The organism is Neptunitalea lumnitzerae, assembly GCF_027924185.1.
GTDB lineage: Bacteria > Bacteroidota > Bacteroidia > Flavobacteriales > Flavobacteriaceae > Neptunitalea > Neptunitalea lumnitzerae.
The window spans coordinates 1,095,758-1,153,428 of record NZ_BRVO01000001.1; the positions used below are offsets into that span (position 1 = coordinate 1,095,758).

Here is a 57,671-nt window from a genome sequence, read left to right on the forward strand (position 1 = left end):
AAGAAGGTTTAGCAAATGCTTACAAAGAGAGTGGATGGTTGCCAGAATGGGCTAGCCCCGGGTTGCGCAATATTATGGTAGGTAATAATTCTGCATCTGTTGTTGCCGATGCTTATTTAAAAAATAAGGATGTATATACGTATGATATAGAAACGCTTTATGAAGCTTTGATACATGGAGCCAATAATGCCGGACCCATGGAGGCCGTAGGAAGAGCAGGAGCTGAAGCATATAAAAAGTTGGGGTATGTACCATACGATATAGGGATTAACGAAAGTGCTGCAAGAACACTGGAATATGCGTATGACGATTTTACTATTTACCAATTGGCAAAGGCTTTACATAAACCTAAAAAAGAAATTAATCTTTACAAAGAAAGAAGTTTAAACTATAAGCATCTGTTTGATAAAGAAACCGGTTTAATGAGAGGTAAGAATGAAGATGGGTCATTTATGGAGCCTTTCAATCCGTTTAAATGGGGGGATGCTTTTACAGAGGGGAATAGCTGGCATTATACCTGGTCTGTTTTCCATGATGTAGAAGGATTGATTGATTTAATGGGCGGGAAGAAAGCCTTTACCGCAAAGCTTGATAGTGTTTTTCAATTAGAACCTGTATTTGACGATAGTTATTATGGCGGAACTATTCATGAAATTCGTGAAATGCAAATAGCTAATATGGGGCAGTATGCACATGGAAATCAGCCTATACAGCACATGATTTATTTGTATAATTATGCTGGAGAACCATGGAAGACTCAATATTGGGTACGAGAAACTATGAATAGGTTATACTTACCAACACCAGATGGTTATTGTGGAGACGAAGATAATGGGCAAACCTCTGCTTGGTATGTATTTTCGGCATTAGGATTTTACCCAGTTTGTCCGGCAACAGATGAGTATGTATTAGGAGCTCCATTATTTAAAAAAGCGGTGTTACACTTAGAAAATGGAAATACTATAACTATTAACGCTTCTGAAAACTCTATGGAAAATCGTTACATCCAACAAATAAAATTGAATGGAAAGAAGTATAGTAAAAATTGGTATAGCCATACCGAACTTCAAAAAGGTGCTACCATTGATATTGATATGAGTAACACCCCAAATAAAAATAGAGGTACTGCTAAAAAAGATGCCCCTTATTCACTTTCAAATGACTAATATGATGAATTTTAAACAACAGATAGTACTATTTTTTGGTGTTATAACCACCCTACAGCTTAATGCTCAAGAGGCTACTAAGCAATTGTATGAATACGCAGACCCTATGATAGGAACTGCAAAAATGGGGCATACATATCCTGGTGCTTCATCTCCCTTTGGAAGCATACAATTGAGTCCGGATACAGATACCATACCTTTTGCGGTAGACGGCCATTACAACCCAGACGTATATAAATACTGTGCAGGATATCAGTATGATGACAGCACAATAGTAGGGTTTAGTCATACCCATTTTAGTGGGACAGGACATTCAGATTTAGGTGATTTTTTAGTAATGCCAACCGTAGGTGCATTGCAATTAAACCCAGGTACAGAAGCAGAACCAGATAGTGGTTATCGTTCTAGGTTTTCTCATGAAGATGAAGAAGCGTCACCAGGGTATTATAGCGTAGCATTAAAAGATTATAATATAAAAGCAGAGTTAACTGCAACCACTAGGGTAGGGGTTCATAAGTATACATTTCCAAAGGCAGATAATGCACATATATTACTAGATTTAACAGCAGGGATTTATAATTATGATGATAAAAATGTTTGGACTTTTCTACGTGTTGAAAATGATACTTTAATTACAGGATACAGACAGACCAATGGATGGGCAAGAACCCGAACAGTGTACTTTGCTATGGCATTTAGTAAACCGTTTAAAAATTACGGATATGCAAAAGCAGATAAAAGCGTATATAACGGATTTTGGGGAAGGTTTGATCAAACCCATAATTTTCCAGAAATAGCGGGGAAAAAAATCAAAGCCTATTTTGATTTTGATACCGAAGAAGGGGAAGCCGTTGAGGTGAAACTTTCTATATCTCCGGTGAGTGCTGCAGGCGCCTTAGCGAATATGAAGGTAGAAACTCCTAAGTGGGGTTTTGAAGCTATTAAAACAAAAGTACAGCAACAATGGAATAAGGAGTTAGGCAAAATACAAGTGGCCTCTCTTAATGAAAGTGATAAAACAAACTTTTACACCGCTATGTATCATGCCTTTTTAGGGCCAACTGTATATATGGATGTAGATGGTAATTATAAGGGGTTAGATATGAACGTTCATCAAGCTGATGACTTTGTAAACTATACTAGTTTTTCTTTATGGGATACGTATAGAGCCTTACATCCGTTTTTTAATTTGGTACAACCAAAGCGCAACAGAGATATGATAAAATCTATGTTAGCGCATCAAAACCAAAGTGTGCATCATATGCTGCCTATATGGTCTCATTATGCTAATGAAAACTGGTGTATGATTGGATACCATAGTGCATCGGTAGTAGCAGATGCTATTGTGAAAGGTAATGTTGATTTTGATGCTGAGAAAGCACTAGAAGCTTGCGTAGCTACAGCAAATGTTTCTTATTTTGATGGATTAGGTTATTACAAAGAGCTAGGTTTTGTACCCGAGGATAAAAGTGGGGCTTCGGTTTCTAAAACTTTAGAATATGCTTATGATGATTGGGCTATTGCTCAAGCCGCTAAAAAAATTGGAAATGAGCAGGTATATACCACCTTTATGAAAAGAGCGGAGAACTATAAACATGTGTTTGATGCAAATACAGGATTTATGAGACCAAAGCTATCTGATGGCAGTTTTAAAAAGGAATTTGATCCTTTAAATACACACGGACAAGGCTTTATTGAAGGAAACTCTTGGAATTATAGTTTGTATGTTCCGCAAGACCCTGCTGAAATGATTGAAATGATGGGAGGAAAACATACTTTTAGTGAGCACTTAGACTCGCTGTTTACAATGGAGTTGCCAGATAAGTATTTTGAGAAAACTGAAGATATATCAAGGGATGGAATTATAGGGAATTATGTACATGGCAATGAGCCATCTCACCACGTGGTGTATTTATATAACTGGACAGATACACCATGGAAATCAAACGATAAGATTAGAAATGTTCTAAGAACCATGTATAAAACCGGAGCCGATGGGTTAGGTGGTAATGATGATTTTGGGCAAATGAGTGCGTGGTATATTTTTAGTAGTTTGGGGTTTTATCCTGTGGCCCCAGGTAGTGAAGACTATGCTATTGGTAGCCCGTTAGTAGTAGATGCTAAAGTATATTTAGAGAATGGTAATATGTTGCATGTAGAAACCAAAAAGCAGTCGGAGAAAAACAAATATGTACAAAAAGTATTGTGGAACGGGAAAAAATTGGATGTACCTAGTATTAAACATAGTAATTTAATGCAGGGCGGAACACTTACTTTTATCATGGGGCGTAAGCCTAACAAAAGCCTATTTGTGCAATAAATAAGATGTAATATCCATCAGGTTACATATTATATAGCCTGATGGATAAAATAGAATGATCAACCAGAAATTTGAGATTTGAATTGATGAAAGAAACGTTCTATAAGTCTTAAATCATCGGTTATAATTTCTGCCGTACAACTCATTTCTTGTTTAAATTCAATGTTTTTATGATAGGAGGTAACCAACTCTTTAGGTAGTGAAACATCTACAATATAGTTACCTTCTTCATCAGGTATAATAGATACTTTTTGTACTATACCATTAAGTACGCCAAACTCTTTATCAGGATAGTTTTCTACTTGTACATGTACTTCTTGCCCCACCTTAATTTTTCCGGAATTAGCAGCAGGCGTTTTTAGCTTGGCAATATAAGAGGAGCCAGCATCTGGTATTACTATAAATACCATATCTCCTTGTTGTACCGTTTGGTTTTCGTTCCAGTAGTTTAAATAGGAAACACTTCCTGTAATATTCGATTTCAATACGTACTGGTATTCCCAATCTTTAACAGCTTTTTTTAGCTGATTATAAGTTTGTATCACACTTTTTAAAAGTGTCATTTCTTCTTTAATTCTATTAATCTCGGTACCTCTAGAGGATTGTTTTGTAGTAGCAATACTTTGTTTTACCTGTGATATAGACGATTCAAAATTTGCATAAGAACGTTCTGCTTGCGCATATTTTAATTGACTATTTTCATAATCTTGAGCCGATATTACTCCATTCTTATACAGGGTAGTATTTCTTTCCAATTCTTTTTTCTGAAACGATAATTCTGTTTTGCTTATTTCTTGTTGTGTGATGAGGTTTTGTAAGCGTAATTTTAATTCAGATAATGAATATTTGTTAGCTTCGGCATCGTTAGAAAAGGGTTTTAACTGCTTGTTGAGCTGATACTGAATGTAACTGTTTTCAAACAGGGCATATTGAGAGTCTATATCTCCTAAAAATAATAAGGGCATCTCATCAAAAGGAAATGAGAACGAATTATTGCGTACTTGAATGGTATCTAAAATAGATTTTAGATAAAATACATCTTTGTAATTAGCAGAATTTTCTATGATAGCTAATGGTTGTCCTGCATTTACATGGGTTCTGTCTTTTACCAAAATAGCCTGTAGTTTTCCACTACTGCGTGCCATTTCTCTCTCGGGTGGAATTTGAGTAGTAATAACACCTTCAGAATTTAAAATATCAGGATATTTTATAAACCATGAAATAAATAATAGCAATAGTATCACTCCAAAAAATAAGGTGTTACCCCAACGAATCATCCAATGCGGTACTCTGGTTAAAATTTCCTGAACTTCCTCACTTCGTATTTCAACGTCTATTGTATTTTTTTTTGTCTCCATGTTAGTTTCCTAGTTCTAATTGATTTTTAACCAAATGGTAGTAGTTGCCTTTTTTTGCTACCAGTGTTGCGTGGTCACCTATTTCTACTATTTTTCCTTGCTCTAATACTACTATCTGGTGTGCATTTTTTACGGTACTAAGTCTATGTGCTATAATAACTACGGTTTTATCATCAAAAAACTGATTCAAATTATTCATAATTATTTTTTCATTATTAGCATCTAAGGCACTTGTAGCTTCATCAAAAAATAAAATATCGGGGTTTTTATAAACGGCGCGGGCAATAAGAATACGTTGTTTTTGTCCGGTACTTAGGCCAACTCCTTCATTACCAATTTTGGTGTTGTAAGATAGCGGTAACGATTCTATAAAATCTTTAATATTGGCAACCTTCACCGCATGTAAAAGTTTGTCTTTATCTACAATGGTTTCGCCAATGGCAATGTTATAGGCAATGGTATCGTTAAAAATAAAACCTTCTTGCATTACCACGCCGCATTTCTCGCGCCAGGCACGCTGTGCTATATTTTTAAAGTTATGACTACCCAATCTCATTTCTCCTTTACTGGGGCTGTAAAATTTAAGTAGTAATTTCATCAGTGTTGTTTTACCACTTCCGCTAGTACCTACAATGGCAGTTATTTTTTTAGAAGGTATGTTAAGTTCTAAATCTTTCAATACAAATTCATCAGAGCCATCATATCTAAAGGAGATTTTATCAATGTCAATTGGTTCATCAGAATTAATTTGTTGTACAGTATTAAAATCATTTACATCTTCTTCTTCCTTATTATGTATTTCAGACAAACGGTCTAAAGAAATTTGAGCATCTTGTACCTCTCTTATAAACCCTATCAGTTGAGCAATAGGGGAGTTTAACTGACCTACTATAGAGCTTATAGCAAGCATCATCCCTAGGGTTATGGAACCATCAATAACCAGTTTGGCCGATATCACGGTAATAATGATGTTTTTAAGTTCATTGATAAATTGCGAACCTACACTTTGGTATTGCTCTAAGGCTAATGCCTCTATAGATACTTTAAACAAACGAGCTTGTACATATTCCCATCCCCATCTTTTTTGTTTTTCAGCATTGTGCAGTTTAATCTCTTGCATGCCGTTTACAATTTCTATAACCTTACTTTGTTCTTGGCTTACTTGCGAAAATCTTTTATAATCTAATGTTTTACGTTTTTTTAGAAACACTGTAATCCATAAAAAGTATAGAAAGGAGCCTATAAAGAAGATTGAGAAGATAGTTAGACTATAGTAAATAAGTACAAAACTAAACACCAAAAGATTTACCATAGAGAACAGTACATTAAGAGAAGATGTAGTTAAAATACGTTCAATACGGCTATGGTCGTTAATACGTTGTAAAATATCCCCTGTCATTCTACTATCAAAAAATGCTATGGGCAATTTCATAAGTTTAATAAAGAAATCAGATATCAGCGATATATTGATACGTGTACTTAGATGTAAGAGAATCCAGCTTCTAATTACCTCAACAGAGGTTTTTCCTAAAAATAGCATTAGCTGAGCTACAAGTACAAGGTAGATAAAATTAATATCTTGGTTAGTAATACCAACATCTACAATGCTCTGGGTTAAAAAGGGCATTATAAGTTGTAGAATACTCGCAGTTAAAAGTCCCACGGCAAGTTGCCATATAAACCTTTTATATTTTAGAATGTATTTGGCTAATAATTTAAAACCAAATTCTGTTTTTTCAATTTCAGTGACACTTTCAAACTGATAGAATTTTGGGGAAGGTTCTAACAGCAGGGTAATACCCTCTTGTGTATTTTCAGTAGTATTTTTTCCTATCCAAAAATCTAGGAATTCTTTTTCGGTATAAGATATTAATCCGTGGCCTGGATCGGAGATATAATATTTCCCTTTTGCAATTTTGTAAAGTACTACATAGTGGTTTTTGTTCCAGTGTAAAATACAAGGTAGTGTAGCTTCTTCTAATTTTTTTAAACTAATTTTTACGGGTAAGGTTCTAAACCCTATAGCCTCCGCGGCATTGGTTAAGTTTAACAGGTTAGAGCCTTCGCGTTGGGTTTCGCTAAGGGTGCGTAACTCTTGTATATTAAAGGTTTTACCATAATATTTACTTACAATTTTTAAGCAAGTAGGGCCACAATCTTTATGGTCGGGTTGTTTGTAATGTGGAAATTTATTTTTCAATCGGCGTGTTTGTTTAATAGGAGGTTGATGGAATCAACCTCCCTTTAGTTCTAAGTAACTCTAAATTCTTACGAGATGCAATTAAGGCTACGCTGGTTCAAGTGCAGGGATGCAATAACCATATTGATAACCAGTTATTACATCTGTACTTGTGTAATAGCATATTTCATAAGCTTTACATCCATGGTTATAATTTGGATCATTGTCACATGCCGTTTTACCTCCGTTAATTACTCGCTGTTGCTGTTTTGTAAGCACTAGAGCTTCTTTACTGTTTAAAAATTTTTTTAACATAAAACATTGTTTTAATTGGTGAATAACCTCCCATTTATTTAGAGACTTTGAGAGGTTTTAAGTCTGTAGTTTTCTATACTAGCATAAGCAATAGCCTATATCGTTATGGTCGTATAAACAGTTGGCTCCTCTTTGGCAATCTGATTGTACTACACAGGTAATTAATAAATCTGGATTGCAACGAGCGCCTCCAGCAATGGTTTGCATCTCTGCTTTTGATAGTATTTGAGCCTTGTTGTCTAAAAATTTTTTTAACATAATAAATTGTTTTAATTAGTGAATGAATCCGTTAATTTCTATTCTACATATGCACAAACACCTTCGAGGCATGTATTGCATGCAGGATTAAGTCTTGCGCATTGAAATGATGTAGTACAGTAGACAGGAATGCATTCACGATCCGGATCGAAATTACCTCCATTAATAGCTTTCATTTCTTCCTTAGAAAGCTTGTTGCTTTCTTGGTCGTTTAAGAATTTTTTCAGCATAAATAATTGTTTTAATTGGTAAATAACCTTTCGTTTTTTTAAAGACTCTGAAAGGTATTAAGTCTTACTTGCAAGTATTTTTTAGTATTGATTTTGTATCTGATTTAGGTTTGTTTCTATATCTGGTGCATTGGCATTTAGTACTTTGTTTTTTGAATTGAGTATAATATGTCTGGGTATATATTTTACATGGAAGAATTTTAATAATTTAGAATTATTTGGGTCAACTAGCGTATAATGATTTGTTGAAAGAAAGTGATTGCTAAGCCTCTGCTGGGTTTGTAACCATTTTCTATGATTTTGGTCTATTGAAATATATATTACTTCAATATTTTTATCAGTAATTAGTTGTTTCGCTGTTTTATCAGTTTTTTTTATTTCATTTAAGCAGGGTGCACACCAACTTGCCCATATGTCAATTAGTTTTATTTTTTTATCTTTTAAAACAGTACTTAATGGAATTGTATCATTGTTTGGTGTGATTACTAAGTCATTAAAAACAATCTTAGGTAGGTCAGTGTTAAAAAGACTCAATTGACTTTCTATTTTATCAAGAGCATCTGAATATGATTTGTCTAGTTTATTTTTTTTGAGTTCAGTAATATTTTTTTGAAGTAAGTCTACCGCTGCTTGATCTTTACCTAGTCCATGCTTATAATAATCTGTAACCAAACGAGTAAGTAAGTACGTTTGGGTAGATCCTGAATAGTTTTGAAGTATAAATTTTTTCTCTTGCTTAAAATTTTCTTTAGAGTATTGAATATAGTCTGAATTATTAAAATAGAAACGAGTAAAATCTACTAATGCTTTTTTATAATAATCGTTAGTTAATAATGTAGGTTTTTTAAAGTTATCTATTTGTATATTATTGAAATAAGATTGCAGGTCTAACATTTCAGTTTCAATATTACCTGTTGAATTCGCTAAGGTGGCTAATACGCTTTCGGTATTATTGTAATAGATATCAGCGTATGTGTTAGTAGTAGCACAATATGCTTGGATATCTCTTGGTGCTATTAAATTGTAATAATATTCAAAAAATAGTTCTTCTTTAGCGGTTTGTTTAAATGCGTCTGTAGTATTGGTATGTTCGGCTAAATATTTTTGTAAAAATTTTTCTCTTAGATGATAAATGGAGTCCGTTTCCTTTTTGAAAAGTTTTATGTCTCCCTTGTAATGTGACCAGTTATAATTTTGTTTATAGAGTTGCGTGAAAAAATTATAATTATCGGTATGGCTACCTTCAAATGTGATAGTTTTATTTTTTATTTGAAAGTGAATAGTATCTCCGGGGGTTACAAATATTTTTGTAGTAGTAAATGTGCTATCAAAAATCATTATTTCTTTAAGCTGTGGTGTTCCACTATTTTCAAACTCCATATATACAGAATCTGACGTGCTATAATGTTTTGAAGTAAGCTGATTTCCTCCAAATAAATTATCATAATCAATTAAGTTAAAATACTTAAGAGAAATTGTGCTGTCTTTTGTGCTACCTGATACATAAACTTGTGTATGAGTTATTTGTGTACTGCTATCTTTTTCTACACCAGTAATAACACCTTTAATTGAGTTGTTATTAGAGGTACAAGAAGTAAATAACAGTGTACAAGTAACTAATATGAATATGCAAGTTTTAAGCATTTGTGCTCATTTAAGTTTTTAATTGGTAAATAACCTTTCGTTTTTTTAAAGACTTTGAAAGGTATTAAGTCTTACTTGCAAGTATTTTTATCTAATAAGTTTTTTCATGTCATAGGTTTATTTGATAAAGCGGTGGTGCATCTAAGTTTATCTCTGCCCCTGTATTTGTAAAAATAAAATGATGAGGAAAATTCCTAGTCCATCTATATGCTGTCTGAAATGTTTCAGTTAAATTTTTGGCAGTTTTTTTATGTAATCTGAAACAGTTGTTTTCTGGTAAGTTGTATTTCTTGATGGTACTTTTCCATGAAAGACTGTCGGTCTCATTTTCAAAAAATATCCAAAGGGGTCTTATTTCTTTTGAGTTTGTTTGTTCATTAATTTCAGCATATTTTTTTATTTCTTCAAGGCATGGTGCACACCAAGTGCCGCAGAAATCTAAATAAAGTAATCTTTGTTTTGTTTGATGAAATAAATTTTCCAGAGTAATTATTTCGTTGTTGTAGCTTATAAGTTTTATCTCCTTTTCGAAAAGAACAGCGTTGTTATTCTTCTTTAAAATCTCAATCGCTTTATCGTTAAAAATGGGTTGTTTTATTGTAGATGCTACTATTTGGCGTAAAGTGTTGTTTTTACCATCTAAAGATAATAAGTAACTAACTCTAAAATGGTCTTTAGTGTCGGCATCAAAATCTTTGATATAGTTTTCAAATGATTTATAATCATATTCATTTAAATATTGATTGTAATAATATTCCAATAAACTCCAATAGTGATAATCTCTATAATTCATGCTAGTCTTTGAAAAATTAAGCATGATGTTTTTAATTGAAGTTTGTACCCATTGCTGTTGATCTTCTTGTAAAGTTTGATACACTTTGGAAGCTTTAAGCATTAATAAATAGATATATTTTCTTTGGTAATAATAGGTTAAATATTGTTTTAGATAAGCAGCTTCTTTACTTTCGTATGACTTAAGATCTATTTTAGAAAGCGTTTCATCTGTTTGTGATAAAACGTATTTATAATTGATGGTGTTATTAGTGATTTTATGAAAAGCCTTCTCGTTAAACGCTTGATGTTTTCCATCACCATTATATAACAAGTACATATGCTTTGAGGTTGAAAGAGTATCTTTGTGAATGGTTTTACTGTTTTCTATAACTTTGTAATTTAAGTCTATCTGATATCCAGGAAATACAATGGCTTGTTTGAAACCAATAGATATTAATACAGGTTGATTGGAATCTGTTTCCATTTTTAAATTTAGACTGTAATTATCATTACCTCTTTTAGAATATTTTAGCTTATGTTTGAATTCTTTCAATCTTTTATGTCCAGCAAATTCAATTTTCTCATGCTTTGATGGTTTAATAAATTTGACAGCATTTTTATCGCTATAATGAATTGTTAATGATATTTCATCCTTTGAAATATCATTGTGTTTCTTCTTATTACTGCACGAGAATATTGTAATGATGTATATATATAGTAATAATATGGTATAATGCCTTTTAGTCAATGCGTTGTAATTATTTAAAATCTGATTATTTGAATTTTAAAATACCTATAGCACATTTTTATTAAGTTGTTTCAAAAATATTCTGTGCTTAATTTTAAATGCACTATAGGTATATATGCTAATACTAACTATTAGTCACACCAGTACGTATGTACCCCATTATCGCAACAATAGGTAGAACCACTACCTGTACATGCACCCCAACCGTATTCGGTATCTCCTCCGGTGCCGCCGTAATAGCAACATAGTTGCGTACATTCACTGCAATCAAGAAAAGCAACTCTTCCTCCTCTAATAGATTGTAACTCTTCTTTTGATAGCATTTGAGCTTTGTTGTCTAAAAATTTTTTTAACATAATAAATTGTTTTAATTGGTGAATAACCTTTCGTTTTTTTAAAGACTCTGAAAGGTATTAAGTCTTACTTGCAAGTATTTTGTTATTTAAGTGTAATGAAATGAATTCCTTTAATTGATTGTCTTTTACCGATGGAGCAGCAGACTCTAATAGCTTTCCTTCTTTATCAAAAATGAGGTATCTTGGAATAGAAGAGACTTCAAAGTTTTTGTATAATTGTGAGTTTTTAGCATCTATAAGAATATAGTTCTCTTTTTTAAGATGTAAATCTTCACTTTCTATTGCTTTTTTCCAGGCAGAAATATCTTCGTCAATAGATATGGTTACCCAGATAAATTCTGACGTATCAAATTCGGTTTTCATTTTTTTTAACTCTGGAATATCTATTCGACATGGGACACACCAGCTTGCCCAAAAATCTACTAGAATAATTTTTCCTTTGTTGTTTTTTATGACATCTTCAAATTTGTTTAATTGGTCATTGCTATAGGAAAGTAGTTCACCCTTATGATTACTGTTAGCTATTAGCTTCTTATATTTTTTATTAATACTATCATTTTCTATGATAACATCATATTTACTAATGAGTGTTTTACTAGGCTTTAAATCTTTAAATTTTTTATAGTATGTAGGGAAGCTGTTCTTTTTGGCTAGGTATATACTGGTTAGTAATTGATCTAACACCTTTGTTTTTGTTTGCTGATTTAATAATGTGTCGTGTTTAGTAATGTAGTTAAAGTTTTGTTCGTTATTTCTAGGATTTAAATTGTAGTGAGCTAGTAATCTATCTGTTAAATATTTAATATAATATTTATTGTTGCTATATGATTGATCTGTAGTTTTATCTAAAGGTAAGTCTTGTTTAGTGTATTTAGCTTTAAGTATTTCAGCATTGGCGAGCTGAGTTTTATAAAACGTATTGGAAATAGCTTTTTCTTTAAACAAGCTATCGGCGGTATTTTTAATGTTTTTGTAGGTATCTTCTAAAGTAGCTATATGTTTCCATTGGTATTTTTTAGACATCAGAGAATATGCTCTATAAGTTTCAAAAGAGGGTGTTTTTTGAGATACATAATAGTTGAAGTTATGTTCAGTTGGGTACTTATAATTTCTACTATTGAAAATGGGATAGGAAATAGTTTCTCCTTGGAAATTAATGTTTTTGGTTGTTACAGTAATGGTGTCTCCTTTATAAAATATGGCTGAAGCAGCATAGATATAACTGTGATTAATACGTAGAGATACAATACTATCGGTTGCAATGATTAGAGAGGGAAATGTTTTGTTTAATTGTTTTACGTTTGGTAAAATTTCTAAAGATGAAGTTCTGTAGTTTATCCGAAGGTTTTGAGTAGTATCTTTTAATATAATTACAACCTCGTTTTTTACAGGAAGCGCTGCTTTTATTACTGTTTTAGTAGCAGCATTATTGATAGGGCTTTCCACCTGTTTAGAGTGTTTACACGATTGTAAAGAGAGTAGTATGATTAATATTTTTAGGATAGTCTTCATTATTAATTTATTCTTTGGCTCTTAGTGTGTTTACTAAAATTTCCAAAATCTCCATTTGGTATTCTGTTGCGCAACAATTGTATTAAAATAATACAGCAAACTACTTTTACTAGGGTGCTTTTAGTTCAATGTATTTTACATTCAAGTGATTAGTTTCTACACCAGTAATAACACCTTTAATTGAGTTGTTATTAGAGGTACAAGAAGTGAATAACAGTGCACAGGTAACTAATATGAATATGCAGGTTCTAAGCATTTATTCTTATATAGGTTTTACTGAAGACCTCTAAAAAAGAGGTCTTTAGTTGTTTTAATTGGTGAATGAGTGTTTGTGTAAATATCTAGAAACCAACGCAACTCCCATAAGTTTGACTGGCGTCTTCTCGATAACACCTAGAGCAGTTAAGGGTTGTGAGATTTCCACAATCATTATCACTTAAACATTGATGTGCTATGCAATTTGCAGATGGTAATTTTCCTCCATTAATAGTTTTCATCTCTTCTTTAGAAAGCATGTTGCTTTCTTGGTTGGTTAAAAATTTTTTTAACATAATAAATTGTTTTAATTGGTGAATAACCTTTCGTTTTTTAAAGACTCTGGAAGGTATTGAGTCTTACTTGCAAGTATTTTTAAGAAGCTACTGCTACTGTAGTAGTTTCTGTTAATTCATTTAAAAGGTATTTTAAGTCAGTTAATTGGTATTCATTCGGGAAAAGTTGTCCGTTGATAACCTTTACTGGTGTATATGCAAAGTTGTTTTTTTGGCACCAGGTGTATTGTGCATATAGTAAGTGGTTTATTTGTGCTTCATTTTTTAATGGCTTGTCCCACTTTTTTAACCACTCTTCTCTTTGCATAGGTTCTATATGCTTGTCGTATAGCGCTTCTTTAATTTGTTCAGGAGCTGCTAAATAAATGTTTAGTATAGCCTTTAATATTGGAATAGAAGGATTTTGTTCATTTTCAGGGTTTACATTAAACCCAATAGTTAAACTCAAATTGTTGTCTCCAGTTTCTAATAGTTCTATAGCGGTTTTGTATGCCTTGTGGCAATGCCCGCAAAACGGACTCAAAAACAGGGTTAAGTTATTAGCGGCTTTTGGGTTGCCTAACTCAATTAACGGTAGTTTTTGGTACTCGTTACTAAAGTCTAATGGTTTGGTACACGAGGTAAAAATATCAGGATTGTTTTTAAACCTTTTAAACTCGTAACTAGTGTGTTTTAAGATGTTTTGTTCTTTTTGAAATTGAATAAACTGATGTATGATTTGGTATACCAATAAACCAACTATGGCATATATTACTAATGAAATGGTGGTAGGTATTGTAAATTGGGTAACTCCGTGAATGGCTATGTAAGTAGTACTATTTAGAGCTAAAAGAGCTGCTGTGATTAAACAAAAAGTACACCACGATTTTATTTTAACGGATTGTAAATAAATAGAATATGCAATAATTGGTACTGATAGTATGCTTACTAAACCAACAATGGGGTAGGCTACAGAAAACGATAAAAAAAGTAGATTACTCATAAAGTAAACTAAAGGAAGCTCCTTTAAAGATATGTTACCGGGAAGTTTACCAAAATCTGATTCTAAAACAGCTTCGCAGTTTTTGCTTTTTCCCATATTACAAATGGCATTTCCCAAATTGTTTCGGCTGTTGCTAATGTCTTTCTCAATAACAAAGTAGCCTATAGCTATACCGGCTAGTGCAATGCATTGGTATATGCATACTTCTAATATAAAACTTTGAGCTTTGATATGAGGGAGTACAATAACTCCCAATAGTACTACTGCAAACACTAATGACTTTGTTAGTTTAAATGAAGAAGTCTCTTTGTTAGGGTTGTCTTCTACTAATAGCACAATACCTGTCCATTGTTCTAAAAACTGTTTTTTGGAATAGGTTTGCTTTTTCTGTTCGTAACTCTCAACCATAAAAGCATCATTCTTCTTGGTTACTAAAGAAAGGCCTTCACTTTTTTGGTCAGCAATTTGTGCCATAAAGTGGGTTGGGAGCTCATCTATTTGGTCTTTTGGTATGCGCAGTGCAGCATTTTCAATACCTAATTGACTGTAGCTTTCGGTAATAGCATATAAGCTAGGGTAATTAGGGTGCGAGTTATATATATCGTCAAAGTTTTCAGAAGCAACAAAGTAGTTGCATTTTCTAAGTAGTTTTTCTTCTAGCGTTTGCATAATGAAGTCTTATAAATTAAAAATAGTTGGTTGGCTCCGTATGTCTTATGCATAGGAGAGCTAGTACCTGTTTCTTTAAAGAAATGGTATAAAGAGCAATCTTCAATAAATTTGAAGTTCTAAAATAGATAGAGCGTAACGTTTACCTCTTAGCAAAAAATGGTAATGTGAAAGTTATGCTTATGGTGAAAGTGTATTAAAATATATCAGGGACATAGTACAAGTGTTTAATTGGTAAATAATAATGAATAGCGATAATTGAAATTTAATTAAAAAACTTAATAGGTATTTAAGAATTTTATTATCATAAAATTGATTTTATATCTAATTGCGTGAGATAAATGTAATTAATTTTTGTCAGAAAATTTTAACTTCAAATGTTAAATTTTTATGCTTAGGGTTAATTTTAAAATTTGTTTACTGTACAGAATCACAGAAATAGACTGGTGTGTCATTTATTACCAAAGCGGCTTTGTAGTGGTTACAATTTTTAAGGCAAGCCTACAAGGTATTTAATTTGAATAATAGAATAAATAAAGTTTAAAACAGCAAGTTGAAAAATCTTCTTACCTTTAAGTTTAGAGGAAAGCTATTAGAAGGCTTTTATTTAAAACTTTACGTATTATGAAACCCGATATATTTGAATCTCCTGATTACTATCAGGTAGACGACTTACTTACAGAAGAGCATAAGTTAGTAAGAGATGCTGCCCGCTCTTGGGTAAAAAAAGAAGTGTCTCCTATTATAGAGGATTATGCTCAGAAAGCTGAATTTCCTAAACAATTACTCAATGGTTTGGCAGAAATTGGTGCCTTTGGTCCGTATATACCAGAAGTGTATGGCGGAGCCGGATTAGACCAAATTTCATACGGATTGATTATGCAAGAGATAGAGCGTGGCGATAGTGGTGTGAGATCTACTGCATCGGTACAATCTTCTTTAGTGATGTATCCTATTTTTAAATACGGTACCGAAGCGCAACGACAAAAGTATTTGCCTAAGTTGGCTAGTGGTGAGTATATGGGCTGTTTTGGCCTAACAGAGCCTAACCATGGGTCTAATCCTGGTGGTATGGAAACCCATTTTAAAGATAAGGGCGACCATTATTTACTCAATGGAGCTAAAATGTGGATATCTAACGCCCCATTTGCAGATATTGCGGTGGTATGGGCAAAGAATGAAGAGGGGCGTATTTATGGGCTTATAGTTGAAAGGGGTATGGAAGGATTCACCACACCTGAAACTCATAATAAATGGTCGTTAAGGGCTTCTGCTACAGGAGAGCTTATTTTTGATAATGTGAAAGTGCCTAAGGAGAATCTTTTACCAAATAAGTCTGGGTTAGGGGCACCGTTAGGATGTCTAGACTCTGCACGTTATGGAATTGCTTGGGGTGCCATTGGTGCCGCAATGGATTGTTATGATACAGCTTTGCGCTATGCTAAAGAACGTGTACAGTTTGATAAACCTATAGCAGCTACTCAATTACAACAGAAAAAGTTGGCAGAAATGATTACCGAAATTACGAAGGCACAGTTGTTAGCTTGGCGCTTGGGAGTGTTACGTAACGAAGGCAAAGCTACCTCTGCTCAAATATCTATGGCTAAACGTAATAATGTAGCAATGGCTATTGATATTGCCAGAGAGGCTCGACAGATTTTAGGGGGTATGGGTATTACCGGCGAGTATAGCATTATGCGTCATATGATGAATTTAGAATCGGTGATTACCTATGAGGGTACTCACGATATTCATTTGTTAATAACTGGAGCTGATATTACAGGTATGAGCGCCTTTAAATAGAGCTTGTGTAACATTTGTTACATAAGGGTTGTGAATACCAAACTACTTTTAGACAATGATTGAAGAATTAGAACAACATTACGGATATCTTTTTGAAGAAGAATTACTGCATGAGATTAACCAAGTAGGTACTTTTAAAGAAGTGCCTGAAGGGTACCGACTTATGGATATAGGAGAGTATATTAAAAGTATGCCTTTATTAGTAAGTGGTGTTATAAAAATATTGCGAGAGGATGATAATGGAGATGAGTTGTTACTGTATTTTTTAGAACGTGGAGATACTTGTGCCATGACGCTTAACTGCTGTGTAGGTACCAAAAAAAGTGAGATAAGAGCCATAGCAGAAACGCCTGCTAAACTAATAATGGTACCAGTTCAGAAAATGGAGGAGTGGATGCGTAAGTACCATAGTTGGCGTAATTTTATTTTGCAAAGCTATCATGCACGTTTAAAGGAAATGCTTGAAACGATAGATACTATTGCTTTTATGAAAATGGATGAGCGCTTGTTAAAACATTTGCGTGACAAAGCAATGGTAAAGAATGATGAGGTTATAACTACTACGCATCAAGAAATTGCGCATGATTTACATACTTCTAGAGTGGTGATTTCAAGATTACTAAAAACGTTAGAGAACGAAGGTAAAATAGAATTGGGTAGAAATAGTATTAAAGTAATAGACCTGTAAAGAAACTATTAAAACTATTTTTTAGGAAGAAGTTTGAAGTAATCATCTTAGTAACAAGTAACTTTTGTTACTGTGCAATAGTACTTGCAGTTGTACTTTTGTATCTAGCAAATGTGTAAAAAGTGATAGGATATATTGGTGCCATATTGGTTGGTTTAACGTTGGGCTTAATGGGGGGCGGAGGCTCTATTATTACGGTACCTTTATTGGTGTATGTAGTTTCGCTGAACCCGGTTACAGCCACGGCATATTCATTATTTGTGGTGGGTACTACCTCACTAATTGGTTCAGTGAAAAATGTGCAACAAAAACAGGTAGACTTTAAAGCGGCGGTAGCTTTTGCCGTACCTGCTTTTATAGCCGTATTCCTTACCCGCAAATTTTTAATGCCGGCTTTGCCTAATGTCTTATTTTCTATAGGAGGTTTTGAAGTTACTAGGCACATATTTATTATGGTGTTTTTTGCGCTGGTAATGATGTTGGCATCTTTATCCATGATAAAGAACTTCAATTTTGCGAAGAAAGATGACACCGACAGATCGTTTAATCCGCCTATGATCATACTTCAGGCAATTGTGTTAGGTGTTATTACAGGTATTGTAGGTGCAGGCGGAGGGTTTTTAATAGTGCCGGCTTTAGTGCTACTGGTACATCTGCCTATGAAAAGAGCCGTAGCTACCTCTCTATTAGTTGTAGCAGTAAATTCGTTAATCGGTTTTTTAGGAGATTTAGAAACATTGCAAATTAATTGGAAGTTTTTGCTAACCTTTAATGCGTTTGCTATTGCAGGCATTTTTGTGGGTATTTATTTGAACAAATTTATTGATGGTAAAAAACTTAAAAAGGGCTTTGGTTGGTTTGTTATGGTTATAGGATTATACATAGTAACAAAAGAACTCTCGGTGTTTTAGGTTTTAGGAACTTTATAAAAGTAGAAATTAGTATATTGACGGTTTTATAATTAAAGTAAAAATTAGTTGAATGAACATTGAACAAATATATACAGGTTGTTTAGCTCAGGGAGCATATTATATAGAAAGTGAAGGGGAAGTAGCTATTATAGATCCGCTTAGAGAAGTGGCTCCGTACATAGAACGTGCAGAAAAAGATGGTGCTAAAATTAAGTATATCTTAGAAACTCATTTCCATGCAGATTTTGTAAGTGGGCATGTTACTTTGGCTAATAAAACGGGTGCTAAAATAGTATTTGGACCAACTGCTGAGCCTTCTTTCGAGGCAGAAATTGCTACAGATGGTCAGGTAATTACCTTGGGTAAAGTAACTATTACAGTTTTACATACACCAGGGCATACTATGGAGAGTACTACCTACCTTTTGAAAGATGAGAATGGAAAAGACTATGCCATTTTTAGTGGAGATACTTTGTTTTTAGGAGATGTTGGTAGACCAGACTTAGCGCAAAAAGCGGCAGATATGACGCAAGATGAATTAGCTGGGTTATTATATACTAGTTTACGCGAAAAAATAATGCCTTTGGCAGACGATGTTATTGTATACCCTGCACATGGGGCAGGCTCTGCTTGTGGTAAAAATATGATGAAGGAGACAGTAGATACGCTTGGAAACCAGAAAAAGGTGAACTATGCGTTGCGTGCTGATATGACTAAGGAAGAATTTGTAAAAGAGGTAACCGATGGGTTATTACCACCGCCACAATACTTTCCGCTAAATGTAAAAATGAATAAAGAAGGTTACGACCATATTGATGAGGTACTGGAAAGAGGTTTAAAGCCACTAGATCCGGAAGCTTTTGAAGTGTTGGCAAATGAAATTGACGCTATAGTATTAGATGTACGTAACCAAGCTGAGTTTATTAAAGGGCACATTCCAAGATCTATATTTATTGGTATAGATGGTGGTTTTGCTCCTTGGGTTGGGGCTTTGATTAAAGATGTTAAGCAACCTATTTTATTAGTAGCACCTGAAGGTAGAGAAGAAGAAGTAGTAATACGTTTATCACGTGTTGGTTTTGACATGACATTAGGGTTTTTAAAAGGTAGCTTTGATGCATGGAAAAATGCAGGCAAAGAATATGATACTTTAACTTCTATCTCTGCGGAAAGCTTAAAAGATAGATTAGAAGATAATAAAGCGTTACCTGTTTTTGACGTACGTAAAGAAGGTGAATACGTTTCTGAACACATACCTACTGCAGAAAATACTCCGTTAGATTATTTAAATGATTATTTAGAAAAGTTTCCTAAAGAGAAAGATTTCTATGTACACTGTGCAGGAGGATACAGATCGGTTATTGCAGCATCTATTTTAAAAAGTAGAGGTTACCATAACTTAATAGATGTGGCAGGTGGTTTTAAAGCTATTAGAGAAGCTGGGATTCCGCTTACCGCAAAAGTTTGTCCTACAGAATTAAAAAAATAATATCCTATGAAGTTAGGTACGTTACTTAGTGTGTTTTGTGTGTTGGTAGTAACTTCTTGTTCTAGTTATTACCAAGAGCATGTGGTGTTGTTAGAACCGAAAGAGTTTACTGAAAAAACAGCAGATACAAGTACACAACTCATAGATGTACGTACTGCTAAAGAATTTCAGGAAGGAGCCATTCCTGGAGCAATAAATATTGATCTTAATGATGATCATTTTAATCAGAAGATTAATAAACTAGATAAAAGTAAACCGGTATATGTGTATTGCAGAACGGGTGTTAGAAGCAAAGAAGCGGCAATTTTAATAGCAGAAGTAGGTTTTGATTCCGTTTACGAGCTCTCTGGGGGTTACAAAGGCTGGAAACATAAAAATACTGATAATTAGTATTTTGAATACAAAAAATAAGGAAGTCGGAATTTTTTCCGACTTTTTTATTACATCTTATAATATTGTTAACTATTTATATAACCTAGAATTATTAATTTCATCGGCTAATAACACTAACAACCAAGGTATGAGTTTTATTGATGACATTGTAATTCCCGGAGACAAAGGTCGAACTTTTATGACCAGCGTCAGTGATCCAGAAGAACTTTCTAAACTAAAAAATGCTGTTTTAAAAGTAAATGGCGTAACAGATGTTTCTATTAATACAGAAGTGTTTCCTACAGAGGTGCACGTAATAGCAGATGTAGTAGTGGATGTAGAAAGTATAGAAAATGAAGTAAATGGCTTAGGTTTTCATTTGTTGCCTAAATCAAATTTATAAACAACGTTGTAGATGATGATATTCGTCAGCTTTTATAGAATAAAAAAGAGGTAACTTTATTTTCAGAAAGTTTTTATAAAAGTATTGCGTTTGTAAACAGTTGAAAAAATACAAAGTTGTAATTTTTTTTTAATGCTGTTTTTAAGATTGAATAAGGAGCCCTTAACCGGGGCTCCTTGTTTATTATATATCGGTAGATTTTAGTATTTGTCCACCTGATTTTTTAAAATCTGCCTTCGCGTTTTCAAATCCATCGGCTGTTAATGCTCTAGTGGCATCCTCAATTAAAAAGCTTTTAAATCCTTCGTTTATGGCGTCTTTAGCAGAAAAGTATACGCAGTATTCTGCTGCTAACCCTACAAAGTATAATTCGGTTACTTTTTTATCTTTTAGGTATCCCGATAGTCCCGTAGATTTTAAATGGGCATTATCATAAAAGCCACTGTAACTATCAATTTCAGTGTTGGTACCCTTTCTAAAAATGGCTTCTATTTTTTCGGTTTTAAGATCGGAATGAAAAGCTGCTCCTTTTGTATTTTGTACACAATGTACGGGCCAAACAACCTGCGGTGTTCCGTTGAGGTCTACAATATCATAAATGTTTTTTCCCTCATGCTGAGATATAAAACTACCGTGGTTTTCCGGGTGCCAGTCTTGGGTAGCCACTACCAAATCAAATTGATCTTGTAATTTGTTAATTACAGGAATTACTTCGTAACCGTTTGGTACAGGTAAGTTTCCCCCAGGAATAAAATCATTTTGAACATCTATAATTACAAGTGTTTTCATTTTTTACCCTTTTTGTATTGACTTATTAATAGATCTCTTTCCTGTTTTAGTGCAGAACTAATTCCAATTTTATATATATGCGGATTGTCAAAACGCTTAAATTCCATACTTAACTGTGACAACCTTTGGGCGCTAAACTCAGCAATTTGAGTAAGCGTGTAATCAGGTATTAGTTTTTTGCCATTTTCCATAACAGCATGCAACAATGGTTCTTGTGTAAAGTTACCTACCTCAAGTTGTTTGTAAGGTTCGTGTGGGTGGTGCATTTGGCTTACGTGGTCTTCAGAATGAATAGCAATAGCATCGGCACCAATAAAGTTACCTTGTGCATCTTTCATTCGATATACCTGCTTGCGATAAGGTAAGGTAGTTTTTATAAGACTTTCCGAAATTTTAATTCGAGGTTTACCAGATGAGTATGTAAGTTTATAAACCCCATCTAAAGCACCGTTAGGTTTACCAATAACCAAGTTGGTACCCACTCCGTAAATATCTATAGGAGCTTCTTGCTCTTGTAAACTCTTAATTACAAATTCATCTAATTGATTAGAAACTGCAATTTGTACGTATTGTAAACCTGCCTCATCTAACAGTTTTCTACATTGCTTTGCATAATACGCAAGGTCACCACTGTCTAAGCGTATAGCCAATAACTTTTGTCCTCTGGCTTCCATTTCTTTAGCAACCGTAATGGCGTTTGGCACACCGCTTTTTAAGGTGTTATAAGTATCTACCAATAACACACAATTTTTAGGTCGGCACTCTGCAAAGTCTCTAAAGGCATCCAATTCATTATCATAACTCTGAATAAAAGAATGCGCCATGGTACCCGAAATAGGGATGTTATAATCTCTACCAACTACTACATTACTGGTGCCATTAAAACCACCAATAATAGCAGCTTTACTAGCAAAATATCCACCAGGACCTTGTGCTCTTCGCAAGCCAAAGTCTAGGAGTGTTTTATTTTTAGTAACCAATTTAACCCTGCTTGCTTTGGTAGCAATAAGCGTTTGAAAGTTCAATAGGTTTAAAAGTATGGTTTCAATTATTTGTGCCTCTACCATAGTAGCTTCTACCTGAAGTATTGGCTGCGTTTGAAAAACAAAATCGCCTTCTTGAACTGAATATATGGTACCTGTGAATTTAAAATTACGTAGATACGCTATAAAGTCATCGTCAAAATCTTGGGTGCTCAGGTAGTCAAGGTCTTCCTTACTAAAGGTAAGGTTTTCAATAGTTTTTAGTAAATCGCCAAGGCCGGCAAATATAGCATAGCCTCCGTTATAAGGTATTTTTCTAAAGTAATAATCAAATATAGCAGGCTCATCTTTTTTTCCTTTTTTAAAGTACACTTGAGCCATGCTTAACTGATACATATCAGTATAGGTTGCGGTAAAGTTGAACATAGAATGCAATTTCTACAAATTTAACAATTGCCTATGTTTAAGATTGCTAAAGTTCTATTAAAAATTAGACTAAAATTCATTCTAAATTAAGCAGATTAGTAACTTCTGTTACAGAGACCTAGCTGGTATTTACGTAAGTTTAGAGAAAATTGGGGAAATGAAATACAGTATTTTAATTTTATGGGTACTGATGGTAAGTTGCCAAACTGCACCACAGACAAAAGAGCCTACAGAACAAGCAAAATTTACGTATGAACCAACAGAAGCAAAACAACTACTTGCTCAAAACTGTTATGTGTGTCATAGTGCTACTGCGCCAGAGGGAGCAGGACGAATAGCACCGCCTATGGTGGCTGTAAAAACGCGTTATTTAAGAGATAACAAGACTCGAGAAGCGTTTGTGAATAGCATTATTAATTTTGTGAACAAACCAACGGAAGACAATGCCATGATGAGAGGTGCTGTTAAAAAGTTTGGGGTAATGCCCGCACAGAAATATCCTGATTCTACACTTTTAACCATTGCTAGTTTTATGTATGATTATAAAATTGAAGAACCAGAATGGTTTAAAGCACATTATGAAGAAAAGGGCTTTGGAACCTTTAACCAACCTGGTAAGCAATTGACGGTTTCACAAAACGGTAGCAGTTATGAAGAAATTGGACTTTCATATGCAATGGGGACAAAAAAAGTTCTTGGTAAAAACTTAATGGGTACCATACAGCGCAAAGGTGTTTTAGCTGCTATGGAGTTTTGTAATGTACGTGCAATACCGCTAACAGATAGTATGGCTGCGCATTACAATGCATCCATTAAACGAGTGTCAGATAAAAATAGAAACCCAGATAATGCAGCAGATGCTGTTGAGTTAGTGTATTTGGAACAATATAAAGAAGCTATAACTAATGGAGAAGAGCCTAAACCTGTAGTGGTAGAAAATTCTGAAACGGCACATTTCTATTATCCTATTGTAACCAACTCTATGTGTTTACAATGTCATGGTACCAATAAAACTATGGCAGAAGGTGTACAAGCAAAACTACTAGAGTTATACCCCAGAGATAAAGCTACGGGCTATGCAGAAAATGAAGTACGTGGAATGTGGAGTATAACTTTTGAAAAATAAGTAATGGAATGAAAGATTTTTGGGATGAGCGTTACGGTGCAGAAGCTTTTGCTTATGGAGAAAAGCCTAATGAGTTTTTGAAAGAAAAACTGTCTATGATACCTCATGGAGGTACTGTGTTATTTCCAGCAGAGGGTGAAGGCAGAAATGCAGTGTATGCGGCAACCGAAGGATATAACGTAAGTGCTTTTGATATGAGTGCGCTTGGTAGAGAAAAAGCACTACAATTGGCGGATAAGGCTCAAGTAACTATAGCTTATAAAGTTGCCGATTTAGCATCTATTGCTTATGATGAGGAAACCTTTGATGGACTGGTGTTAGTATATAGTCACTTTCCTGCTGCGATTAGGGAGCAGGGTTTTAAAAAATTATGTTCGTATGTAAAACCTGGGGGTAAAGTAATTTTTGAATGCTTTTCTAAAGCACAGTTGCAATATACTTCAGGCGGACCAAAGCAATTGGATATGCTTTTTTCTTTAGAAGAAGTAAAAACAATATTTTCAATGCTAGAGTTTGATGTGTTAGAAGAAAAATTAATAACATTAGAAGAAGGACTTTACCATAACGGTAAAGGTTCTGTTATTAGATTTACGGCTACAAAAATAGCCTCATAGTTTTTTAATTTGTATAGTTAGTAGTGGTTTGAAAAAATCATGAAAGAGGAGCTACACTCAAGTAGCTCCTCTTGTTTTAAACCTGTTTTATAGTATCATAAAATTTATTGATGACTTCAGTGGTAGATATTTGCAATAACACAACGTTAAACATACTAATGTAAGTAACGTAATTACCTAACTTCATAAGAGTAAAAGTAAGAATCTTAACAGTGTTTCAATGTTACAATTGTTACAATTTTGGTATTTTTGGGGGCATGTAACAATTGTTGCTTAGAGTGCTCTATATAGGCACTACTTTAGCACAACTTCACTTAGAAAAAAAGAGTACTATGGAAGACATGCTTTTTTATGACCGGATTCAATTTGCCTTTACAATAACCTTTCACTACCTATTTCCTCAGTTAACCATGGGATTATCGTTAATGATTGTATGGTTCAAATGGAAATTCTTAAGATCTAAAGATGAAAAGTACAATGATGCTGCAAAATTCTGGATGAAGATTTTTGCCATCAATTTTGCTATGGGTGTTGTAACTGGTATACCAATGGAGTTTCAGTTTGGTACTAACTGGGCTAAGTTTTCAGAACTTACCGGAGGTATTATAGGGCAAACATTGGCTATGGAAGGTATGTTCTCTTTCTTTTTAGAGTCTTCATTTTTGGGTCTTTTTCTTTTTGGAGAAAAACTATTAGGACATAAGCTACATTTTGTAACCGGATTTTTGGTGTTTCTAGGCTCATGGGCTAGTGGGTTTTTAATTATAGCCACCCACTCTTGGATGCAGTACCCAGTGGGCTATGAAGTACTTGAAAACGGAAGGTTTGTACTCAATAATTTTGGAGCATTGTTTTCTAACCCTTGGTTGTGGCCTTCGTTTTTCCATAATCAAATGGCATCTGTAGTAACCAGTTCTTTTGTGGTTGCTGCTATTGGGGCTTTCTATCTGCTAAATAATAAGCACAGTGAATTTGGGAAAATGTTTGTAAGAACGGGTGTTATTTTTGGGGTAGTGTCTTCCATACTAGTAGCTTTCCCTACGGGTGACCTTACCGCAAAAAATGTGGTAAAACATCAACCGGTAACCTTTGCTGCTATGGAGGGTATTTTTGAAACCGAAGACGGAGGTTCTGAAATTGTATTAATCGGTCAGCCTAATATTCAAGATAAGAAACTAGATAATAAAATAGCTGTACCTAACTTTTTAAGCTTTCTTACGTATCAGAAATGGGATGCGCAAATAAAGGGGCTTAATGAGTTTAAAGAAGAAGATTACCCAACCAATATTCCTGGCTTATACTATGGGTATCATATTATGGTTGGTTTAGGAACTATCTTTATTGGGTTAATGGTGGTAGCTGCATTTTTTATGTGGCGCAAAAAACTGTACAAAACACAATGGATATTATGGATTTTAATGTTTATGATTCCATTTCCGTATATAGCCAATACTATGGGTTGGTATACTGCTGAATTAGGTAGACAGCCTTGGTTGGTATATAATCTTTTAAGAACTACTGAAGGTGCATCGCCAACGGTATCATCTGGTAATACATTGTTTACCCTTTTAGGTTTTGTAGGCTTGTATTTGTTATTAGGAATGCTGTTTGTGATTTTGGTTGGTAAAATTATTAATAAGGGGCCGCACCCTGCAAAATAAGAAGACATGGAATTATTCTGGTATATAGTATTAATGTTTATGCTTGCCGTGTATGTAATATTAGACGGTTACGATTTTGGAGCAGGAATTATACATTTGTTTTTAGGTAAAAAAGAGGAAGATAAAAAAGCTATTACCAACGCTATTGGTCCGTTTTGGGATGCCAATGAAGTTTGGATTATAGCCTCTGGAGGGGTTTTGTTTTTTGCTTTCCCTACCTTATATGCCTCTTCGTTTAGTGGCTTCTATTTGCCTTTAATCATGATTTTGTGGTTGCTTATTTTTAGAGCTATTGGTTTAGAGCTAAGAGGTCAAATACACAACCGTATATGGGAACGTGTTTGGGATAAAGCTTTTGGTGTGGCAAGTTTATTATTAGCCTTGTTTTTTGGTATTGCTTTAGGTAATGTAGTAAGAGGTGTTAACTTAGGAATGGTAGAAAACGGAGTGTCGGCACATGAGCCGCATTATTTCTTTTTACCATTATGGAATCCCACTTTTAACCCAATGGCAGAACACCAAGGTATTATAGATTGGTTCACCATTCTGTTAGGTATTATTGCCGTGGTTATATTATCTATGCATGGGGCTAACTGGATTATTTTTAAAACCAATTCATCATTAAATGATCGTTTGAAGAAATTGGTATTCCGCTTAAACTTTGTATTGCTTGCGCTTATTGTTGTTTCAGTATCGGTATGGCATATAATAGACCCGTACCCATTTTGGAACTTTATAAGTGAACCTTGGTTGTTTGTATTCCCTTTAATTATGCTTATTGGTTTAGGGGGTATGTTTAAAGTAAGAAGCTTTAAAAAAGATATTTCAGGATTTTTATTTTCAAGTTTGTTTTTGCTAGGAGGTTTTGCTTCTACAGCAGCTTCTATTTTTCCGGAGTTGCTTCCATCTACCAATGAGGTAAACCCGTCTTTAACCATTTACAATGTAGCAGCCGATGAATACGGACTTAACGTTGGGGTGGTTTGGTTTGCAATTGCGGCTATTTTAGTAGGAGTCTATTTTGTAATACAACATAAAGTATTTAAAGGTAAAATGGATGATGTTGGGTATGGAGAGCATTAATGTTTAAACCTAGTATTGGCTTAAGGTAATCTATAAATTGTATAAGAGATGAAAAATCATCTGCTTACATACGGTTCTTTCTCTGAGTATGAAATAGACAAAATTGTAAATGAGTACTCAGAAGAACTAACTTTTAAAAAGCGTGATTATATTGTGACGGCTGGGGAGGTTTCCCATTATCAATATTTTATATTGGAAGGCTGTATGCGTGGCTTTATTATAGATTACCAAGGAAAAGAACATAACATAATTTTTGGCTTTGAAGATTTTTGGTTTGGTGATATGGAGAGTTTCGACTCTGGTAAAGCAGCTATCTATAATTTTCAGGCATTAGAACCTTTAAAATTGTTGGCTATTTCAAAAGAAAATTGGGATAAAATATCTACAGAAATCCCTTCTTTTATAGCTTATAAATGTAAGCTGTTTCAAAATGCTATGATGTTTCAGCAAATGCGTATTGCAGAACATCTTACACAATCTGCAGAGCAGCGTTATTACAATTTGCTGCAAAAATATCCGGATGTTATTTTTAGAATTTCCTTAAAAAACATTGCTAGCTATTTAGGTATCTCACCTGAGTTTGTAAGTATACTTCGCAAAAGAGCTGTGCAAAAGTAATTTCTTAAACTACTTCAAGAATTTAGTTTTTCGGTTTCTTCAATTTTGTTCTCAGATATAATGATTCAGTTAAAAGAATTAAAAATGAAGAAAAATTTAGATGTTGGATTATTAGTACTGAGAGTAGTAATATCCGTTTTAATGTTATTACACGGTTTAGGTAAATTAAACGGTGGATTAGAGTTTGTAAAAGGAATGCTTGTAGATAAAGGCATGCCAGGTTTTATAGCATACGGTGCCATTGTGGGCGAAATCTTAGCCCCTATTGCAATTTTAATAGGTTTTAGAACAAGAATAGCCGCATTAATTTACGCTATTAATTGTGTGGTGGCCATTCTTATGGTACACAGTGCTATGGTATTTAGTTTAAGCGAAACCGGTGGATGGGCTATTGAGCTTTTAGGTTTGTACTTATTTGGTGCAGTAACACTTTATTTTACTGGTGCTGGTGCAATAGCAGTATCAACAAAAAACAATTGGGATTAATTAACAATACAACCATCATAAAAAATGAAAAAGAGAATTATAAAATCAGTAGCACTAAAACTTATGACTGTAGGTTTATTAGGTGCGGCAGTTAGTTGTAGTACCCCTGCAGCAGATACTTCTAAATATGAAGATGAAATAGCTGCTTTAAAAGAACAATTGAAGGAAGTAGCTGAAAACAATGCTGTGGTAGCTACCAATTTAAAAACTTTTGATACCCTTGATTTTGAGGTGTACTCAAACCAAGAGTGGAAAAGATTACATGAAAGTCATGCAGAGGATATTTTAGTTCATTATCCTGACGGACATACCACTACGGGTATTGAAGATCATATTAAAGAGCTAGCTCCAATGTTTGTATTTGCTCCTGATACACGAATTGAAGAACACCCAGTAAAAGTTGGTGCTGGTAATTTAACAGCAGTAACAGGTGTTTTACAAGGTACATTTACAGCGCCAATGCCAATAGGTGGTGGTAAATTTATTCAGCCTACAGGAAAAGCGTTTAAAATACCTATGTGTACCGTTGGTTTATGGAACGATGAGGGAGTAATGTATGAAGAGTATCTATTCTGGGACAACCAAGCTTTTATGAAGCAAATAGGGTTGGCTGAGTAATTATATCTTCCAATTTTTAACGTAAGGTCATTCTGTTTTTCAGAATGACCTTTTTTGTTATGTAACAACAGTTACAATGCACGGTAACAGTGGTTACTGTTTAAGAGGTGCTAGGCAACTACTTTTGTTAAACAAATTAGAATAATAGCACATGAAATACATAGCAAGTTTATTTTTAGTTGGATTGTTGTTCACTAACGGATATGGACAAGATACCTTGTCTATATCCGGAACAATGGTTAAAGAAAAGCTGAGGTCTGAAAACCTGCAGTTGAAAATTTCAGAAAAGGCTTATGATGGTGCCAGAGCAGATTACCAGCAATCAAATGCATTGTTTTTGCCATCGGTATCGGTATCACATACGGCCATGTTTACCAACAACCCTTTAATGGCTTTTGGGTCTAAATTAAATCAGGAAATCTTAACACAAAACGATTTTAATCCGGCTTTACTTAACGATCCGGATGAGGTGCAAAACTACGCTACCAAAGTAGAGGTGTTACAACCGATAATTAATGTAGATGGTATTTACGAAAGAAAGGCGGCAAAAGCTAAAATGAATGCTTTTGAATTGCAGAGTGGTCGTACCCAAGAATACTTAGAGTTTGAAGCAGAGAAAGCTTATATGCAATTGCAATTGGCCTATAAAGCTGTAGCGGTATTAGAAAAGGCACAACAAACCGCCGAAGCTAATTTAAAATTGATTACAGACTATTACAATCAGGGATTGGTGAAACAAACTGACGTGTTGAGTGTAAAGGTGCGTGTAAACGAAGTTAAAAATCAGTTGCAGTATGCTAAAAGTAATGTGCAAAATGCATCTGATTATCTTTCATTCTTAATGGGAGAAGATACCGTAGTAGTGTACAAACCAGAAACGGAATTAGAAGGTGTAATAGAAGTAGAAGACCCTCAAAATACGGTACCAGAAAGTAGAAAAGATATTATGGCAATGGAAGCCTCTGCGAATGCTTATAAAAGCATGATGAAATCTGGTAACATGAGTTTATTACCACGTTTAAATGCTTTTGGTAGTTACGAGTTGTATGACGATGAGGTTTTTCAAATGGGAGCTAAGGGATACACTTTTGGGGCACAACTTTCCTGGGATTTATTTGATGGTTATAAAAGTATAGGAAAAGCTAAAAAAGCAAAATACGATTATGAAAAGGCTTCTTTAGAATTGGAACAATATAAAGCTAAGAGCGAACTAGAACTACACAAAACTACGCGTCAATTAAACGATGCCGAGAATAATGTACAGTTGGCTAAAGAAGCATTAGAACAAAGTAAAGAAGCTTACCGAATACTTCACAATAGATTTGAAGAAGGACTAGAAAAAACAACCGATTTATTAAACACAGAAACGCAAATGTATCAAAAAGAGCTTGCTTACTTACAGTCGGTTTTTCAATACAATACAACTAAATCATACGTACAATTTTTAACCCGATAAGAAGATGAAACAAATAATAACTTTTATAGCAATTTTAGCAGTAGCTCAATTCACAGTGAGTTGTGGAGGAGAAGAAAAGAAACCTACCGCTAAAGAGATTGCCCCTATAAATGTAACGGTAAGTGAAACAACTTCGCAGAATGAGAGTCCATACCTAATGGCTAGTGGTACCATAGAAGCTGAGCAAAGTGCTGAGCTAAGTACTAGAATGATGGGGTATGTAACCAATGTAAAGGTAAAAGTAGGAGATAAGGTAAATAAAGGGCAATTGTTAGTTGCTATAAATAGTAGTGATTTAACTGCTAAAAAGGCACAAGCAGAAGCAGGGGTGTTACAAGCACAGGCGGCTTATAACAATGCCGCTAAAGACTATGAACGTTTTAAAACCTTGTTTGCTCAAAATAGTGCTTCTCAAAAGGAGTTAGATGATATGACTTCTCGCTACCAAATGGCAAAAGCTGGGTTAGAAGCTGCTGAGCAAATGAAGAAGGAAGTAATGGCTCAATTTACATATACAAATATTACCGCTCCTTTTACAGGGGTAGTAACTAACAAGTATGTAAAGGTGGGCGATATGGCAAATCCAGGTATGCCATTGGTAAGTGTAGAATCGCCTTCTAAATTACAGGTAGCTGCTATGGTGCCAGAATCTCAAATAGATGAGGTGAAAACAGGTATGGAGGTTTCTGTTTTTGTAAAGTCTGTTGAGGCTACTGTAACCGGTGTAGTATCTGAAGTAAGTATGTCGGCTAAAAACACTGGCGGACAGTATATGGTGAAGGTAGATTTAAAAGAAGTGCCAGAGACTATATTTTCAGGGATGTATGTAAATGTAAAGTTTCCGATAGCGTCTAAAGAGAAAGCAAATACAACGGTATTTATTCCTAAAGAAGCCATAGTAACTAACGGACAATTATCAGGGGTGTATACGGTAAGTAGTCAGCAAACAGCAGTACTAAGATGGTTGCGTTTGGGCGAAACCTTTGGAGATAAAGTAGAAGTGCTTTCAGGTCTTTCTGTAGATGAAGCGTATATAATTAAAGCAGAAGGAAAATTATACAACGGAGCTAAAGTTAGCATTCAATAATCACAATCATTCGATTTAAATTAAAGAAACATGAAAGAAGGATTAGCAGGTAAAATAGCCAAAGGCTTTATGAATTCTAAGCTTACGGTACTTCTGATGATTGTATTTATGGTTATTGGAGTGTATAGTTCGTTTTTAATTCCGAGGGAAGAAGAACCTCAGATAGATGTTCCTATGGCTGATATTTTTGTGGGATACCCGGGCGCAAGTCCAACTGAAGTGGAATCTCGCGTTATTAAGCCCTTAGAGAAATTAATCTCTAATATTCCAGGGGTAGAGTATGTGTATTCTACATCAATGAAAGAACAAGGGATGGTTATTGTTCAGTTTTACGTAGGAGAAGATATTGAACGCTCTTTTGTGAAAATGTACAATGAGATTAATAAACACATGGATCAAATGCCACAAGGGGTAACCATGCCATTGGTTAAAACCAGAGCTATTGATGATGTGCCTATGTTAGGATTAACGTTATGGAGTGAAACCTATGACGATTACAGATTAAAGCAACTAGCTCAAGAACTTGATGCTGAAATTAAAAAGGTAAATGATGTAGCTGTAACGCATGTAATTGGGGGTAGAAATCGTCAGGTAAGAGTGGTGTTGGATAAAGCGAAGTTAGCTGAAAGTCAATTAGATTTTCTAGTGGTTGCTGAAATGATTAAGGCTAATAACCAACAAATGAGTGCTGGGAGTTTTACTAAAAATGATACTGAATTTTTAGTAAACACAGGTGATTTTTTACAGTCGGCTAATGAGGTAGGTAATTTGGTAGTAGGAGTTTATAAAAATGCTCCGGTATATTTAAAGCAAGTTGCTGATATAAAAGACGGACCAGAATTACCAAAAGAATATGTGAGTTTAGGTTTTGGTCAGGCTAGTGAAAAGGCAGGAACGTACAGATCTGAATATCCTGCGGTTACTATTTCAGTAGCTAAGAGAAAAGGAGCCGATGCCATGAAAATCTCTGATGTTATTATTGATAAAGTGGCTCATTTAGAGAAAACCTTAATACCAGATGATGTACATGTAGAAATTACTAGAAATTACGGAGAAACAGCTTCTCAAAAGGTATCAGAACTTTTAATGCACTTAATAGGTGCTATTGTAGCAGTAACATTTGTAGTAATGTTAGCCATGGGATGGCGTGGTGGTTTGGTAGTATTTTTATCGGTGCCCATAACGTTTGCACTTACTTTGTTAAGTTACTACATGTTAGACTATACGCTTAACCGTATTACCTTATTTGCTTTGGTGTTTGTAACGGGTATTGTAGTAGATGATTCTATTATTATTGCCGAGAATATGCACAGACACTTTAAGATGAAGCGATTGCCATTTAAACAAGCAGCCTTGTATGCTATTAATGAGGTAGGAAACCCAACCATATTAGCAACCTTTACCGTAATAGCATCGGTATTGCCAATGGCGTTTGTTTCTGGGTTAATGGGGCCTTATATGTCGCCTATGCCTATTGGAGCTTCTATAGCTATGTTATTATCGTTGTTTGTAGCGTTAACCATTACACCTTATTTAGGATATATATTTCTACGAGAAAAAGAAAAAAGAGGTAAGAACGGGGAAATTAAAGAAGAGAAGAAAATGGAGGATACGCTTATCTATAAGTGGTATTCAAAATTTGAAACTCCGCTTATTGAAAGTAAAGCGAAACGCTGGATTTTCTTAGGTATTACATTTGTTCTTTTAGTAGCTTCTATAGGGATGTTCTTTACAAAATCGGTAGCTGTAAAAATGTTGCCTTTTGATAATAAGAATGAGTTTCAGGTAGTAATAGATATGCCAGAGGGAGCTACTTTAGAAAGAACCAATTTAGTAACTAAGGAAATAGCACAATACATTGCTACTAGAAGTGAGGTAGTTAATTACCAAAGTTATGTGGGTACAGCTTCGCCAATTACGTTTAATGGCTTGGTACGTCACTATGATATGCGTACCGGAAGCAGCGTAGCCGATATACAAGTAAACCTTACCGATAAACATGATAGAAGTGCTCAGAGTCATGATATAGCTAAAGACTTTAGACCTGAGATACAAAAAATTGCAGCGAAGTATAATGCAAATGTGAAGATAGTGGAAGTACCACCAGGACCACCTGTGTTATCTACTATAGTGGCAGAGGTGTATGGTCCTGATTACGACAAGCAGATTGAAGTTGCAGCTGCGGTTGATAGTATTTTACATGCAACCAAAGATGTAGTAGATATTGATTGGCGAGTAGAAGACCCACAAACCGAATATAACTTTGTGGTAGATAAGGAGAAAGCTATGTTGTACGGGGTGGCACCACAACAAATTGTGTACACCATGAATATGGCATTGTCTGAAAGACCTGTAACCGTATTGTACGATGAAACTTCTGTAGACCAAATTGGGGTGGTATTGTCGTTAGAAGAAAAAGCCAAAGCAAGTGTAGCAGATATCGTAAGGCTCAAAGTTAAATCTAAGCAAGGAACTATGATTCCTATTTCAGATTTGGTAACCGTAGAAGAAGGTGTGAGAGCAAAAAGTATCTATAGAAAAAACCAAAAACGTGTGGTATATGTAATGGCTGATATGGCGGGAGAATTAGAAAGCCCTGTGTATGCTATTTTGGGGATGTCTGATAAACTTCAGCAGATAAAATTGCCAGAAGGTTATGAAATGAATGAGTTGTATATGGAGCAACCAGCGTTTGAAGATGACTACACGGTAAAATGGGATGGAGAATGGCAAATTACACTTGAAGTATTCCGCGATTTAGGAATGGCATTTGCCGGGGTAATTGTAATTATCTATATGCTTATTGTGGGGTGGTTTCAAAATTTTAAAGCGCCTGTTGTAATGATGGTAGCTATACCGCTTTCTATGGTAGGTATTGTAATAGGACACTGGTTGTTAGATGCGTTCTTTACAGCAACTTCATTTATTGGTATGATAGCCTTAGCAGGTATTATGGTGAGGAACTCGGTATTGCTTATTGATTTTGTGAATTTAAGATTGGCGGAAGGTATACCGTTAAAGCAAGCTGTAATAGAAGCAGGTGCGGTAAGAACAACACCTATTTTATTAACAGCAGGAACGGTAGTAATTGGAGCTTTTGTGATATTGTTTGATCCTATTTTTCAAGGATTAGCCATATCTCTTATGGGAGGTACCATAGCATCTACGGTGTTAACCTTATTGGTGGTGCCATTGGTATATTATTTAATTGAACGCAAAAATTATAAGTAATATGAAATTATTGATTATTACTGCAATAGCAGAATATGAGACCGATATAAAACTCATTTTAAAAAAATCGGGAGTAAAGGTATTCTCTTGTCAGGGAGTTACTGGGTATAAAGATGTTACCAATACAGATATTGAAGGGAACTGGTTTGCTGGTGAAATGGTAGCTACCAACTCTATATTATGCTATGCTTTTGTAGGCGCAGATAGTGTAGATGAGGTAATAACCAATATAGCAGCATTTAATGATGAACAAGATTTCTTAAGTAAAATACATGTAGCTGAGGTAGCTATAGAACGAACAAATACGATATTATAATGAAAAACAGAATTGTAAGAGGCATAGCCGGAAGTTTTATATTAATTAGTTTAGTGTTGGCTATCTATGTAAATATTAATTGGTTGTGGTTTACAGCCTTTGTGGGCGCCAATTTATTACAATCATCATTAACCAAGTGGTGCTTAATGGATGATATATTGACCAAAGTTTTTAAAATTAAAGACTAAAATTTTTATACGGGTTTACATTTAGAATTTCCATAGCTAAATTTATACGCTTACTTTTGCGCCTTAAATTTGTAGCTATGGATTTTCTTTTTAACCCTTGGCCATGGTATGTATCGGGTTTTTTAATAGCCTGTACATTGTTGGTGTTGTTATTATTAGGTAAGCGTTTTGGGATGTCTTCTAACCTAAGAACGCTATGTACTATATGTGGAGCAGGAAAAAAAACGTCGTTTTTCAACTTTAATTGGAAAGAAGAAAGTTGGAACCTAGTGGTAGTATTAGGTGCCATAATAGGTGGTTTTGTTGGTGCACATTATTTATCTGATGGTAGTATCCCAGATATTAGTGAAGCAACCAAGGCTTCTTTAGAGCAACTGCACATATCACAAGAAAATGGGTACTTACCGTTAGAATTGTTTGATATACAATCGTTATCAGATTTTAAAGTAATCTGTATACTTTTAGTGGGAGGCTTATTAATAGGGTTTGGTACTCGTTATGCGGGTGGGTGTACTTCTGGGCATGCCATTTCTGGTTTAAGTAATTTACAGTTGCCTTCTCTTATTGCTGTAATAGGCTTTTTTATAGGTGGACTTATCATGGTTCACATCATCTATCCATTTATATTTTAGTAGTCATGAAAAAAATAATCTTATTAATAGTAGGTGTAGTATTTGGTATCATCATGTACAAATCGGAGGCTGCCTCATGGTTTAGAATTTATGAAATGTTTAGGTTTGAATCTTTTCACATGTATGGTATTATGGGTACGGCTTTGTTTTTTGGTATTATTTTTACCCAAGCAATCAAAAAGTTTAAGATAAAATCTATAGACGGAGAACCTATACGTATAGCTAATAAGGAGAAATCTTTTTACCGATACATTATTGGAGGAACCATCTTTGGTTTAGGATGGGCTTTAGTAGGGGCGTGTCCTGGTCCTATATTTGTAATGATAGGTGCTGGTTTTATACCAATGCTTATTGTGTTTGCAGGAGCCATGTTAGGAACCTATTTGTATGGAGTGTTAAAGGATAAATTACCCCATTAATTAAAATAGTGTAGCACGGTAATCCCAAACTACTTTTATAAAAATGCCTAGGTAAATGATGCATACCACTAGCTTCATAAAGGTAGAAGCTAAAAAGCCCATAAACGACCCGAAGGCTGCTTTTGCTGCTTTGTTGGCGGTGTTTTTATTTAAGAGTTCACCTATAAATGCACCTAGGAAGGGACCAATAATTACCCCGAACGGAATGGGCGCAATAAGTCCTACTATAAGTCCAATGGTGGTGCCATAAATTCCCCATTTACTACCTCCAAATTTTTTGGTTCCGTAGGCTGGTATGGTGTAATCTAAAATACTTATTACAATAGCCACTACCAATGTAATTACAAGTACATACCAATTGGTACTGATGGTTTTGGTAAGGTATAGCAATAATATGCCAACCCAACTTAATGGTGGTCCGGGTAGTACAGGTAATATACTACCTACAATTCCTAAAATGATACAACCAAGCCCTATTAGTAATAGTACAATATCCACTGTTTTTTTTGTTTTTTAAGATTAATGACTATTTTATTTTGTAGTTTAGATTAGTTTAATTGTTAGGTTTACATGATTACTATAGTAAGAAAGCATATTTATATTCTATTTGTATTGTTATCTGTACATATGTTACAGGCGCAGATAGATTCGTTAATTCAGCAGGACTCAATTAATGAAGCTATCATGAATACATTTAATGAGAAAATCTCTAAGATAGAAACGCAGAGATTGGCAGATTCATTAAAAAAAGTAGCGCTAGAAGATGAAATAGCCAAGTTAAAAACTACCGATAACTTAAAGAAAGAAGAGCTTTTAAAAAAGCTAGAGGAAATAAATAGCAAAGAAGCAGCACGCCTTACCCAAAAGAAGCAAGAGATTGAAAAGTTGAGAGCTTCCGCTAAGTCGTATCCGGTATTGGGTCCTTTTAAAGATACATTGTTTTACATTTATGCACGTCAGGGTAGCTTTATGCCATATGATAGGGCAAAGGCCATTACAAAGCGCATAAATGATGTGGCTGGTGTTTTAAAGTTTGATGAATCTACCATAGAAATAGAGGTAGATGATTATGTGAGTTTAAAGGCAGGAGATGATATTATATTAAGTGTATCTGATGAAGATGCTATTTGGAACAATACCTCTAAAGAAATTTTAGGGCAGCAATATAAGGAGGTTATAGATAAAGCCGTTATAAGTTATAAAGACCAAACTAGCTTTACCAATTTAGCCAAGGAAATAGGGTTAGCGCTACTTGTTATTGTGGTGGTGGTACTTATTGTAAAGTATGCTTCGCGCATGTTTAGATGGCTTTCGGTAAAAATTCAAAAATGGGAAGGTGACAAGCTAAACGGATTTAAGATAAAGAGTTACACACTATTAGATTCTCATTTTCAGGTACAGGCACTACTTATTGTAAATAATCTTGTAAAGTGGGCATTTATATTATTGCTCATGTATATAGCATTGCCTGTGCTGTTTGGTATTTTCCCTTGGACACAAAATTTTGCGGAGACCATGTTTGGTTATATTCTGCGTCCTGTAAAAAGTATCTTTTTAGGACTGTGGGATTACCTGCCAAACTTAATTACTGTAGTCGTAATTATTGTGGTGTTTAGGTATGTGGTAAAGGCTTTACGATTTTTTAAAACTGAAATAGAAGAGGGTAAACTTGAAATTACCGGTTTTTACCCAGATTGGGCTAGTCCAACATTTCAAATTATACGCATATTGCTTTATGCCTTCATGTTTATTTTGGTATATCAGTACTTACCCTTAAGTGATTCTGATGCATTTAAAGGCGTATCTGTATTTTTAGGGTTCTTGTTTACGTTTGCTTCGGCAGGATCATTATCTAACATTATAGCGGGTATTGTATTAACCTATATGCGTAGTTTTAAAATAGGAGATAGGGTTAAAATTGGTGAAATTACGGGTGATATTATTGAAAAATCTTTATTAGTAACTAGAGTGCGATCTACTAAAAATGAGATTATTTCTATTCCTAACGCTACCGTAATGAATAGTCATACCGTTAATTATAGTAGTGATGCCCCAGAGAAAGGATTAATTATACATACCACCGTAACAATAGGGTATGATGTGCCTTGGAAATTAATGCACGAAACTCTTATTGAGGCAGCTAAAAGAACGGACTTAATTCTTAAAGATCCTACACCGTTTGTACTGCAAACCAGTTTAGAAGATTTTTATGTAGCCTACCAGATTAATGCGTATATAAGAGAAGCTAACAAGCAAGCTGCTATATACTCTAATTTACACCAGAACATACAAGACGTTTGTAATGAGAATGGTATAGAAATACTATCACCACACTATAGAGCTGCCAGAGATGGTAATAAAACCACCATACCAGAAGATTATTTGCCAGAGGATTATAAAACTCCGGGCTTTAATGTAAATATGAATAAAGAGAAAGAATAGTGTTATTGAACAAGTTCATTTACTTTTTCATACACTAAGTGAGATTCCCATCCTCTATATAAGAGATAATCGGCTAGTTTCTTTTTTCGTTTTAGCAGGTTGGTTTCTTTTATTTGGTTATTACGCTTTTCTGCAAGTTCATGAAAGCTTTGTAAGTATTCAAATTCAGTTATTTCTTTGAGGGCACTTTTTATTAAGAAAGGCGAAATATCACGTAGTTTTAGTTCCATAGTGATACGTTTTCTTCCCCATTTTTTATATTTAAACTTACCTCTTACAAAGCTTTTGGCAAAGCGTTCTTCATTTAAAAACTTATCGGCTATAAGCGCATTTATAATATGTTCTATAGCTTCCGGAATCATAGACATACCTTTCAGTTTTTCTGTTACTTCCTTGTGGCACCTATCTTGGTAGGCACAATAGCGTTGCATTTTGGTTAATGCTTCAGTAACGGTATATGACTTTTTGGTATTCATGAAATGCATAATTACAAAACTTATTAGTTTTATAGCTATTGCAACATAAAAAAACTCCCGTTATTAATAACGGGAGTCTATACTATGAACTATTTTTCTGGAGCTGGTGGCGCCGGTGGCGCTTTTGGTGCTGGCGGAGCAGGCGGTGGAGGTGGAATTACTTTACGAAGTTCGTCGTCGGTTAATTCTTCTCGTAATTTATAGGCCACACTACCGTCTTTATTAGTGATTTTAAAATATGGGTGAGACGGCATTTTAGGAAATGGAACCTGAGAGCGGTCTGTAGGAGACATATCACTAAACATCTTTCTTAGGTCATCAAATAGCTCGTCTAGTTTACGCTGTTCCTTTACCTTTTTTTCAATGTATTTCGGTTGCTCAGTTCTTAATGCCTCGTATTTCTTATACTTCTTTTTAAATAGTTTGATAAGGTCTTGTGGACTATTCACTCCTTCAGATGTGTATTTTTCAAATCTGGTTTTATTATTTTTAGATTTTATTTTTATAAATACGCCTTCAGCTAAGGGTTGTATTCCTTTTTTTATCAATTTATTATATGCTGCTAAAGATGAGATGCTAACATCATAATCGTACTTGCCATAGTCCTTAGCATTTTCCTTTAGCTTGCTAGTATAGTAATACCCTAGCTCTGATGGTTTGTAGTTGGTAAGTGTTTCATTGCTAATTCTTTTTCCATCTAACCAAACGGCATATTTACTAGTGTCTGTCCATTCGTTTAATTGTTGTTGTGTGGGTGGGTTTTTGGTTGGTAATGTGCCAGGCCCATTTAAAGAAGCTTTTTCTTCGTCAGTTAACTCACTAAATGTTTTGGTAAAAGTGTCCCCATTACCTGTATCAAATACAAATCGTACATTTTTAAAGTACGCTGCCTTTGTCAGCGTTTTTTGGGTTTTGCCAGAATCGATAACTACAAGATGCTGTGGTGTTTTTGAATCTGATTCTTTAAGAATCTCTTTCTTTTCGCTAAAGCTGTATACCAATAGGCATACCAGCGGTACTAAAGCCACGGTTTTTAACCAAGTGACTCTTCTAGGTGTTTTTGTCTTCATAATTAAAATTCGTTTTTTGATTGATGAAAAATTAATAGCATTCGCTAATTGATTACTATGCGTTTTTGATGAATGATTGATTAGTAGTTCAAGATACTTTTTAGGGTCTGCCCCTTGATTAATAACTTCTTGATCGGCAAGGAACTCATGGTTCATTTTAATTTCGTACTTCAAAAAGTAAATCAGCGGATGAAACCAAAATACTATTTGTAGCATTTCTAAAAGTAAGATGTCTAAACTATGTTTTTGACGTGCATGCGTTTCCTCATGCAACAAGACTTCTTTTGATATTTCTTGTGTGTTAAACTGCTCTTTGTTTAAAAAAATATAGTTTAAAAAAGTATGTGGTGTAATGTGTTTTAAAAGTAATACCAGGGTAAATTCTCCTGATTTTACTTTTTGGTTTTTAATTACAGTTTTAATAAGTGAACTTATGTTACTGATAAACCGAATAGCAAATACAGTAACGCCTATAAGGTATAAACTCCATAAAATTAGGGCTGTATAGTCAGTTTCTGAACTATTTTGAATACCCTGATTAGAAGTAATGTTTTCTAATGGATAGTAAACTGTTTCAGTAGGATTAGCTACTTGCTCTATATAGGTATGAAAGGTGATCAAGGGTATTATAAAAGCCAACGCTATAGCTGCTAGTAAATAGAATCTTTTAAAGAGATGTATACTTTCCTTTTCTAAAAACAGTTTGTACACTGTAAGTAGTATAAGTAAACAGCCGCTGAATTTTAAAAGATAGAATAACATATGCTTATTTTTTTTGAATTTCGTTGTCTATTAATGACTTTAATTCTTCTAGTTCTTCCTTACTTAAATTGGTTTCTTTTGTAAAGAAAGAAGCAAACTGGCTAGCACTGTTGTTAAAAAAGTTTTTTATCAATACGTTCATATGATTGGCAAAATAATCTTTCTTCTTAATCAGTGGATAATACTCTCTAGACTTACCATATACTCGATAATCTATCACTCCTTTGTCTTTCATTCGCTTTAGTAAAGTAGCCAATGTGGTAGGGGCAGGTTTAGGCTCAGGATAGGCTTCTAGAAGATCTTTCATAAAAGCTTTTTCCATTTCCCATAAGTGGTTCATTAATTCTTCTTCTGAATTAGATAATTGCATTTTGTTCTACAAAATTAGAGTTTGTTCTACAAATATAGAGTAAAATTTTAATTCTACAAATGTAGAAGGTGTAATTAACAAAAAATCCGATTCTGTTTAGAACCGGATTTTAAAACTTTATTATTTATACAATTCTGTAAAGTACTTATAGAAATGTGGTATAGTTTCTATGCCTTTTAGGTAATTCCAGATACCGAAATGCTCATTAGGTGAGTGAATAGCATCAGAATCTAAACCGAATCCCATTAAAATAGTTTTGCTTTCTAATTCTTTTTCAAAAAGCGCTACAATAGGAATACTACCACCACTACGTTGTGGGATAGGAGTTTTACCAAAAGTAGCTTCATATGCTTTAGAAGCTGCTTGGTATCCTATGCTGTCTATTGGAGTTACATATGCTTGTCCGCCGTGGTGTGGTGTAACTTTTACAGTAACACAATCAGGGGCAATACTTTCAAAGTGCTTTTTGAATAATGTAGTAATTTCTTGCCAGTCTTGGTCTGGTACCAAACGCATAGAAATTTTAGCAAATGCTTTACTTGGTATTACCGTTTTAGCGCCTTCACCTATATAGCCACCCCAAATACCATTTACATCTAGCGTAGGTCTTATAGAGTTACGTTCGTTAGTAGTATATCCTTTTTCACCATGAACGTCTTTAATATTTAGAGCGCTTTTATAATTGTCTAAAGAAAAAGGAGCCTCTGCCATTGCAGCTCTTTCTTCAGTAGACAGTTCTTCAACTTTATCGTAAAAGCCAGGAATGGTAATATGGTTGTTCTCATCGTGTAACGAGGCAATCATTTTATTTAAAATATTAATAGGATTGGCAACAGCACCACCATACAAACCACTGTGTAAATCTCTGTTTGGTCCGGTAACTTCAACTTCTACATAACTTAAACCTCTTAACCCTGTAGTAATAGAAGGTGTTTCTTTACTAATCATTCCGGTGTCAGAAATCAAAATAACGTCGTTTTTAAGTTTGTCATGGTTTCTTTCAATAAACCAACCTAAGTTAGCGCTTCCAACTTCTTCTTCACCTTCAATCATAAATTTTACGTTGCAAGGAAGGTTGTTGTTTTTAATCATGTATTCAACAGCCTTAACGTGCATATACATTTGCCCTTTATCGTCACAAGCACCTCTGGCAAAAATGGCACCTTCTGGGTGTAGTTCTGTTTTTTTTATAATAGGCTCAAATGGGTCAGAGTTCCATAACTCAATAGGGTCTGCCGGTTGTACATCGTAATGCCCATAAACTAAAACCGTAGGTAACTCAGGGTCTATAATTTTTTCGGCATATACAACAGGATAACCTGGAGTTTCACATATTTCGGTAACATCACAGCCTGCCTCTTTTAATTTTTCTTCTACCTTTTTTGCGGTGTTCCAAACATCTTGAGAGTATGCAGAGTCTGCGCTTACAGACGGAATTCTCAGTAAATCAATTAGTTCATCTATGAATCTTGACTTGTGTTCCCTTATATAGGAAGCTATATTTTCCATGAAGTTTATTTTGTTATTTATTTCAAAGTTACAAAAAACTGAACTTTTTTTAATAACATGTTTGTATATTCAAAAAATCAGTTATATTTGCACCCACAATTACCAAAGCAAAGCACGCGGGTGTGGTGAAATTGGTAGACACGCCAGACTTAGGATCTGGTGCCGCAAGGTGTGAAGGTTCGAGTCCTTTCACCCGCACTTAACAAAACCCTAATTAGTTTATTGCTAATTAGGGTTTTTTGTTTTCTTCTATTAATGTGCCTAGAAAATTTTCTGTTTTGTACATGGTGCTTTTTAATTTGATTATGTTATTCTAGTTGGGTTTTAAAGTCATTTAGAGAGTTTTTATTGCTAAAACAGGAACAGCTCCATACCCTAAAGTGTGAAGCTGTGTGATTAATTTATTTTCTAAAACTTGTTTTGACCGTGTGGTTATTTTATGTTCTTGTTGTGTTTGAATATAAAATCAAGAGTTATTCTTTCCATGGAGTTTTTAGGCTATATGAAAATCCGAATCCGAACCATTGTTTGCCGTGGTAATCCCAATTACTAGATTTACTTCCAACTCCTATATCCCACCCGGTATAGATTCCTAATTGAAAATTGTATATGTTTAACATGATTCCTGCTCCCGGTGTTACAGTCCCGATTGATTGAGTGCTATCATTGGTTATAGGTATTTTACCAGTAGTGGTGTTGTTTTTATCTAAGTTTTCTGTTCCAATGGTAAAAAACGGGCCTATATTGCATGAAATACTTGCTAACTTTTCAAAACCAGCGCCTCGTACGTATCTTGCTTTGTAAGTACCTAGTTTATAGGTGGCAAATGCCCCTACATTTAAGTCTCCAACAAATTTTTGTCCCACTTTTGTGTTATTGCCTCTTTGTAGTGGTCTAAATTTTATTGGTATTGTCACAGCGCCAAATTCCCAAGCCCTCTCTCCAAAACTAATTACGTCTCTATTTTCTAATTTTAAAATGTAATCTGCATTTTTGTCATATTTATTAACTAAATAGTAGTCAGGTTTTGTATTGTTATCGGTTTCGTAAACTTCTATTATGATGTTGCAGTAATTAAAATAATCTGGTTCAATAATTTCTTCTTTTCCATTGTCATTTTTGAAAGTTATGTCTTTTGTGTCTACTCTCCATAAATTATATGTACTATCTATTTTAGTGATAACTGTTTTAACTTCTTTTTTGTAGGTCTCGTTGCATTGGAGTTTTTTATTTCTAATAATAATTTTAGTTTCCTTAGGAATAAAATTTTTGTCATTAAGCCAATAGTTGATATGGATTTTGGATTTGTCATTCTCATCAAGAAATAAGTTAGCTTTACCTTCAAAAGATTTTAGGTTTAATGAAATTTTTTTGTCAATTGAAATTTCCTCATTAGAACCAGCGATTTTGTGACTTGAAATGGTATAAGTCTTTTCGCCTTTCGAAGTGTCTTTATAGGTTGTAACTGATTTTATGGAGTCTCCTTTGGTTATTTGTTCTGGGCAAGATTTGACTGTGACAACTTTCGTAAGGTTATAGCCTTCATTGATTTTTACGTAATCTAGACTTTTGTATTTCTGCCCATATCCAGTAAAGCCTATCAGGCAAATGATTAAAAAAGTGTATAAAATTCTCATAATTAAAAAAGTTAAGGTTAGTAGTTGCTAATTTAATAGTTGATTATGAGTGCCTGCTTATGTAAAAACACTTAATTTTAATAGGGGAATCCCTAGAGGTGGTTTGTTTAGGTTATAGTATGTTCTGCTGTTAATTATACAGGCAAATTATAATCTTCATTTACCTGAATTTTTGCATTTCCGATGACGTTAGCTATGGTAGTTTATTGGAATTATTGTCTGTAGATGTAACAATCTTAAAGAATGTGAGGTGGTAATTTGCTGGTATTCTTTGTGGTATGTATATGTGCTGCGGTAGCCTTAGGGTGGTTAATGCCTAAGGTTTTACAGATAAAATGTAATAGCGTTTACCTTTTAATAAGGGTTAACTGTTTTGTGTATTTGCCCTATTGTATTCTTAAAACCCGTAAATAATAGGTATTACAAATGTAGATACTATCCAGAATAATAAATTTAAAAGTGTACCTACTTTTAAGAAGTCTTTAAACCTGTATTGTCCGGCACTATATACCATAGTGTTGGTTTGGTAGCCAATGGGTGTCATGAAACTTGCTGATGCGGCAAATGTAATAGCCATTAAAAATGGAGTGTAGCTTAAGCCTAATGTTTGTGCTGTAGCTATGGCAATTGGTGCTAATAATGCCGCTGCTGCGTTATTAGACATAATTTCGGTTAATACAGATGTGGTAAGGTAAAGACCTGAAATTACGGCTATAGGTCCCCAGCTACCCAGTTTGTTTACTAATAGGTCTGCAATGGTGTTATCTAGCCCTGTGTTTTGCATGGCGGTACCTAAGCTTAAAGCTCCTGCTAAGAGAAAAACTACTTTCCAGTTAATAGATTCGTAGGCCTCTTTCATAGATATAATTTTTAGTAGTACCATACAGATAACCCCACCAATGGCGCCTACCATAATATCTAGTATGTTAAAGGTGGCTAGTGCTATAATGGTAAGCACAATACCCATAACGGCGTAAAACTTCTTTTTATGAAAGTCAATCATGGCATCTTCAGAAAGCACTACAAAAGGGGCGTCTTGCTCGTTCTCTTGTCTTTTCAGTTCTTTAATAAAGTGATTCTTAACTTCTATCAGCATAACATCTCCTGCCTTTAATTGTATTTTATAAAGGTCGTCATGTCTAACTTCTTCTCTATGTTTTATAGCTAGTGGTACGGCACGGTATCTTCTTCTAAAGTCAATTTCTTTAAGTGTTTTACCTTCAAACTCAGAATTAGAGGTAATTACTACCTCTACTAAAGAAGAGTGTTTGCCGGTTAAGTCGTCATCTCCAATTTTAATATTTGGGTCTAAAACTTTAGCACGGTCTTTTAGGCTTTTTATTTTTGCCATATCGCAACGAACCTTTAAGGTATCGTCTTGCTGTAAAACAAAATCTCCGGCAGGTAGTGTAAATTTATTGCCGTTTCTTCTAACTTCAATAATATCCATTTCAAGTTCTTTTACGAGGGTAGAAGACATAATGGGTTTATTAATAGCTTCAGAATTTTCGGTTAGTTCAATTTCGGTAATGTAGTCCCTAATACCAAACTTGTCTTGTAGGTTGGCGCTGTCTTTTCTATTGGGTAGAATTTTGGTGCCAATAAAAACCATGTATAGTGTACCTACAACAACAAAAACCAACCCCATAGGGGCCATTTGAAACATAGATATAGATTCTAATCCTTGTTTTTCGGCTATACCGCTTACTAATATGTTGGTAGAGGTTCCTATTAAGGTGCAAGTACCGCCTAAAATAGAAGCGAATGATAAGGGAATAAGCATTTTAGATGGGCTTTGCCCGGATGAATGTGCAATTTGTATAATAACGGGTATAAATACAGCTACTACAGGGGTGTTGTTTATAAAGGCAGAAATAATACTTATAAGTACCATCATTAAAACAATACCTAGTTTAAAGTTGTATCTAAAAATTCCTGAGAGTTTATGAGCTACGTACTGCATAGCGCCTGTTTTTAGTATGGCGGCACTAAGCACAAACATAAAGGTTACGGTAATAGTAGCCTTATTGCTAAACCCGTCTGCGCCTTGTTGAGGAGTTATTACACCTGTTATAATTAACGAGGTCATAATAATTAACGCTACTAGATCAATAGACACTAACTCTGTGATAAAAAGTATTAAAGCAATTATAATAACACCTATGGTTATAATAGCAGGAATGGTCATAAACTAAAAATTATCGTAAATATTAGGTTAAGTCTATAAAATCGAGAATAAGAAAAATCTAAACTCAAATGTATGGAATAGTTTGTTTTCTGAGAAATTTATTTCTTTTTATGGTGGTGTAAAAATAGAAGTAAGGTGCTTGGTTAGGGTTATTAGTCAGGTGTGTTATGTTTTATTTGTGAATGGTGATAAAAATCGACAACGTGTTAGTTAATTTAGATGAAGTGTAAAGCGGGTTTTTATTTTAGGTTGCTTAACTTAAAATTAACTAATTGAATATGTATAAATTAATAAATCATAGATAAAAATGTTAGATTTGTAAAAAAGTATACGAAAATTATTGAGGCTCGAATTTTTACTTTTTAAGTAATTATTAGTTGGAAATACAATTTTTTTATCGGTATATTTGGAAGAAAGATTTGAAAGATTGATTTACTGCGGTACTTAAAGAGGTTATGTCTGACAATGATTTTGTTAGGTTTTAAGTTCTTCTTGTCTTGGTGTTTTTAGAAAGTTAATTTCTTCTCTTGTGTGTGATTGTCTATGTTGTTTTTTGATTTGGAGGTGGAGTTCTGTTTTTTAGAATAACGATCTTTTGGATATAAAGCTATAAAAAGTTATAAATAATATGGAGCATATAATTCCACATGATTATGTGGTTAGCCGAAAAGATAGAAATGATAGAAATAAGCATTCGTCTTTTGTGTTGTGGTTTACAGGTTTGTCTGGGAGCGGTAAATCTACGATAGCTAATCTAGTTGAAAAAGAGCTATTTGCTAAAGGTGTGCAGGTGTATTCTTTAGACGGAGATAATATTCGTGCCGGTATTAATAAAGGGTTAACCTTTAGTGCTGAGGATAGAAAAGAAAACTTGAGACGAATCTCTGAAATTGCAAAATTATTTGTTGACTCTGGGTCAGTTGTAATTGCAGCTTTTGTATCTCCTTTGATAGAGGATAGGGCGTTAATAGCTGATATTATTGGAGCTGATGATTTTGTAGAAATTTATGTAAATACATCTCTAGAAGAATGTGAGCGACGCGATGTGAAAGGTCTTTATAAAAAGGCTAGAGCAGGCGAAATTAAAAACTTTACTGGGATTTCGGCTCCTTATGAAGCTCCTGTAAATCCTTTCTTAGAAATTAAAACGGAAGAATGTTCTGTTTCTGAAGCTGTTCAGGACGTTTTAGCCAATATAAATCAAAAATTAGCATTGAAGTAATTATGAGTAAGTACTATTTAAATTATTTAGATGAATTAGAGTCTGAGGCAATCTATGTGCTTAGAGAAGTTTGGGCTCAATTTCAAAATCCTGTAATCTTATTTTCAGGAGGGAAAGATTCTATTGTTGTTACCCACTTAGCAAGAAAGGCTTTTTATCCTTCTAAGATTCCTTTCTCTCTAATGCACGTAGATACGGGGCATAATTTTCCTGAAACAATTAAGTTTAGAGATGATTTGGTGAAAGAATTAGGTGCTAATTTATTGGTTGGTTCTGTTCAAGAGTCTATTGATCAAGGTAGGGTAGCCGAGGAAAAAGGTAAAAACGCTACGCGTAATGCGTTGCAAATTACTACCTTATTAGATGCTATAGAATCTAATAAAGTAGATTGTGCTATAGGTGGAGGTAGAAGAGATGAAGAGAAGGCTAGAGCAAAAGAGCGTTTCTTTTCGCATAGAGATGAGTTTGGACAGTGGGATCCTAAAAATCAACGTCCAGAATTATGGAACTTATTTAATGGAAAATATTTTCAGGGAGAACACTTAAGAGCTTTCCCAATTAGTAACTGGACAGAAATGGATGTTTGGAATTATATTTTAAGAGAAAATATAGCTATTCCATCATTATATATAGCGCATGAGCGTGAAGTTGTTTGGAGAGGTGGTACATGGATACCGAATTCTGAATTTTTAGTTTTAGAAGACCATGAGGAAGTGGTGACTAAGAAAATTAGATTTAGAACTTTAGGTGATATTACAATTACCGGAGGTATTGAATCTGATGCCGATACGCTTGAGAAAATTGTAGACGAAGTTTCTACAATGCGTCAAACAGAAAGAGGAAACCGAAGTGATGATAAACGTTCGGAATCTGCAATGGAAGATAGAAAACGTCAGGGGTACTTCTAAACTAACTAATTAAACAATTTTAAAATAAGAGTTCATAGCTATGATAGATAATAATCAATTACTTCGTTTTACAACAGCTGGTAGTGTAGATGATGGTAAAAGTACCTTAATAGGAAGGTTGTTGTACGATTCAAAATCAATTTTTGAAGATCAATTAGAGTCTATAGAAAATACAAGTAAGCAAAAAGGGCATGAAGGTGTAGACCTTGCGTTGTTTACTGATGGTTTAAGAGATGAAAGAGAGCAGGGGATTACTATTGACGTTGCTTATAGATATTTTACCACTCCTAAGCGTAAATTTATTATTGCTGATACACCTGGTCATATCCAGTATACAAGAAATATGGTAACAGGTGCTTCTACAGCAAATGCTGCTATAATTTTAGTAGACGCAAGACATGGGGTTATAGAGCAAACTAGACGCCATGCATTTATTGCTTCTTTATTACAAATACCACACATTATTGTGTGTATTAATAAAATGGATTTGGTAGACTTTAAAGAAGAGGCTTACCAAAATGTGATTGCTCAGTTTGAAGCATTTTCAGCTAAGTTATTAGTGAAAGATGTTCATTTTATTCCTATTAGCGCTTTAATGGGAGATAACGTGGTAAATAGATCTGAGAATATGGATTGGTACCAAGGTGCTCCGTTGTTACATACGTTGGAAACTATGCATATTAGTAGTGATATTAATAAAGTAGATGCTAGATTCCCGGTTCAAACGGTTTTAAGACCTCAAAGAGAAGGTTTTATTGATTACCGAGGTTATGCAGGTAGAGTAGCAAGTGGTGTTTTTAGACCAGGTGATGAAGTAACTGTGTTGCCTTCTGGATTTACATCAAAAATTGCTTCTATTGATACTTATGGTGGTGCGCTAGAGGAAGCTTTTGCTCCTATGTCGGTTTCTATTACTTTAGAAGATGATATTGATATTAGTAGAGGTGATATGTTGGTAAGGTCTAATAATAAACCAGAAGTAACTCAAGATGTTGAAGTGATGCTTTGTTGGTTGAATAGTAGCCCGGCAAAAGATAGAGCAAAATATACTATCAGACATACTTCTAATGACCAGAAAGCCATTGTTAAAGAGATTATTTATAAAATAGATATAAATACCTTAGAACGATTAGAGGATGATAAAACTATGAGTATGAATGATATATGTAAAGTGAAGTTGCGTACAACAAAACCTTTATGTGTAGATGCTTACAGAGATAATCGTATTACAGGTAGTATTATTTTGGTTGATGATGCAACAAATGAAACGGTTGCAGCAGGTATGATTGTTTAATTTTATAAAAAACCAAAATGATTACATCATTATTATTAAAAGCTATTAAGGCAAGTATAGTTGCCGGAGAAAAAATCATGTATATATATGATAATGAAGATTTTGAAGTAGATTTTAAATCTGATGATTCTCCGTTAACAAAAGCAGATCTTGCTTCGCACAATGAAATTGTTGCAATACTTGAAAATACCGATATACCAGTATTGTCAGAGGAAGGTAAAAATATACCTTACGCTGATAGAAAAGGTTGGGAACAATTATGGATTGTAGACCCTATAGATGGTACAAAGGAGTTTATTAAAAAGAATGGCGAGTTTACTGTAAATATTGCTTTAATTGAAAATCAAAAGGCTGTTTTAGGTGTTATTTATGTACCGGTCCTTAAAGAATTGTATTTCTCTTCGGTGGAACATGGTGCTTTTAAATGCTATGATGTAACAGCATTTGATAAAGAGTCTTTAGAAGATTGGATAGCGGCCTCAGATAAGTTGCCAGTAGATAAGGGTAGAACTAAATTTACAGTGGTTGCAAGTAGGTCACATTTGTCTCCGGAGACAGAAGCTTTTATTGAAGATTTGAAAAAAGAGCATGGAGAGATAGATACCATTTCTAAGGGTAGTTCTTTAAAGTTGTGTATGGTTGCTGAGGGAGAAGCTGATTGCTATCCTAGGTTTGCTCCAACAATGGAGTGGGATACAGCTGCTGGTCAGGCAATTTGTGAACATGCAGGTTTTGAGGTTATTGACTACAAAACCCAAAAGCCAATGCTTTATAATAGAGAAGAACTTTTGAATAATTGGTTTTTGGTAAAAAATAAATAAACATTACAAAATGATAAATAAAATCTGTTGTATTGGGGCTGGTTATGTAGGAGGTCCTACTATGGCTGTAATTGCACAAAAATGTCCTGAGATTCAAGTTACAGTCGTTGATATAAATGAAACAAGAATTGCACGTTGGAACGATGAGGATGTTAATAATATACCAATATATGAGCCTGGCTTAGTAGATGTTGTGCGTGAGACTCGAGGAAGAAATTTATTTTTTTCAACAGAAGTAGATAAGGCTATAGAAGAAGCTGAAATGATTTTTATTTCGGTTAACACTCCTACAAAAACGTATGGTGTAGGAAAAGGTATGGCTGCAGATCTTAAGTATATTGAATTATGTGCTAGACAGATTGCACGTGTTGCAAAAACGGATAAGATAGTTGTTGAAAAATCAACACTACCGGTTAGAACCGCAAGAGCAATAAAAGACATATTAGATAATACTGGTAATGGTGTAAAATACCAAATACTTTCAAACCCTGAATTTTTAGCTGAGGGAACTGCTGTAGAAGATTTACATGCGCCTGATAGGGTTTTAATTGGAGGGGATACGCAAACGGAAGAAGGTAGAAATGCTATGCAGGCATTGGTTGATGTGTATGCTCATTGGGTTCCGAAGGGACAAATTTTAACCACTAATGTATGGTCTTCTGAGCTTTCAAAATTAACCGCTAATGCGTTTTTAGCACAACGTGTTTCTTCTATTAATTCATTATCTGAATTATGTGAAGTTACGGAAGCTGATGTAGATGAAGTTGCTAAAGCTATTGGTATGGATTCTAGAATTGGTCCTAAGTTTTTAAAATCTTCTGTTGGTTTTGGTGGGTCTTGTTTTCAAAAGGATATACTAAATCTAGTTTATATAGCAAAATCTTATGGGTTAGATGAAGTGGCAGATTATTGGGAGCAGGTAATTATTATGAATGATCACCAAAAAGCAAGGTTTGCTTCTAAATTAATTAGTACTCTTTATAATACTGTTTCTGGAAAGAAAATTGCCTTTTTAGGATGGGCATTTAAAAAGGATACTAATGACACAAGAGAGTCGGCTGCTATATATGTTGCAGATATCTTATTATCTGAGCAAGCTAAGCTTTCTGTTTATGATCCTAAAGTACAGGAACACCAAATTTATTTTGATTTGGACTACTTAGCAACAAGATCGGAAGAAGAAAATAAAAATGGAGTGACGGTAACTAATGATCCTTATGAAAGTTGTAAAGATGCTCATGCAATTGCTGTATTAACTGAATGGGATGAATTTAAAGACCTTGATTGGCAACGTATTTATGATAATATGTTGAAACCTGCTTTTGTTTTTGATGGTCGTCGTTTATTAGATGGAGATCAATTAAAAAATATTGGGTTTTCTTATCATACTATAGGAAAATAAGAAACAAAGATATTCTGTTAAAAACTAGTTTACTAGTAGCTATAATAGAAACGTTTGTATAGATGATGAAATGTGTTTTAGGTATTCCTAACATGTTTGGAAGATGATTTTAGGTGAGTATAAATGTTTTCAAGTAAGTAGAGATGCCCTCTTGGGGTAACTAGTATAACTGAGTCAATATTGTTAAAATAATATATAATCAGCTATGGAGAAAACTTCCAAAATTTATGTGGCCGGACACCGTGGAATGGTAGGGAGTGCTATTTGGAGAGCCTTAGAAAGTAAAGGGTATACAAACCTATTAGGACAAACAAGTAAAGATTTAGATCTTAGAAATCAACAAGCGGTACTAGATTTTATATCTAAAGAAAAACCAGATGTAATTATTGATGCGGCTGCACGTGTTGGAGGAATTTTAGCTAATAATGATTATCCATTTCAATTTATAATGGAGAATATGCAAATTCAGAACAACCTAATAGATGCAGCACATAAATTAGATGTTAAGAAGTTTATCTTTTTAGGAAGTTCATGTATTTATCCAAAATTTGCACCACAACCTTTGAAAGAGGAATATTTGTTAACGGATTCATTAGAGCCTACTAACGAGTGGTATGCAATAGCTAAAATTACTGGTGTAAAAGCCTGCCAAGCAATAAGAAAACAGTTTGGTAAAGATTTTGTGAGTCTTATGCCTACCAATTTATACGGTACCCATGATAATTTTGATTTAAAAACATCTCATGTGTTACCAGCCATGATTCGCAAATTTCACGAAGCTAAAGAAAATGGTAATACGCCCGTTACTTTATGGGGTAGTGGAACCCCAATGAGAGAGTTTTTATTTGTAGATGATATGGCTGAAGGTGTTGTTTTTGCTTTGGAAAATACCTTGCCAGAATATTTGTACAATGTAGGAACAGGTATTGATATTACTATTAAAGAGTTAGCTGAAACTATTCAGGAAAAAGTAGGGCATACAGGTGAAATTATTTGGGATAGTTCTAAGCCAGATGGTACACCAAGAAAATTAATGGATGTTTCTAAAATGAATAATGTAGGATGGAAGCATAAAGTTGATTTAGAAGAAGGAATTGAATTGACTTATAATTGGTTTTTAGCCAATCAGAACGACTTTAAAGAAGTAAAACTATAACGAATTAAGAATTTTTTAAACTCAATATTTTAACATGAAGGTTGCATTAATCACAGGAATTACAGGACAGGACGGTTCTTATTTAGCCGAGTTATTATTAGAAAAGGGCTATATGGTGCATGGTATAAAGAGAAGATCTTCTCTATTTAATACTGATAGAATTGATCATTTATATCAAGATCCACACGATCCAAATCAAAGGTTAAAATTGCATTATGGAGATTTAACTGATTCTATGAATCTAACACGTATCATTCAGGAAACGCAACCAGATGAGATTTATAACCTTGGTGCAATGTCGCATGTTAAAGTTTCTTTTGATTCGCCTGAGTATGTTGGTAATGTAGATGGATTAGGTACATTAAGAATATTAGAAGCAGTTAGATTATTAGGTTTAGAAAAGAAAACGAGAATTTATCAAGCGTCTACTTCTGAATTATATGGAGGTTTGCCAGAAAATAAAAATGAAAGAGGTTTTTACGATGAGACTTGTCCGTTTTATCCTCGTTCACCATATGGTGTTGCAAAAATTTATGGTTTCTGGATAACTAAAAATTACCGTGAAGCTTATGATATGTATGCTTGTAATGGTATTTTATTTAATCACGAATCGCCAAGAAGAGGAGAGACTTTTGTAACAAGAAAAATTACACGTGCTGTTGCAAAAATAGCATTAGGGCTACAAGATAAAATTTATTTAGGAAACCTTGAAGCGCAACGTGACTGGGGGCATGCTAAGGATTATGTACGTATGATGTGGATGATTTTACAAGCTGAAAAAGCTCAGGATTGGGTTATTGCTACTGGGGTAACAACTACAGTACGTGACTTTGTACGTATGGCTTTCTTAGAAGTTGGTATTGAGTTAGAGTTTAAAGGCGAAGGTGTAGATGAAAAGGCATACGTTACTGCATGTAATAATAAAGATTACCAAGTAGAAATAGGGAAAGAGGTACTTTCTGTAGACCCTTCATATTTCCGTCCTACAGAGGTAGATCTTTTATTAGGAGATCCTACAAAAGCAAAAGAGCAATTAGGATGGGTGCCTGAGTACGATTTAAAAGGGTTAGTTAAAGATATGATGGAAGGCGATATAAAATTAATGAAACGTGATGTTGATTTATTGAAAGCTGGACATGAAATTTTGAAACAAGTAGAATAGTATACTGTATTCTATTTGTTAGATAAGATTTTAATAAGTGACAACATAAGTTAAAATTAAATGATTCATCTGTTTTAGATAGAATAATTGAATTTAAAAGAATTTATGCTGTCACTTATTAAGTTTTCTAGCTAAGGAGTTGTTAGGTGGATTTACGTGAAAAGAAAGTTTTTTGTATCATTCTTTTTACATTGAAAGTAACGCAACAAGTTATTTTTAAGTGTCTCCATCTTAACAAATTTCACGAGTAACGAGGTTGTTGGTTTAGGTTTGCCTGTATTTGATAGGCTAAAATTCTAACCGTTATTATAATTAATATTCTTAATGTCGACTGCTAATAGAATTATTAAAAACACTGGATTTTTATATGCCAGAATGGCTATAACAATCTTTATTTCTCTTTATTCAACACGTCTAATTCTTGAAGCACTAGGTGCTGATGAGTTTGGTATTTTTAATGTTGTGGGAGGTTCAATAACAATGTTACTCTTCCTTAACAATGCGATGACCGCTGCTTCTCAAAGATTTATGTCTTATGTTTTGGGAGAAGATAAATTAGAAAAGCTTAAAAGTGTTTTCGTTTCTAGTTTGCTTATACATTTAATTGTTGGGTTACTAATAGTAGTTATTTTAGAAGTTGGGGGCATGTTCCTATTTGATGGCGTTTTAAAAATTCCGCCGGAAAGTATATCTGCTGCAAAGTTTATTTACCAGGTTTTAATAATAAGTACATTTTTTAATATTATATCTGTTCCCTATGATGCGGTTATTAATGCACACGAGAATATGTTCTTAGTGGCTATTTTAGGGATATCGCAAGCTTTCTTTAGGTTGTTTATTGCATTATTTTTAATGTATAGTCATGGAGGCTTAAAAGTGTATGGGGTGTTAATGGCAAGTATGGCAATTATTTTAATGCTTATAAAAAGAATTTATTGCCATATAAATTATGATGCGATTAGTTATAAAATTAAAAACTATTTTTCTAAGGATTTATTTTATGAAATGATTGGTTACGCTGGTTGGAATATACTCCAATCCTCTTCAAGAGTTTTAAGTATTCAGGGAATGTCAATTGTTTTGAATAGTAATTTTGGAGTGTTGGTAAATGCTGCCCAGGGTATTGCAAACCAAGTCAATGGTCAGTTGAATTCATTTTCAACAACAATGCTTCAAGCTTTAAATCCTGTAATTGTAAAGAGTGAAGGAGCTAAGAAACGTGATACAATGCTTAAAACAAGTATTGCGGGAAGTAAATTATCCTTTTTCTTGTTTGCTGTATTAGCTATTCCGTTTATAGTAGAAGCAGATTATATATTGGGTGTCTGGTTAAAAAAGGTCCCTGAATTTGCTGTTATTTTTTGTAGATTAATATTATTAGTTACTGCCATTAGACAAATTACCATTACACTAAATACGGCTATAGCTTCAACCGGTAGAATAAAAAATTCAAGTATTGTAGAAGCAATTGTTATGGTTATGTTATTGCCTGTTTCTATTTTATTGTTTTGGGCTGGCGGTAAAGAATATGTTATTTATTTAGTTTTAATAGGAGTAGAGGTTTGTATTGGCGCCTCTAGAATATGGTTTGCACATAAATATTGTGGTTTAGGTATTGGTTTTTTTGTTAGAAATGTAGTACTGGTTCAGTCGCTAATTTTTATCACTACAATAACACTTACATATTTTGTTTCAGGCTTATTTGTAGAAGGCTTTATTCGTTTAATTATTTCAGGAGCAGTAAGTTCTGTAATGATGATATTTTTAACGTTGTTCTTGGCATTTTCCGCAGAGGAACGAGGTAGTATTAAAAAGGTTATAAATAGCTTAGTTAATAAGGTTAAAGGAGGTAAAAAATAATAAAGATGGAAAAATATCAATTAAAGAATTTATATTACTACTACGTAGGGAAACATTTTTATAAAATGTATAATCTCAAGCCAAAAGTTTTTGGTATTGGTCTTAATAGAACGGGATCAAGTTCGTTAGGGAGGTTTTTTGAAATGCTAGGTTACAAACATTCTTTTGAATGTTATGGTGCAGAAAAATTAAAGATTTTTTTGAACGATAAAGCGGCGTTGAAAAAAGAAATGGATAAGTTTGAAATGCACGAAGATTGGCCTACGGCTCAAGTGTACAAGCTTTTGGCAGAGTATTATCCGGATGCTAAGTTTATACTAACACTGAGAGACACGCCAGAGCAATGGTTTAATTCATTATTAAACACGAGTGGACAAGAGGCGGCTCCTTTTAATAAAACCAAAGAATTAATATATGGTTATGGTGTAATTACCGAGGCTCAAAGAGAAGAGTTAATTGGTGTTTATGAAAACCATATTAAGGAGGTAACAGAGTTTTTTAGTAATACTCCTGAGCGCTTATTGATTTTAAAAACATCAGATAAGAATAAGAATGATAAGATTTGCGATTTCTTAAATATTTCGAGAGTGAATTTTGATTTTCCGCATTCTCAAAAGAGAAGTTATTAAATTAATTTTTAGGGTGGAACTAACTTTACTAAAAACTAACTGAAATTGAAAAAATTAATAGTACATATAGGGTATCCTAAAACAGCAACTACTTTTTTGCAGAACAACATTTTTAATAATCTAGCAGCAAATGGATATTTTAATTATTTAAATAATCCTAAAGACAATGGAAATGTTCCTGTAAAAAATATGCTGATGGTTATTCGAGGGGAAGAGGGAGTAGATGAGCAAGCGCTAAAAGATGAATTGAAATTAATAGAAAATTCATCTGATGAATTGTTTCTTCTATCTGACGAGTCTAT

The 57,671-nt window shown here is 34.1% G+C and carries 52 protein-coding genes and 1 tRNA gene (2 of these 53 running past the window's edge); 34 read left to right on the forward strand and 19 right to left on the reverse strand.

Annotation, left to right across the window (positions count from 1 at the left end; all coding sequences use genetic code 11):
- Together Y10_RS04865 and Y10_RS04870 are read left to right on the forward strand one after the other, a co-directional pair.
- Positions 1–1,166: the 3' portion of a GH92 family glycosyl hydrolase gene (locus tag Y10_RS04865; RefSeq protein WP_281764238.1), read on the forward strand. The gene continues 1,126 nt to the left of window position 1, outside the view; 1,166 of the gene's 2,292 nt are visible here — the last part of the coding sequence; its start codon lies beyond the left edge, outside the window; the stop codon is at positions 1,164–1,166.
- Between the two features lies 1 nt (position 1,167).
- A complete protein-coding gene (locus tag Y10_RS04870) occupies positions 1,168–3,486 on the forward strand; it encodes a GH92 family glycosyl hydrolase (protein ID WP_281764239.1) in 2,319 nt (772 codons plus the stop codon).
- A gap of 59 nt (positions 3,487–3,545) precedes the next feature.
- Here Y10_RS04870 and Y10_RS04875 read toward each other — a convergent pair whose 3' ends face one another.
- From Y10_RS04875 to Y10_RS04920, 10 genes are all read right to left on the reverse strand, one after another.
- Positions 3,546–4,844, reverse strand: a complete 1,299-nt coding sequence (locus Y10_RS04875; RefSeq protein WP_281764240.1) for an HlyD family secretion protein — start codon at positions 4,842–4,844, stop codon at positions 3,546–3,548.
- 1 nt (position 4,845) lies between these two features.
- Positions 4,846–7,044, reverse strand: coding sequence for a peptidase domain-containing ABC transporter (locus Y10_RS04880; protein WP_281764241.1), 2,199 nt, complete (start codon positions 7,042–7,044; stop codon positions 4,846–4,848).
- A gap of 87 nt (positions 7,045–7,131) precedes the next feature.
- Entirely contained in the window at positions 7,132–7,302 is a 171-nt protein-coding gene (locus tag Y10_RS04885; RefSeq protein WP_281764242.1) for a hypothetical protein, read from the reverse strand.
- A gap of 114 nt (positions 7,303–7,416) precedes the next feature.
- Positions 7,417–7,596, reverse strand: a complete 180-nt coding sequence (locus Y10_RS04890; RefSeq protein WP_281764243.1) for a hypothetical protein — start codon at positions 7,594–7,596, stop codon at positions 7,417–7,419.
- Between the two features lie 38 nt (positions 7,597–7,634).
- Positions 7,635–7,826 carry a hypothetical protein gene (locus Y10_RS04895; protein WP_281764244.1) on the reverse strand — a complete coding sequence of 64 codons (192 nt, stop codon included), beginning with the start codon at positions 7,824–7,826 and terminating at the stop codon, positions 7,635–7,637.
- Positions 7,827–7,907: 81 nt separating this feature from the next.
- Positions 7,908–9,470, reverse strand: a complete 1,563-nt coding sequence (locus Y10_RS04900) for a TlpA family protein disulfide reductase (protein ID WP_281764245.1) — start codon at positions 9,468–9,470, stop codon at positions 7,908–7,910.
- A 109-nt stretch (positions 9,471–9,579) separates the two neighbouring features.
- Positions 9,580–10,992: a TlpA family protein disulfide reductase gene (locus Y10_RS04905; protein ID WP_281764246.1), complete on the reverse strand. Its 1,413-nt coding sequence runs from the start codon at positions 10,990–10,992 to the stop codon at positions 9,580–9,582.
- Between the two features lie 131 nt (positions 10,993–11,123).
- On the reverse strand, positions 11,124–11,348 hold the full coding sequence (locus tag Y10_RS04910; RefSeq protein WP_281764247.1) for a hypothetical protein: 225 nt from the start codon (positions 11,346–11,348) through the stop codon (positions 11,124–11,126).
- A 57-nt stretch (positions 11,349–11,405) separates the two neighbouring features.
- On the reverse strand, positions 11,406–12,860 hold the full coding sequence (locus tag Y10_RS04915) for a TlpA family protein disulfide reductase (protein WP_281764248.1): 1,455 nt from the start codon (positions 12,858–12,860) through the stop codon (positions 11,406–11,408).
- Positions 12,861–13,490: 630 nt separating this feature from the next.
- On the reverse strand, positions 13,491–15,062 hold the full coding sequence (locus tag Y10_RS04920; RefSeq protein WP_281764249.1) for a vitamin K epoxide reductase family protein: 1,572 nt from the start codon (positions 15,060–15,062) through the stop codon (positions 13,491–13,493).
- A 624-nt stretch (positions 15,063–15,686) separates the two neighbouring features.
- Between Y10_RS04920 and Y10_RS04925 the strand changes: the two genes are divergently transcribed.
- From Y10_RS04925 to Y10_RS04950, 6 genes are all read left to right on the forward strand, one after another.
- Complete coding sequence (locus Y10_RS04925) at positions 15,687–16,865, forward strand: acyl-CoA dehydrogenase family protein (RefSeq protein ID WP_281764250.1); 1,179 nt, start codon at positions 15,687–15,689, stop codon at positions 16,863–16,865.
- Positions 16,866–16,920: 55 nt separating this feature from the next.
- A complete protein-coding gene (locus Y10_RS04930; RefSeq protein ID WP_281764251.1) occupies positions 16,921–17,553 on the forward strand; it encodes a Crp/Fnr family transcriptional regulator in 633 nt (210 codons plus the stop codon).
- Positions 17,554–17,675: 122 nt separating this feature from the next.
- Positions 17,676–18,464 (forward strand): sulfite exporter TauE/SafE family protein, encoded by a 789-nt coding sequence (locus Y10_RS04935; RefSeq protein ID WP_281764252.1) that lies wholly within the window; start codon positions 17,676–17,678, stop codon positions 18,462–18,464.
- 70 nt (positions 18,465–18,534) lie between these two features.
- Positions 18,535–19,953 (forward strand): MBL fold metallo-hydrolase, encoded by a 1,419-nt coding sequence (locus Y10_RS04940; RefSeq protein ID WP_281764253.1) that lies wholly within the window; start codon positions 18,535–18,537, stop codon positions 19,951–19,953.
- 6 nt (positions 19,954–19,959) lie between these two features.
- A complete protein-coding gene (locus tag Y10_RS04945; protein ID WP_281764254.1) occupies positions 19,960–20,343 on the forward strand; it encodes a rhodanese-like domain-containing protein in 384 nt (127 codons plus the stop codon).
- 130 nt (positions 20,344–20,473) lie between these two features.
- A complete protein-coding gene (locus Y10_RS04950) occupies positions 20,474–20,728 on the forward strand; it encodes a heavy-metal-associated domain-containing protein (RefSeq protein ID WP_281764255.1) in 255 nt (84 codons plus the stop codon).
- A 183-nt stretch (positions 20,729–20,911) separates the two neighbouring features.
- Here the strand turns inward: Y10_RS04950 and pncA are convergent, their stop codons facing one another.
- A complete protein-coding gene (pncA, locus tag Y10_RS04955; protein ID WP_281764256.1) occupies positions 20,912–21,517 on the reverse strand; it encodes a bifunctional nicotinamidase/pyrazinamidase in 606 nt (201 codons plus the stop codon).
- Positions 21,514–22,926, reverse strand: coding sequence for a nicotinate phosphoribosyltransferase (locus Y10_RS04960; protein ID WP_281764257.1), 1,413 nt, complete (start codon positions 22,924–22,926; stop codon positions 21,514–21,516). The genes pncA and Y10_RS04960 overlap by 4 nt, the downstream gene beginning before the upstream one ends.
- Before the next feature lie 157 nt (positions 22,927–23,083).
- Between Y10_RS04960 and Y10_RS04965 the strand changes: the two genes are divergently transcribed.
- The 14 genes from Y10_RS04965 to Y10_RS05030 all read left to right on the forward strand — a co-directional run bounded on the left by Y10_RS04965 (position 23,084) and on the right by Y10_RS05030 (position 36,461).
- Positions 23,084–24,052 carry a c-type heme family protein gene (locus Y10_RS04965; protein ID WP_281764258.1) on the forward strand — a complete coding sequence of 323 codons (969 nt, stop codon included), beginning with the start codon at positions 23,084–23,086 and terminating at the stop codon, positions 24,050–24,052.
- Between the two features lie 8 nt (positions 24,053–24,060).
- A complete protein-coding gene (locus Y10_RS04970; protein WP_281764259.1) occupies positions 24,061–24,666 on the forward strand; it encodes a class I SAM-dependent methyltransferase in 606 nt (201 codons plus the stop codon).
- A 332-nt stretch (positions 24,667–24,998) separates the two neighbouring features.
- Complete coding sequence (locus tag Y10_RS04975; protein WP_281764260.1) at positions 24,999–26,327, forward strand: cytochrome ubiquinol oxidase subunit I; 1,329 nt, start codon at positions 24,999–25,001, stop codon at positions 26,325–26,327.
- Between the two features lie 6 nt (positions 26,328–26,333).
- On the forward strand, positions 26,334–27,410 hold the full coding sequence (gene cydB, locus Y10_RS04980) for a cytochrome d ubiquinol oxidase subunit II (RefSeq protein ID WP_281764261.1): 1,077 nt from the start codon (positions 26,334–26,336) through the stop codon (positions 27,408–27,410).
- A gap of 48 nt (positions 27,411–27,458) precedes the next feature.
- Entirely contained in the window at positions 27,459–28,028 is a 570-nt protein-coding gene (locus Y10_RS04985; RefSeq protein ID WP_281764262.1) for a Crp/Fnr family transcriptional regulator, read from the forward strand.
- An 84-nt stretch (positions 28,029–28,112) separates the two neighbouring features.
- A complete protein-coding gene (locus Y10_RS04990) occupies positions 28,113–28,514 on the forward strand; it encodes a DoxX family protein (RefSeq protein ID WP_281764263.1) in 402 nt (133 codons plus the stop codon).
- 24 nt (positions 28,515–28,538) lie between these two features.
- Positions 28,539–29,132 (forward strand): ester cyclase, encoded by a 594-nt coding sequence (locus Y10_RS04995; RefSeq protein WP_281764264.1) that lies wholly within the window; start codon positions 28,539–28,541, stop codon positions 29,130–29,132.
- A gap of 151 nt (positions 29,133–29,283) precedes the next feature.
- A complete protein-coding gene (locus tag Y10_RS05000; protein ID WP_281764265.1) occupies positions 29,284–30,588 on the forward strand; it encodes a TolC family protein in 1,305 nt (434 codons plus the stop codon).
- A gap of 4 nt (positions 30,589–30,592) precedes the next feature.
- Positions 30,593–31,675 carry an efflux RND transporter periplasmic adaptor subunit gene (locus Y10_RS05005; RefSeq protein WP_281764266.1) on the forward strand — a complete coding sequence of 361 codons (1,083 nt, stop codon included), beginning with the start codon at positions 30,593–30,595 and terminating at the stop codon, positions 31,673–31,675.
- A 30-nt stretch (positions 31,676–31,705) separates the two neighbouring features.
- Positions 31,706–34,906: an efflux RND transporter permease subunit gene (locus Y10_RS05010; protein WP_281764267.1), complete on the forward strand. Its 3,201-nt coding sequence runs from the start codon at positions 31,706–31,708 to the stop codon at positions 34,904–34,906.
- A 1-nt stretch (position 34,907) separates the two neighbouring features.
- Positions 34,908–35,222: a hypothetical protein gene (locus tag Y10_RS05015; RefSeq protein ID WP_281764268.1), complete on the forward strand. Its 315-nt coding sequence runs from the start codon at positions 34,908–34,910 to the stop codon at positions 35,220–35,222.
- Positions 35,222–35,410 (forward strand): YgaP family membrane protein, encoded by a 189-nt coding sequence (locus Y10_RS05020; RefSeq protein WP_281764269.1) that lies wholly within the window; start codon positions 35,222–35,224, stop codon positions 35,408–35,410. The genes Y10_RS05015 and Y10_RS05020 overlap by 1 nt, the downstream gene beginning before the upstream one ends.
- Positions 35,411–35,487: 77 nt before the next feature.
- A complete protein-coding gene (locus Y10_RS05025) occupies positions 35,488–36,042 on the forward strand; it encodes a YeeE/YedE family protein (protein ID WP_281764270.1) in 555 nt (184 codons plus the stop codon).
- Positions 36,043–36,047: 5 nt separating this feature from the next.
- On the forward strand, positions 36,048–36,461 hold the full coding sequence (locus tag Y10_RS05030; protein WP_281764271.1) for a DUF6691 family protein: 414 nt from the start codon (positions 36,048–36,050) through the stop codon (positions 36,459–36,461).
- On the opposite strand, the gene Y10_RS05035 is transcribed toward Y10_RS05030, so the two are convergent.
- Positions 36,462–36,959: a DUF456 domain-containing protein gene (locus Y10_RS05035; protein ID WP_281764272.1), complete on the reverse strand. Its 498-nt coding sequence runs from the start codon at positions 36,957–36,959 to the stop codon at positions 36,462–36,464.
- A gap of 72 nt (positions 36,960–37,031) precedes the next feature.
- Between Y10_RS05035 and Y10_RS05040 the strand changes: the two genes are divergently transcribed.
- Positions 37,032–38,903 carry a mechanosensitive ion channel family protein gene (locus Y10_RS05040; RefSeq protein WP_281764273.1) on the forward strand — a complete coding sequence of 624 codons (1,872 nt, stop codon included), beginning with the start codon at positions 37,032–37,034 and terminating at the stop codon, positions 38,901–38,903.
- A gap of 2 nt (positions 38,904–38,905) precedes the next feature.
- Here the strand turns inward: Y10_RS05040 and Y10_RS05045 are convergent, their stop codons facing one another.
- The 4 genes from Y10_RS05045 to Y10_RS05060 form a co-directional block, all read right to left on the reverse strand.
- Positions 38,906–39,379, reverse strand: coding sequence for a regulatory protein RecX (locus Y10_RS05045; protein WP_281764274.1), 474 nt, complete (start codon positions 39,377–39,379; stop codon positions 38,906–38,908).
- A gap of 89 nt (positions 39,380–39,468) precedes the next feature.
- Positions 39,469–41,211 carry a M56 family metallopeptidase gene (locus Y10_RS05050; protein ID WP_281764275.1) on the reverse strand — a complete coding sequence of 581 codons (1,743 nt, stop codon included), beginning with the start codon at positions 41,209–41,211 and terminating at the stop codon, positions 39,469–39,471.
- 4 nt (positions 41,212–41,215) lie between these two features.
- Positions 41,216–41,581, reverse strand: a complete 366-nt coding sequence (locus tag Y10_RS05055; protein WP_281764276.1) for a BlaI/MecI/CopY family transcriptional regulator — start codon at positions 41,579–41,581, stop codon at positions 41,216–41,218.
- A gap of 120 nt (positions 41,582–41,701) precedes the next feature.
- A complete protein-coding gene (locus tag Y10_RS05060; RefSeq protein WP_281764277.1) occupies positions 41,702–43,090 on the reverse strand; it encodes a dipeptidase in 1,389 nt (462 codons plus the stop codon).
- 116 nt (positions 43,091–43,206) lie between these two features.
- Here Y10_RS05060 and Y10_RS05065 point away from each other — a divergent pair.
- Positions 43,207–43,288, forward strand: a tRNA-Leu gene (locus Y10_RS05065).
- 275 nt (positions 43,289–43,563) lie between these two features.
- Here the strand turns inward: Y10_RS05065 and Y10_RS05070 are convergent.
- Positions 43,564–44,727: a hypothetical protein gene (locus tag Y10_RS05070; RefSeq protein ID WP_281764278.1), complete on the reverse strand. Its 1,164-nt coding sequence runs from the start codon at positions 44,725–44,727 to the stop codon at positions 43,564–43,566.
- A gap of 397 nt (positions 44,728–45,124) precedes the next feature.
- Positions 45,125–46,915: an SLC13 family permease gene (locus Y10_RS05075; protein WP_281764279.1), complete on the reverse strand. Its 1,791-nt coding sequence runs from the start codon at positions 46,913–46,915 to the stop codon at positions 45,125–45,127.
- A 628-nt stretch (positions 46,916–47,543) separates the two neighbouring features.
- Here Y10_RS05075 and cysC point away from each other — a divergent pair.
- From cysC to Y10_RS05125, 10 genes are all read left to right on the forward strand, one after another.
- Entirely contained in the window at positions 47,544–48,137 is a 594-nt protein-coding gene (gene cysC, locus Y10_RS05080; RefSeq protein WP_281764280.1) for an adenylyl-sulfate kinase, read from the forward strand.
- 2 nt (positions 48,138–48,139) lie between these two features.
- Positions 48,140–49,045, forward strand: a complete 906-nt coding sequence (gene cysD / locus Y10_RS05085; protein ID WP_281764281.1) for a sulfate adenylyltransferase subunit CysD — start codon at positions 48,140–48,142, stop codon at positions 49,043–49,045.
- 40 nt (positions 49,046–49,085) lie between these two features.
- The gene (locus tag Y10_RS05090) at positions 49,086–50,339 is read left to right on the forward strand and encodes a sulfate adenylyltransferase subunit 1 (RefSeq protein WP_281764282.1); all 1,254 of its coding nucleotides are present in this window, start codon (positions 49,086–49,088) and stop codon (positions 50,337–50,339) included.
- Positions 50,340–50,356: 17 nt separating this feature from the next.
- Positions 50,357–51,160: a 3'(2'),5'-bisphosphate nucleotidase CysQ gene (gene cysQ, locus Y10_RS05095; protein ID WP_281764283.1), complete on the forward strand. Its 804-nt coding sequence runs from the start codon at positions 50,357–50,359 to the stop codon at positions 51,158–51,160.
- 10 nt (positions 51,161–51,170) lie between these two features.
- Positions 51,171–52,562, forward strand: a complete 1,392-nt coding sequence (locus Y10_RS05100) for a UDP-glucose 6-dehydrogenase (RefSeq protein ID WP_281764284.1) — start codon at positions 51,171–51,173, stop codon at positions 52,560–52,562.
- 205 nt (positions 52,563–52,767) lie between these two features.
- Complete coding sequence (locus Y10_RS05105) at positions 52,768–53,718, forward strand: GDP-L-fucose synthase family protein (RefSeq protein WP_281764285.1); 951 nt, start codon at positions 52,768–52,770, stop codon at positions 53,716–53,718.
- A gap of 34 nt (positions 53,719–53,752) precedes the next feature.
- Positions 53,753–54,880, forward strand: coding sequence for a GDP-mannose 4,6-dehydratase (gene gmd / locus Y10_RS05110; protein ID WP_281764286.1), 1,128 nt, complete (start codon positions 53,753–53,755; stop codon positions 54,878–54,880).
- Positions 54,881–55,204: 324 nt separating this feature from the next.
- Complete coding sequence (locus tag Y10_RS05115) at positions 55,205–56,740, forward strand: MATE family efflux transporter (protein ID WP_281764287.1); 1,536 nt, start codon at positions 55,205–55,207, stop codon at positions 56,738–56,740.
- 5 nt (positions 56,741–56,745) lie between these two features.
- A complete protein-coding gene (locus tag Y10_RS05120; protein ID WP_281764288.1) occupies positions 56,746–57,369 on the forward strand; it encodes a sulfotransferase in 624 nt (207 codons plus the stop codon).
- A gap of 45 nt (positions 57,370–57,414) precedes the next feature.
- On the forward strand, positions 57,415–57,671 hold the 5' portion of the coding sequence (locus Y10_RS05125) for a sulfotransferase domain-containing protein (RefSeq protein WP_281764289.1). 733 nt of this gene lie beyond the right edge of the window; 257 of the gene's 990 nt are visible here — the first part of the coding sequence; its start codon is at positions 57,415–57,417; the stop codon falls past the right edge of the window.

Bases quoted from the DNA above. Each gene is read 5' to 3' on its own strand.
- Y10_RS04920 (WP_281764249.1), bottom strand. From the start codon at position 15,062: ATGCAAACGCTAGAAGAAAAACTACTTAGAAAATGCAACTACTTTGTT.
- Y10_RS04960 (WP_281764257.1), bottom strand. From the start codon at position 22,926: ATGTTCAACTTTACCGCAACCTATACTGATATGTATCAGTTAAGCATG.
- pncA (WP_281764256.1), bottom strand. From the start codon at position 21,517: ATGAAAACACTTGTAATTATAGATGTTCAAAATGATTTTATTCCTGGG.
- Y10_RS05020 (WP_281764269.1), top strand. From the start codon at position 35,222: ATGAAAAACAGAATTGTAAGAGGCATAGCCGGAAGTTTTATATTAATT.
- Y10_RS04965 (WP_281764258.1), top strand. From the start codon at position 23,084: ATGAAATACAGTATTTTAATTTTATGGGTACTGATGGTAAGTTGCCAA.
- Y10_RS04870 (WP_281764239.1), top strand. From the start codon at position 1,168: ATGATGAATTTTAAACAACAGATAGTACTATTTTTTGGTGTTATAACC.
- cydB (WP_281764261.1), top strand. From the start codon at position 26,334: ATGGAATTATTCTGGTATATAGTATTAATGTTTATGCTTGCCGTGTAT.
- Y10_RS05100 (WP_281764284.1), top strand. From the start codon at position 51,171: ATGATAAATAAAATCTGTTGTATTGGGGCTGGTTATGTAGGAGGTCCT.
- Y10_RS04925 (WP_281764250.1), top strand. From the start codon at position 15,687: ATGAAACCCGATATATTTGAATCTCCTGATTACTATCAGGTAGACGAC.
- Y10_RS04900 (WP_281764245.1), bottom strand. From the start codon at position 9,470: ATGCTTAAAACTTGCATATTCATATTAGTTACTTGTACACTGTTATTT.
- Y10_RS04945 (WP_281764254.1), top strand. From the start codon at position 19,960: ATGAAGTTAGGTACGTTACTTAGTGTGTTTTGTGTGTTGGTAGTAACT.
- Y10_RS05040 (WP_281764273.1), top strand. From the start codon at position 37,032: ATGATTACTATAGTAAGAAAGCATATTTATATTCTATTTGTATTGTTA.
- Y10_RS04970 (WP_281764259.1), top strand. From the start codon at position 24,061: ATGAAAGATTTTTGGGATGAGCGTTACGGTGCAGAAGCTTTTGCTTAT.
- cysC (WP_281764280.1), top strand. From the start codon at position 47,544: ATGGAGCATATAATTCCACATGATTATGTGGTTAGCCGAAAAGATAGA.
- Y10_RS05060 (WP_281764277.1), bottom strand. From the start codon at position 43,090: ATGGAAAATATAGCTTCCTATATAAGGGAACACAAGTCAAGATTCATA.
- Y10_RS04875 (WP_281764240.1), bottom strand. From the start codon at position 4,844: ATGGAGACAAAAAAAAATACAATAGACGTTGAAATACGAAGTGAGGAA.
- Y10_RS05000 (WP_281764265.1), top strand. From the start codon at position 29,284: ATGAAATACATAGCAAGTTTATTTTTAGTTGGATTGTTGTTCACTAAC.
- Y10_RS05025 (WP_281764270.1), top strand. From the start codon at position 35,488: ATGGATTTTCTTTTTAACCCTTGGCCATGGTATGTATCGGGTTTTTTA.
- Y10_RS05115 (WP_281764287.1), top strand. From the start codon at position 55,205: ATGTCGACTGCTAATAGAATTATTAAAAACACTGGATTTTTATATGCC.
- Y10_RS04930 (WP_281764251.1), top strand. From the start codon at position 16,921: ATGATTGAAGAATTAGAACAACATTACGGATATCTTTTTGAAGAAGAA.
- cysD (WP_281764281.1), top strand. From the start codon at position 48,140: ATGAGTAAGTACTATTTAAATTATTTAGATGAATTAGAGTCTGAGGCA.
- Y10_RS04895 (WP_281764244.1), bottom strand. From the start codon at position 7,826: ATGCTGAAAAAATTCTTAAACGACCAAGAAAGCAACAAGCTTTCTAAG.
- Y10_RS05120 (WP_281764288.1), top strand. From the start codon at position 56,746: ATGGAAAAATATCAATTAAAGAATTTATATTACTACTACGTAGGGAAA.
- Y10_RS05055 (WP_281764276.1), bottom strand. From the start codon at position 41,581: ATGCAATTATCTAATTCAGAAGAAGAATTAATGAACCACTTATGGGAA.
- Y10_RS04950 (WP_281764255.1), top strand. From the start codon at position 20,474: ATGAGTTTTATTGATGACATTGTAATTCCCGGAGACAAAGGTCGAACT.
- Y10_RS05045 (WP_281764274.1), bottom strand. From the start codon at position 39,379: ATGAATACCAAAAAGTCATATACCGTTACTGAAGCATTAACCAAAATG.
- Y10_RS04940 (WP_281764253.1), top strand. From the start codon at position 18,535: ATGAACATTGAACAAATATATACAGGTTGTTTAGCTCAGGGAGCATAT.
- Y10_RS05030 (WP_281764271.1), top strand. From the start codon at position 36,048: ATGAAAAAAATAATCTTATTAATAGTAGGTGTAGTATTTGGTATCATC.
- Y10_RS05010 (WP_281764267.1), top strand. From the start codon at position 31,706: ATGAAAGAAGGATTAGCAGGTAAAATAGCCAAAGGCTTTATGAATTCT.
- Y10_RS05050 (WP_281764275.1), bottom strand. From the start codon at position 41,211: ATGTTATTCTATCTTTTAAAATTCAGCGGCTGTTTACTTATACTACTT.
- Y10_RS04985 (WP_281764262.1), top strand. From the start codon at position 27,459: ATGAAAAATCATCTGCTTACATACGGTTCTTTCTCTGAGTATGAAATA.
- Y10_RS04990 (WP_281764263.1), top strand. From the start codon at position 28,113: ATGAAGAAAAATTTAGATGTTGGATTATTAGTACTGAGAGTAGTAATA.
- Y10_RS04890 (WP_281764243.1), bottom strand. From the start codon at position 7,596: ATGTTAAAAAAATTTTTAGACAACAAGGCTCAAATACTATCAAAAGCA.
- Y10_RS05015 (WP_281764268.1), top strand. From the start codon at position 34,908: ATGAAATTATTGATTATTACTGCAATAGCAGAATATGAGACCGATATA.
- Y10_RS05005 (WP_281764266.1), top strand. From the start codon at position 30,593: ATGAAACAAATAATAACTTTTATAGCAATTTTAGCAGTAGCTCAATTC.
- Y10_RS05070 (WP_281764278.1), bottom strand. From the start codon at position 44,727: ATGAGAATTTTATACACTTTTTTAATCATTTGCCTGATAGGCTTTACT.
- Y10_RS05105 (WP_281764285.1), top strand. From the start codon at position 52,768: ATGGAGAAAACTTCCAAAATTTATGTGGCCGGACACCGTGGAATGGTA.
- cysQ (WP_281764283.1), top strand. From the start codon at position 50,357: ATGATTACATCATTATTATTAAAAGCTATTAAGGCAAGTATAGTTGCC.
- Y10_RS05090 (WP_281764282.1), top strand. From the start codon at position 49,086: ATGATAGATAATAATCAATTACTTCGTTTTACAACAGCTGGTAGTGTA.
- Y10_RS04975 (WP_281764260.1), top strand. From the start codon at position 24,999: ATGGAAGACATGCTTTTTTATGACCGGATTCAATTTGCCTTTACAATA.
- Y10_RS05075 (WP_281764279.1), bottom strand. From the start codon at position 46,915: ATGACCATTCCTGCTATTATAACCATAGGTGTTATTATAATTGCTTTA.
- gmd (WP_281764286.1), top strand. From the start codon at position 53,753: ATGAAGGTTGCATTAATCACAGGAATTACAGGACAGGACGGTTCTTAT.
- Y10_RS04995 (WP_281764264.1), top strand. From the start codon at position 28,539: ATGAAAAAGAGAATTATAAAATCAGTAGCACTAAAACTTATGACTGTA.
- Y10_RS04910 (WP_281764247.1), bottom strand. From the start codon at position 11,348: ATGTTAAAAAAATTTTTAGACAACAAAGCTCAAATGCTATCAAAAGAA.
- Y10_RS04915 (WP_281764248.1), bottom strand. From the start codon at position 12,860: ATGAAGACTATCCTAAAAATATTAATCATACTACTCTCTTTACAATCG.